Here is a 54,057-nt window from a genome sequence, read left to right as displayed (position 1 = left end):
GTCCGTGCGGACTTCGAGCACGGGGTCCTGCTCGACACGGGGGCGGTCGAGGTCGACGACGTCGCGATCGAACGGGCCGAGCTCGCCTTCCGCGCGCCCTGCGGCGACACGCTGCGGCTCGCGAGCACCGGGGACGAGCCCGCGCGCGTCATCCTCCTCGGCGGTGAGCCGTTCCGGGAGGAGATCGTCATGTGGTGGAACTTCATCGGCGCGGACCACGACGAGATCGTCGCCGCGCGCGACGCCTGGAACGGCGGCGGGGACCCGGCGGGTGAGTACACGGGAAGCGAGCTGTTCGGCCGGGTCGAGGGTTATGTCGGCGAGCGCGCGTGGCTGCCGGCGCCCGACCTCCCGGGCGTGCGTCTGCGGCCGAGGCGCAACCCCAACGCCACGACCGTCGTGGGACGGACGGAGCAGTGATGACCGGAGGAGCAGCGGTGGGCCGGGGCGTGTCCGAGCCGGTGGACATCACCCAGGCGCACCGGCCCGTGTACCGGGCCGCGAGCGGCATGGCGAAGGCGGCGACCGACGCGGCCGAGGCGGTCGGGATCGGCCGCGACGTCGTCGAGCTCGTCGACGTCCGGGTCTCCCAGATCAACGGCTGCGCGCGATGCCTGAGCGTCCACGTGCCGAGGGCGCGCCGCGCCGGGGTCACGCAGCACCGGCTCGACCTGCTGCCGACCTGGCGGGAGTCGTCGGTGTTCACGGACGTCGAGCGGGCCGCGCTCGAGATCGCCGAGCTGACCACGAACCTGCCGCACGGCGCCGCACTGGCCGCGAGCGGCGGTGCCGGGCGCCGCGGCGGACTGACCGACGAGCAGGTCGCCGCGATCGTCTGGGTGGCGATCGCGATCGGCGCCTTCAACCGGATCTCGATCATGTCCGGGCACGACGCGCTCCCGCCGCGCGAGGATTCGGCCGCCGCCCAGGGGCGCGACGAGCAGACCGAACGACCGACGACGACAGGAGCGAGCGATGAGTGACGACGTGCTGGTGGACGGCCAGGTGCCGACGGTCCGCAACGACGCCGAGGGCGGCCGCTACGTGGTGGAGATCGGCGACGAGCTGCTCGGCCGGATCGACTACCGGGTGCGCGGCACGGACGTCGCGCTCACCCACACCGAGGTCAACCCGGAGCGATCCGTCCCGGGTCTGGCCCGCCACCTCGTCGACGAGGCGCTCGCCGACCTGCGCTCCCGCGGCGCCGGCGTGCTGCCGTACTGCCCCTACGTGCGGCGGCTCATCGACAAGAACCGCGCCGAGTATCTCGACCTCGTCCCTGAGGACCGCCGCGCCGAGTTCGAACTCGGGTAGTCACAGGGCCGGGGTTGCACCGAGGTGGAGAGGCTCGCCCCCACGATGATGGGGGCGCGTGGGTCCTGTGACGATCAGGCCGCGGCGGACCGCCGCGCGCCGACGAAGACTCGCCGGAACGGCATGACCACACCCAGGTCCGTGGCCGGGTACGCCTCTCGCAGGCGCGCGCGGTACTCGTCCACGAACCGTTCACGCAGCGGCTCGGGGAGCGCCTGGAGCGTGGGTCGCGCCGCCGTCCCGCTCGCCCAGGTCAGCACGGGGTCCTCGCCGGTGAGCACGTGCAGGTAGGTCGTCGACCAGGCGTCGACGGCGCAGCCCAGCTCCGTCAGCGCCCGCAGGTACTCCTCCGGCTCGTGGTTGACGGGACCGGCGGCCGCCGCCGCGTGCTCCGCGTAGGGCGGCCGCGCGGCCAGCTCGCGCCGGATCGCGTGCATCGGTGTGGTGTTGTTGGCGGGCACCTGGAAGGCCAGGCAGCCACCCGGCCGGACGGCCGCGATCAGCTCCGGCAGCAGCTCGAGGTGCTCCGACACCCAGTGCAGGGTGGCGTTGGAGACGAGGACGTCCACCGGATCGGCGGACGTGAGCCAGTCACGCAGGTCGGCCTGCTCGAACCGCAGCCGGGGCCCCGAGTGGCGCGCGGCCGTGGCGAGCATGGCGGGGCTCGAGTCGACGCCCACCACCTGCGCGGAGGGGAAGCGGCGGGTGAGCCCGTGCGTCAGCTCGCCGGGTCCGCAGCCCAGGTCGACGACGGAGCGCACCTCCGCGTCCGGTCCGTCCGTGCGGACGCGGGCGAGCAGGTCGACGAACGGGCGGGCCCGCTCGTCGGCATGGACGTCGTAGAGCTCGGGATCCCAGGTGTGCGCCATCGGTGCCTCCGTCAGGTGGGGCTCCAGCACACCACCGCAACTATCTCGACGTCAAGATAGTTGTCGACGGAGCACGACGAACGGCCGCCGGCCCCACCGAGCGGTGGGACCGGCGGCCGTCGGTACTGCAGGGGGGCTGGGTCAGCCCGCGTCCTCGGTGATGAGCGGGTACACGCCGTTCTCGTCGTGCACCTCGCGGCCGGTGACCGGCGGGTTGAACACGCACACGGTCTTCATCTCGGTGCGCGGCCGGACCACGTGCTTGTCGTGGTCGTTGAGCAGGTAGAGCGAGCCGGGCGCGAGCTGGTGCACCTCGCCGGTGGCCAGGTCCTCGATCTCGCCCTCGCCCGAGGTGATGAAGACGGCCTCGATGTGGTTGGCGTACCAGAACTCGTTGACGGTCCCGGCGTACAGCGTGGTCTCGTGCACCGAGAAGCCGACGCCCTCCTTGGCGAGGATGATGCGCTTGCTGCGCCAGTTCGGCGTCTTGATGTCGGCGTCGGTGTCGGTGATCTCATCGATCGTGCGGACGAGCATGGGGACCTCCAGGTCTCAGGTGTCGGGTGATCGGTGGTGCGACGTGCGGCCGCGGACGCGACTGCCCGGCCGCCGGCGCGAGGGCCGGCGGCACGGTAGCGCGGTCGGTCAGGCGGCGAGGACGTCGTCGATGCAGGACTCGATGATGTCGAGACCGCGGGCAAGCTCGTCGTCGGTGATCGTCAGTGCCGGCAAGAACTTGATGACCTCGCTCATGGGTCCGGAGGTCTCGACGAGGAGCCCGCGCTCGAAGGCCAGCGCGCAGGCCTCGCCGGCCTTCTCGGCGTCCTCGAACTGGATCCCGCGGGCCAGGCCGCGGCCCTTGGACGTCAGGCCGTGGGCCTCGTGGCGGGCCGCGATGCTGTTGAGCCGGCCCTCGATGTAGAGGCCCTTCGCCGTCGTGGACTTCTCGAGCGTGTCGTCGCCCCAGAACTCCTTGATGGCTGCGGTGGCGGTCGCGAAGGCCGGGCCGATGCCGCGGAACGTGCCGTTGTGCTCGCCCGGCTCCCAGATGTCGAGCTCGGGGCGGATGAGGGTGAGCGCCATCGGCAGGCCGTAGCCGCTGATGGACTTCGAGAGCGTGATGATGTCCGGGACGATCCCGGCCTCCTCGAAGCTGAAGAACCCGCCGGTTCGGCCGCAGCCCATCTGGATGTCGTCGAGGATGAGCAGGATCTCGTGCTCCTTGCACAGTGCGGAGAGCTTGCGCAGCCAGTCCGCACGCGCGGCGTTCATGCCGCCCTCGCCCTGGACGCTCTCGACGATGACCGCGGCCGGCTCGTTGAGCCCGCTGCCGAGGTCCTGGAGCAGCCGCTCGAAGTAGAGGAAGTCCGGGTACTCGTCGTCGAAGTAGTCGTCGTAGGGCATCGGCGTGGCGTGCACGAGCGGGATGCCCGCGCCCCCGCGCTTCATCGAGTTGCCGGTCACGGACAGGGCGCCCAGCGTCATGCCGTGGAAGCCGTTGGTGAAGTTGACGACCGACTCGCGGCCGGTGACCTTGCGGGCGAGCTTGAGCGCCGCCTCGACGGCGTTCGCGCCGCCCGGGCCGGGGAACACGACGCGGTGGTCGAGCCCGCGCGGCTCGAGGATGTGGGAGCGGAAGGTCTGGAGGAAGTCGCGGCGCACGTCGGTGAACATGTCGAGACCGTGGACGACCTTGTCCGACGTGAGGTGCTCGACGAGGACCTTCTTGAGCAGCGGGTTGTTGTGGCCGTAGTTGAGCGCTCCGGCGCCGGCGAAGAAGTCGAGGTACTCGCGGCCGTCCTCGTCGGTCATCGTGCTGCCGGTCGCGGTGGTGAACGTGGTGGGCCAGCTGCGGGAGTAGCTGCGGACCTCTGACTCGAGCTCTGTCGTGGGGGGTGTCGTCGTCGTCATCTTCGCTCCTGTATCGGTGTCGTGCGATGCGGTGTCGGGGGTGCAGGCGGTGCGAGGTCGGGCGTGGTCGAGGGGGCGGGCGGACGGTGGGTGCGGGCGGCGGACGCCGGACGGCCGGTCGGTCGCGCCGCGCGTCGGCGGCGCGGAGGGGGTCAGGTCGCGGCGGGGTGCAGCGGGGCGATCACGTGCAGCACCTCGGCCTCGTGCCCGTCGGGGAAGTCCCCGACGTCGAAACCCCGCTCCGTGCGGTGCTCCGCCCCGCGGCGCTCGGCGAAGGACGCGAAGAGCCGGTTGGAGGCGGCGTTGTCGTCGGTGATCGTGGTCTCGAGGGCGGTGGCCTGCGGGTGCGCCGAGGCGAGCTCGTCGATCAGCCGCGCGGCGACGCCCTGCCCGCGCAGCCGCGAGTCGACGGCGACCTGCCAGACGAACAGGCGGTCGGGGGCGTCGGGCCGGAGGTAGCCGGAGACGAAGCCGACCACCTCGCCGTCCAGCAGGGCCACCCTGCAGGTGGCCGAGAAGTCGCGCGCCCACAACAGGTAGGCGTAGGAGGTGTTGAGCTCGAGGGCTCCCGAGTCGCGCGCCACGCGCCACATGCCAGCGCCGTGCGCGAGCTGCGGGGGGAGAATCTCGACGGGCCCCGTCGAGGGTGGGTTCGTGTCGATCGTCGATGTCGATGGCCTCATAAAGGACCTCCAGGATATCGAGTCGAACTGCGTTATCCCAGACAGTGATGAGAGGTGGCCCACGGTTCGTGTATTCGTGCGGGCAAATCTATTGCCTATCGATAGATTCGCGCCGATACTCGATCCATGCTTCGTGTCACGTGGGTTGTCGCCCTCCTTCGCGCAGGCCTCGTCGCCGCCACCATCTGGCTCACCGTCCTCCAGGTGTTCTCGTTGCCGGGCTCGTTCGCGCACGATGCGGAGGAGCTGCACATCCGGATCCCGACCCAGGCGGTCGCCGTCGTCGTGCTGCTGTGCGTCCAGGTCGTCGTCGTGTGCATCTGGCGCCTGCTCACGCTCGTGCGGCGCGACCGGATCTTCAGCTCGGAGTCCCGCCGGTGGGTCGACGCGATCGTCGTCGCACTGGCGGTCGCCTGGGTGCTCGTGGCGCTGCTCGCGGCCTACGTCTGCGTGCTCGTCTTTCTCGGGCCGGAGCGCGACCCGGGCGTCCCGATGCTGCTGACCGGCGTCGTCGTGCTCTCCGCCCTCCCGGTCCTGCTCATGGTCGTCATGCGTGGCCTGCTCCGGCAGGCGGCCGGCTACCGGGCCGAGCTCGAGGGGGTCATCTGATGGCGATCGTCGTGCGCCTCGATGTCGAGCTGGCCAGGCAGAAGCTCGGCGTGGGCGAGTTCGCGGACCTGGTCGGGCTCACGCCGGCGAACGTCGCCGTGCTGAAGAACGGTCGGGCAAGGGCGATCCGGTTCAGCACCCTCGAGGCGATATGCCGGGTCCTGCAGTGCCAGCCCGGGGACATCCTCGAGCACGTTCCCGGCGGCGATGGCGAGGACGTTCCCGGCGGTGCCGGAGAGGACATGCCCGGCGTCGGGAGCGAGACCGCCGGAGGGGGCGGGGCCCGGACCGGGGTGCCGCAGGACTGAGCGGTCGGCGGACCGGGGGTGCGTCGTCGTCGGGGGTGATGCGTCGGTCGGTGCGTACCGCCGACCCCCGCCGTGACACGTCGTCAGGACATCGTCGGCGGTCGACCGGACCGAGCTCATGACCGGGTGGTCGGACCGAGCTCGCGGGCGCGCCGGCGCACGTCGAGGACGAACGGCCGCAGCGTCTCGAGGACCGCGGGATCCCCGCTGAGCAGCAGGTCGACGACTCGGTGGCCGTCCACCGGCACCGCCGTGGCGTCCGGCCGGGCGGAGCCGACCTCTCCGTTCCGGCACCCCTCGGCCGCGCGGGTGAGGGCGGCGCGACCGGCCTCGGACAGGTGGTCGAGGCCCAGGGCGGGGGAGTCGATCCGGTCCGCGCCCGCCGTCCACGTGAACCTCGCGGAGCTCCCGTCCAGGACGAGCCACCATCGCCCCGTCTCGACGAGTGCGTGCCGTCGGTAGGCGTGGTCGAGCTGCCGCTGCGGGAACGTGCGCACTACGTGGTCACCCATGAGCGCGCGTCGCACCGCGAGCTGCGGAGGGACGACGACGAGCAGCAGGTACGCGGTGCCGGCCGCCCACAGCGCCACGGCGCCGCCGAGGACGACCGCGGTCCGGGCCGTTCCCCAGTCGTCCCAGCCCGTGACCAGGCCGACGAGCGCCGCCGCGAGGGCGGCCCCCAGCACCGCCCAGACGGGCGAGACCGCGAGGGCGCGCCGACGTGGCTCGGGCGGCAGGCCGGGGTGGTCCGTCATCGCGGTGGTGTGCCCTCGTCCGGTGCTGCTCGGGGGGCGTCCGTGTGCCGGTGCACCGCGCGCCATCAGCTGAGCCTGGCTGCGGGCGTCCGCTCGGCGGTGCGGGCGGGATCGCGCTCGACGACGTCCCCGAGCGCGTCGTCGATCCGGGCCATGAGCTCGGGCTCGAGCCGGACGCCGGCGGCCTTGACGTTCTCCGTGACCTGCTCGGGGCGGGAGGCGCCGACGAGCGCCGCGGCGACGTTCTCGTTCTGCAGCACCCACGCGATCGCGAGCTGCGACATCGTCAGCCCGGCCTCGTCGGCGAGCGGGCGCAGCTCCTGGACGCGGGTGAGGACCTCGGGCGTCATCCAGCGGGAGATCGCCTTCTTCGTCGACTCGTGGGCGGCGCGCGACCCGGCGGGCGCCTCGGCGCCCGGGAGGTACTTGCCGGACAGGACGCCCTGCGCCATCGGGCTCCACACGATCTGGGACAGGCCGAGCTCCTCGGAGGTGGGGACGACCTCGTCCTCGATGACGCGCCAGAGCATCGAGTACTCCGGCTGGCTCGAGATGAGCTGGAAGCCGAGCTGGTGGGCGAGCGAGACGCCGTCGCGGATCTGCTCGGCCGTCCACTCGCTCACGCCGATGTAGAGGGCCTTGCCCTGCCGCACGACGTCCGCGAACGCCTGCATCGTCTCCTCGAGCGGCGTCTCCACGTCGTAGCGGTGGGCCTGGTAGAGGTCGACGTGGTCGGTGCGCAGCCGGCGCAGCGAGCCGTCGATCGACTCCATGATGTGCTTCCGCGAGAGCCCGGAGTCGTTCGGACCCTTGGGCCCGGTCGGGTGGTACACCTTCGTGAAGATCTCGAGGGACTCGCGGCGCTCGCCGGCCAGCGCCTCGCCGAGGACGGACTCGGCGGCGGTGTTCGCGTAGACGTCGGCGGTGTCGAAGCTCGTGATGCCGGCGTCGAGGGCGGCGCGGACGCACGCGGAGGCGACGTCGTTCTCCACCTGGGATCCGTGCGTGAGCCAGTTGCCGTAGGTGATCTCCGAGATCTTCAGGCCCGAACGGCCGAGGTAGCGGTGCTTCATGCGGACGAGCGTATGCCCGTCCCGCCCGGCTAGCGTGCTCTCATGCCCCACGACGGCGACAACACCCGCCCGGCGAGCCCCCCCGACGACGACAGGCCGGGTTCGCCGGACGGCCGCGACGCGCACGGTCACGGCGAGGCGGCCGGCGGCCACGACGACACGCACTCCCACGGTGCCGATGACCATGCGGGGCACTCCCACGGAGCGCCGCTCGCGCCCGACGACCCCCGGCTCCTGCGCGCCCAGCAGCGGCTCGACGAGGCCCGCGCCGCCGTGCGGCCGTCCGGGCTGCCGGCCCCCCGCGCGACCGGGACGGTCACGCCGGGCACGACTCCCGGGCGGGTCCACCTCGTGGTCTCCCGACGCCTCCCGGTCCCGCAGTCGGTGGCCTGGTACAACCTCGCCACGAGCGACCGGCTGGCCCGCTGGTACGGGCCCTACGACGGCGATCCGGCGTCGGGCCGCATCGACGTGACGATGCTGGCCGAGGAGGGCCACCCGACGATGCCGATGGACGTCGTCGAGTGCCGGGCGCCCGAGCGGTTCGTCGTGCGCTCGGTCGGCGAGGGTGCCTGGGAGCTCGCGATCGACCTCCAGCCCGACGTCGAGGCCTGCTTCGTCACCCTCACCCACCTCGACCTCGACCCGGCGATGGTCGGCGACGTCGGGCCGGGGTGGGAGTTCTACATGGACCGTCTGCTCGCGGCCGAGAGCGGGGGCGATCCGACGGCCGTCGACTTCGCCGAGTACCACCCGGCGATGGCGGAGCACTTCACCGCCCAGCTCTGACGGCGCCTGGAACGACGACGGGCGCCCGGCCGGTGGCTCGGGCGCCCGTCGGGCGGGGGCGGTGGGGGAGTTGCTCGGGGTTACTTGACGCCGCGGAGGCGGTCGGTGAGCGAGGTGGGCTTCTCGGTGGGCTCGGCCACGATGCGGGCGTGCTTCCCGACGAGGGGGACGACGTCGGCGATCGAGTCGAGGACCCGGGTGGCCTGGTAGGGGAAGCGGTCGACCAAGTCGGGCCGCGTGGAGCCGGTGAGGACGAGGATCGTGCGCATGCCGGCCTCGAGGCCCGACTTCACGTCGGTGTCCATCCGGTCGCCCACCATGACGGTGAACTCCGAGTGGGCGTCGAGGCGGTTGAGCGCGGAGCGCATCATCAGCGGGTTGGGCTTCCCCACGAAGTAGGGCGTCTGGCCGGTGGCCGCCGTGATGAGGGCGGCGACGGAGCCGGTCGCGGGCAGCGTGCCGGCGGGCGAGGGGCCCGAGACGTCCGGGTTGGTGGCGATGAACCGCGCACCGTTCTCGATGAGTCGGATGCCGCGGGTGATGGCCTCGAACGAGTAGGTACGGGTCTCGCCGAGCACCACGTATGCGGGATCGCGCTCGGTGATCGTGTAGCCGGCCTCGTGCAGGGCGGTGGTCAGGCCGGCCTCGCCGATGACGTAGGCGGTGCCGCCGGGGCGCTGCGTGCGCAGGAACTCGGCGGTCGCGAGGGCGGAGGTCCAGATGGACTCCTCGGGGATGTCCAGGCCCGAGGCGAGCAGACGGGCGCGCAGGTCGCGCGGGGTGTAGATCGAGTTGTTGGTGAGCACGGAGAAGGGCAGGTCGGCACTCTTGAGCGCGTCGATGAAGTCGACAGCGCCGGGCAGGGCGCTCTCCTCGTGAACGAGAACGCCGTCCATGTCGGTGAGCCAGCTGTCGACGGGCTTGACCTCGTCGAAGGAGGGCAGGTGGGGCGTGTTCATGCCTCCAGTGTTCCGGGTCCGGCCGCCGGGGGTAAGGACCCAGCGCACCAACAGGCGGTGAACCGAGTCACCAGGAGCGCCGTCGGTAACGCGGACGAATCGTTCACGTTTCGGACGGGCGACCGTGGGGTGACGATCCGGGGCGCCGTCGGGCGACCGGGGTTCCCGTACCCCCGACCTCACACGGTGTGCGCTGACGCAGCCGACGGCGTCGGTGTGGTCGGCACCTGACCTGTGAGGTCGGCGCTGCGACCGCCGACGCCCGCGGGCAGCTCGCACGCCGCGGTGCCGCCCGGCAGCCGTCCGCGGTTCCGTGCGACGAGGCCGTAGACCCACGCCGCGGCCGGTCGAAGTGGTCGGGCGTCGATCACGGCCCCGGCCGCGCGCAGCCAGGCGGGACCCGTCGCGAGCGCGGCGGCGATGCCCCGGGCGCCGTACCGGATCTCGCCGGACGGAAGGACGAACGGGATCTCGCGCGTCGCACGGTCAGGATCGACCCCGAGCTCCGCCAGGCGCGCCGGCCGGATCGGCTCGATCCCGCAGCCCAGACCGCGGCGGCCGAGCCATGCGGCGAGCCGGGTGCAGATCCCGCAGTCGCCGTCGAAGAGGAGGTGTCCGTCGGGCATGCCACCACGGTACGCGGGGCTCCGAACCGCACTCTCGGCCACGACGATCGGCCCAGCCCGGCCCCGTCCGGCTCGCCCGCCCCGCCGTCGGACCTCGACGCGCCTCAGCGCTCGACGAGAGCGAGCGCGCGCGTCGGGGACCCGGACCCGCCGACGATCTTCAGCGGCGACGTGACGATCACGGCCCCGGTGGTCGGCAGCAGGTCGAGGTTGCGCAGCTGGGAGAGCCCGTACTTGCCGTTGCCGAGGAAGAAGTGGTGGCACGGGAACAGCGGGTCGAACCCGCCGGCCGCCCCGGCGTCGGTCCCGACGGTCTCCACGCCGAGCCCCTGCAGCGGCGTCTCCTCGGCGACCCACCGCGCCGCCTCGACCGACAGCCCCGGGGACGTCGGGCCGTCCTCGGTCCGGTTGATCATCTCCTCCTGGGTCTGCCTCGACGACCAGCCGGACCGCACGAGCAGCCAGCCACCGTTCGGCAGCCCGGTCTCCTTCGCGAACGCCTCGACCTGCTCGCGCCCGACCACGTACCCGGGGTCCGCAGCGACCTCCGCCGTGACGTCGAGGACGACCGCCGGTGCCACGAGCGCGCCGACGGGGACCGAGGCGATGTCCGCTCCGTCCTTGCCGCTCGCCCAGTGGTTCGGGGCGTCGAAGTGCGTGCCCGTGTGCTCGCCGGTGCGGAAGTTGTTCCAGTACCAGGCCGGCCCTCGGTCGTCGTAGCGGCTGATCTCCTCGAGCTCGAACCTGGCGGTCTGCCCGAACTGCTCGGGCAGCTCGAGGATCGGGGTCGAGCTCGTCAACGGGGCGGTGAGGTCGACGATCTCGACCGCACCGGAGGTCAGCGCCTCGGTGAGGGCGGCGAGGACGGACGGGCGGGCCTGCTCGGTCATGCGGATCTCCTTGGTGCCGGTGCGCGGACGGGACGGTGCGGGCGGACGGGCCCGGACAGGACGGTGCTGCGGTGCTGCGGTGCCGCGGTGCTCAGGGCACCACGGCGGTGACCTCGATCTCGACGAGCATGCCGGGCACGGCCAGCCCCGTCACGCCGACGATCGACTGCGCCGGGTGCTCGCTCGAGCCCTGGACCTCCTCGATGCCGTCGGTGATGACGGCGTGCTCGGTGGGCCGGGTCGTGAAGACGGTGCGGCGCACCACGTGCTCGAGGCCCGCCCCGACCGAGGCCAGCGCGATCTCGAGGTTGCGCATGGCGGCGACGGTCTGCTCGCGGAGGTCGTCGCCACCGATGATCGAGAAGTCGGGAGCGAGGGCGGCCTGGCCGGCCACGTAGATCGTGCGACCGGGGGGCGCGACGGTCACGTGGCTGAAGCCCGGGGTCGGATGGAGCTCGGTCGGACTGACGAGCTCCCGCTGCTCGGACATGGATCTCCTCCGGGGGGTGAGGTGTGTCCGTCCCGCGAACGCGGGCACGGCACTGTGCGACACGCGTCACCATAGGGCGGGGCGGTCCCCGTGGCTCCCCCGTCTCACAAGTTCACAGGCCACGAGGCGCGACCGCCCACGGGCGGCCCGTCCACCCCACGCCCCCGACGACGACAGGCGGTCCCCGATGGATCCGATCAGCGCACCCGACCTCCCCGCGGGCTCGACCGTGGCCGACCTCGTGGGGTGGGCCCTCGCGCGGCTGGGCGCCGGGCACTGCTTCGGCGTCGTCGGCTCGGGGAACTTCCACGTGACGAACGCGCTGCGGACCTACGGCGTGCCGTTCACGGCGAGCCGGCACGAGGGTGGCGCCGCCGTCATGGCCGACGCGTACGCACGCATGTCCGGCCAGGTCGCCCTCGTCTCGGTCCACCAGGGCTGCGGGCTGACGAACGCGGTGACCGGGATCGTCGAGGCGGCGAAGTCCCGGACGCCGATGATCGTGCTCGCCGCCGAGACCGCGCCCGCAGCGGTGCGCTCGAACTTCGCCATGGACCAGCCGGGCCTCGCCCGCTCCGGCGGAGCCGTCCCGGACCGCGTCCACTCCGCCGCGAGCGCCTTGACCGATGTCGTCCGCGCGTTCCGCACCGCCCGCAACCAGCGCCGCACGGTGGTCCTCAACCTGCCCCTCGACGTCCAGGCCCAGCCCGCCCCGCCGGTCGACCCCACCCTCCTCGACGTCGCACCCCCGCAGGCCGTCCGGCCGTCCGGTGACGCCGTCGTCCGCCTGGCGGACCTCCTCGAGCGGGCGGAGCGGCCGGTCCTCGTCGCGGGCCGCGGCGCCCGCGGGGCCGGGCCGGAGCTCCGTCTCCTCGCGGCGCGCGCCGGCGCCCTCCTCGCCACCTCGGCCGTCGCGAAGGGCCTGTTCGAGGGAGACCCGTTCGACCTGGGGATCTCGGGCGGCTTCTCCTCGCCGACGACGGCGGACCACATCGCCGGCGCGGACCTCGTCGTCGGCGTGGGCTGCACCCTCAACATGTGGACGATGCGCCACGGGCGGCTGATCTCGCGGGGCACGACGGTGGTCCAGGTCGACGTCGAGGACGAGGCCCTCGGCGCGAACCGGCCGATCGACCTCGGCGTGCTCGGCGACGCCGCCGAGACCGCCACGGCCGTGACCGAGGAGCTCGAGCGGCGCGGGACCACCCGGACCGGCTACCGCACGGACGAGGTCCGGGCCCGCATCGCGTTCGGCTCGCGCTGGCGGGACGTCCCGTTCGAGGACGCCTCGACGGGGGAGCGGATCGACGCCCGGACCCTGACCCGCACGCTCGACGACCTGCTGCCCGCCGAGCGGATCGTCTCGATCGACTCCGGCAACTTCATGGGCTACCCGAGCCAGTACCTGTCCGTCCCGGACGAGAACGGCTTCTGCTTCACCCAGGCCTTCCAGTCGATCGGGCTCGGCCTCGGCACGGCGATCGGCGCCGCCCTCGCCCGCCCCGACCGGCTGCCCGTCCTCGGCACCGGCGACGGCGGGTTCCTCATGGCCGTCGCCGAGCTCGAGACCGCGGTCAGGCTGCGCCTGCCCCTCGTCGTCGTGGTCTACGACGACGCCGCCTACGGCGCCGAGGTCCACCACTTCGGGGTCGACGACGACGGACCGACCGGCGCCGACATGTCGACCGTGACCTTCCCCGACGTCGACGTGGCCGCGATCGCCCGCGGGTTCGGTGCCGAGGGTGTCGTCGTGCGCGGGGTCGGCGATCTCGAGGCGGTGCGCGAGTGGGTGACCGGTGATCGGGACCGGCCCCTCGTCGTCGACGCGAAGATCGCGAACGACGGCGGCGCGTGGTGGCTGCAGGAGGCCTTCCGCGGGCACTGACGGGGCGGGATCCCGGCTCGGACTACGGTGTGCGTCGGGATCGACCCGGAGGACCGATGGAACTGACCGAGCTGGCGCTGCTCGCCGTGGTGGCGGTGGCGGCGGGCGCCGTCAACGGCGCCGTGGGCTCGGGGTCTCTCATCACGCTGCCCGCCCTGCTCTCGCTCGGGTTCGCGCCGGCGTCGGCGCTCGTGACGAACACGATCGGCATCCTGTTCTCCGCCGTCGGCGGGTCGTTGCGCTACCGCAAGGACCTGGCGAAGGAGGGGCCGTCCCTCAGGCCTCTCATGCTGATGTCCGCGCTCGGCGCGGCGGTCGGCGCCACGATGCTGCTCGTCTCGCCGCCCGGGGCGCTGCAGGTCGTCGTCCCGTTCCTCATCGTCGCCGCGATCCTGCTCGTCGTGCTCCAGCCCGTGATCGTGCGCGCGGTCGGTCGCCGGCGTGAGCGTCGCGCGGCCGCGGGCGACACCCTCGCGCGGCAGGACCGCGGACCGTACGGCTCGCGCGGCCTCCAGGCCTCGATGTTCGGCGCCTCGATCTACGGCGGCTACTTCACGGCCGCCCAGGGGATCCTCTACATGGGCATCCTCGGGTCGTTCACCGGGAAGCCGCTCGCGGAGGTCAACGGCGTGAAGAACTTCCTCAGCGTCATCGTCAACCTCGTGGCGGCGCTGTTCTACACGGTCGCGTTCTTCACCGGCGACGCCGACGTCGTGTGGGTCGCCTCGGCCGCGATCGGCGTCGGCTCGCTCGTGGGTGGCTACCTCGGGGCCGACGTCGCGAAGCGTCTGCCGTCCGTCGTGCTGCGCGGCATCATCGTCCTCGTCGCGCTGTTCGCGCTCGTGCGCGAGCTGCTCTGAACCGGACGGGCCGGGCCGGACCCCGAGGAGGTCCGACCCGGCCCGGAACGCGCGACCGTCAGCCGTCAGACTTCCCGCGCCGACCCTTGCCGCGCTCCCTGCCGTCGTCCTCGCGACGCTCCTTGCCGCCGCTCGAGCTCCGGGCAGGGCCGCCCTCGCGCCGGTCGAAGATCCCCCGGCTGCGGGAGATCCGGTAGTCGATCCGGTTGTCGACGAACCGCTCGAGCTGGGGCAGCTTGTCGATCTTCCCGGCGATCTCCATGCGGGTGAGCTCGCTGGCGGTGCCGATGCGCTGCATGAGCTCCTCCCGCTCGAGGATCTGGGAGTCGATGCGCAGTGCTCGGATGGTCGCCCACGCCATGAGGAGCAGGACGATGCTGAACGGCAGGGCGGTGGCGAGCGCCGCCGACTGCAGCGCTCCGAGCCCGCCGGCGAGGAGCAGCGCGGCGGCGAGAAGGCCCTCGAGCGCCGCCCACAGCACGCGCGACCAGACCGGGGGGTTCGGGTGCCCGCCGGACGCGAGCATGTCGACCACGAGGGACCCGGAGTCCGAGGACGTGATGAAGAAGATCGCGACCAGCAGGATGCCGACGATCGAGAACACCTGGCCCATCGGCAGGTCGCCGAGCACCTGGAACAGAACTGCCTCGACGCCGACCTCGCCGTTCTCGACGAGGTCGCCCTCGCCGAAGAACTGCCGGAACAGACCCGTCCCGCCGAGGACGGAGAACCAGAGGAAGCCGACGATCGTCGGGACGAGCAGGACGCCGGCGATGAACTGACGGACCGTCCGGCCGCGCGAGATGCGGGCGATGAACACGCCGACGAAGGGCGACCAGGAGATCCACCAGCCCCAGTAGAAGATCGTCCAGTCCTGGTACCAGGTGGAGGCGCCCTCGCCGCGGTAGTAGGCGCCCACGTCGAACGTCATGCCGATGACCCCGGCGAGGTAGGCGCCGAGCGACTCGACGAAGTTCTGCAGGAGGAAGACGGTCGGGCCCAGGAGCAGCAGGCTGATGAGCAGCAGACCGGCGATCGAGAGGTTGACGTTGGACAGGATCTTGATGCCGGCGCCGAGGCCGCTGACGACGGAGAGCGTGGCGAGGAAGGTGATGCCGATGATGAGGATGACGAGCAGCGTGTTGTCGACCTCGTCGACGATGCCGATCCCGGCCATGCCCGCGGAGATCTGACCGACGCCGAGACCGAGCGAGGTCGCGACGCCGAAGACGGTGCCGAAGATGGCGAGGATGTCGATGATGTCGCCCGTCCAGCCCTTGACCCGGTCGCCGAACAGGGGCTCGAGGGCCCAGCGGATCGAGACCGGGCGGCCACGGCGGTGGATCGCGTAGGCGAGGGCGAGGCCGATGACGGCGTAGATCGCCCAGGGGTGCAGGCCCCAGTGCAGGAACGTCTGGGCCATCGCGTGCGCCGACATCTCGGCCTCGTCACCGCTCCAGCCGGGCTTCGGCTCCGTCGTGGCGAAGGTCAGCGGCTCGCCGACGCCGTAGAAGACGAGGCCGATACCCATGCCGGCGGCGAAGAGCATCGCGAACCAGGACAGGAGACCGAACTCGGGCTTCTCGCCGTCGTGGCCCAGCGTGATGCGGCCGTACTTCGACAGCCCGATGCCGATCGCGATGACGACGAAGGCGCCGACCGCGAGCATGTAGTACCAGCTGAGGTTCGTCGTGATCCACGTCTGGACGCTCGTGAAGACGTCGCTGGTGGTGTCCGGGAGGGTCACGGCCATGATCGCGACCGCGAGGATGACCACGAGCGCGGGCCAGAACACCCGGGGCGCCACGAGTCCCCACCCGATGCGGACGCCGTGGGCGCGGAGCTTGTCGGCGATCTCGTCGTCGGAGTCGTCGTCCGCGATCAGCACCTCGCTGGGCAGATGGACCGTCTCGGGGAGGTCGTCGGGTACGCCCGGGAGCGCGATCGTGTGGTCGGTGGTGGCTGTGTCGTCGGCCGTGGGTGCGCCGGTGGGCGGCGTGCCTGGCTCGTTCGTCGTCACGTCATTCCGTTCGTCGCGGTCGTAGGGGGATCGGTCCAGGTTGTCCAGTTCGAGACCGGTGCGCAAGTACTGAGCGTTGTGGAAGTCTCGGACGTGAAGCGGCAATCCCGAGGTCGGTCAGCCTGCCAGGGCCTCGAGCATGTCCTCGAACGTGCGCTCGTCGACGATCGGGATGCCGTACTTCTCGGCCTTTCGCGCCTTTCCGGAGAGAGTGTCCGGGTCGGCAGCGACGAGCAGTCGTACCGCCTTCGTGATCCCGTGGGCGGGGATCAGGCCCCGCTTGGCGGCGGTGGCCTCCCACTCGTCACGTCCACGTCGCATCTGGCCGGTGAAGACCACGCGGTCGCCGGCAGCCAGGGTCACCGACGGTGAGGCTCCGGCATCCGGCGTCGCACCTTGCGGAGTCGCCGCCGGGCTCGACGACACCTGTCGGGCCGGCGAGGTCGTGGCACCACCTTCCCCGCCCCACGGAACGGTCGACTGCTCCGGGGGGTTGAGAAGCGAGAGGGCAGCCTTCGCCTCGGGCACCTCGAGCATTCGTGCCACCCGGCGGAGGTCGACACGTTCCTTCTCGGTCACGTAGCCGTCCTCCCAGGCCGTGACCGCCATCGCCTCGACGTGATCCACGTGCATCCGGGCGACGGTCGCCGGTGCAAGGTCGCACATGCGGGCGACCTCACCGAGCTCGAGGCGCTCGGCATGCGTGAGCACTCCGTCCGCCAGTGCGCGGTCCAGTGTCGCGAGATACGTGCGTTCGGCCTCGGTCCGACCGAGCTCGGGCAGCTCGTCGACGATGCGCGCGAGAAAGTGCTCGGACTCCTGCGGCGACGATCCGTCGTTCGGCACTGCCGCCGACTCGAGGTCGCCGGTCCCGGTGGGCACGCCCGCGGAGCGGGAGCCCGCGCCTCGCACGACGGGGGTGACACGTACTCCGTCGAGACGTGGCCAGGCCGTCCGACCAGCGACGCCCTGTGCGGAGCGCCAGTACGGGAGCTCGCGTGCGCCTTCGTCCGCGTAGCGCCAGAGGAGATCGGCGGTCGCGCGCGCGTCGGCGAGCGCTCGGTGGTGACCGTCGATCGCGATCCCGTACTCGTCGCAGTACGACTCCAGCGACGGCCGGACGCCCGCGAGGAACGTTCCCGCGAGCACCTTCGTGCACAGCGCTCCGGAGGTCGACAGAGCGACGGGCACATCGATGCGGGCCAGCTGTGCCGCGAGGAACGGCACGTCGAAGCCGGCGTTGTGGGCGACGAGCGTCCTGCCGGCGAGAAGATCGACGATGGTCGGCACGACGGCGTGCAGCTCGGGCGCGAGGCGTGCGTCGGAGGCGCGGATCCCGTGGATGTGCTGGGGCCCGAGGTCCCGCATCGGATTGATCAGGGTCTCGAACTCGGCTTCCCGCCTGCCGTCGTCGTCGAGATGGACGACGGCGATCTCGATGATCCGGTCGTTGCGGTGGGAGAACCCCGTCGTCTCGAGGTCGATGACTGCGTATCCGGGCACCGACGGATCGTCTCAGGGATCTGCGACAGCGGGCGGGTCTGCAGCGGTTGGAATCACGGGTGCGTTCGTCAGGTGGACGTCGTCGGTGTCGTGAGCGCCTGCACGAGCGTTGCGGCGACGGCATCGGCGTCGAGGCTCGAGGCCGGTCGACGACGGAGGACGAGCTGACCCCAGACCGCACCCATGCCGAGCGTGAAGGCGTGCGGGACGTGGTCCGGAACCCCCGGCAGGCGGTCGGCATGGTGCGCGAGCAGGGCGCCGAAACCCGCCTCGCGGGCGTCGAACCACTGCCCGACGACGACGTTCACCTCGTCGGACTCGGCGCGGGCTCCGAGCAGCGCGTCGATGACCACCCGATAGCGCGTGACGCCATCCGCGGTGCGGCGCAGGAGCGCGGCGAGGTCGCGCCGGGGGTCGTCGGTCGCCTCGGCGTCGATCTGTCGGCTCGCGGCGTCGGTGATCGCCTCGAGCAGGAGGTCGGCCCGGCTGGGCCACCGGCGGTAGACGGTAGCGCGGTGGACGCCGGCGTGGGCGGCGACGGCGGCATGCGTGACGCCCGGCCAGCCGCCCGTCTGCAGCAGGGCCATGACGGCGGCGCGCACGAGCTCCGGCGTCGCGGTCCGGCGCGTGGGGGAGGGACGCGGGTCTGTTGACATGCTCGCACCCTACTGCGACAGTTGTCGCATGAGCGAGATGCGACAGTTGTCGCAAGTGGGCGATGACGGTCACCGGACCAGCGCGAGGGCAGGGCGGGGCGGATCCACGCGACCCGTGCGACGGCTCCTTGCGGTGGCCATCCCCGTCGCGGTCGTGGCCGGCGCCGTCCTCACCGGGACCGGCCTGGTCGGTGCTCGCGAGGTGCGCGCCGAGCGCTGGGTCGACGCCTCGCCGCAGGAGGTGTGGGAGGTCCTCACCCGACCCGACCGGACCGGGGACCCGTTCCTCGTGCGGCTCGACGGCGAGCTCGTCGAGGGCGCGACCCTCGGCATCACGGTGCAGCCCGTCGACGGCGACGCGATGGACTTCTCGCCCGTCGTCCTCGAGGTGAGCCCCGGCGAGGAGCTGCGCTGGCGCGGGACGTTCGGGGTCCGCGGCATCGTCGACGGAGTGCACGTCTGGGAGCTCGAGGAGGTCGACGGTGGGACGCAGATCGTGCAGAGCGAGCGCTTCACCGGCGTCGCGGTCCCGTTCCTCGGCGGGATGCTCGACGGCACGCAGGCCGGGTTCGAGGCGCAGCTCGAGTGGGTCGCGGAGCAGGTTGGCAGCGACTGAGCCGACCTGCCCCGCGCCCCGCTCAGCGCTCGAGCAGCAGCGCGTCGCCCTGCCCGCCGCCGCCGCACAGGGCCACGGCCGCGCGGCCGGTCCCGGCGCGCACGAGCTCGTGCACGGCGTGCGCGGCCAGTCGCGCACCGGATGCGCCGATGGGGTGGCCGAGCGAGATGGCCCCGCCGTGGGGGTTGATCCGTTCGTCGTCGGGGGCCAGGCCGAGCACGCCGGCGCTGGCGACGGCGACCGCGGCGAAGGCCTCGTTGATCTCGACGTGGGCGAGGTCGTCGACCCCCCAGCCCTGCCGCTCCAGTGCGGCCGCGATCGCGTTGCCGGGCTGGTCGTGCAGCGAGGAGTCCGGGCCGGCGACCTGGCCGGAGGCGCGCACGGTCGCGAGGGCCGCCCACCCGTTGGCCTCGGCGGTGGACCTGCGGGCGAGGACCAGGGCGGCCGCGCCGTCGCTGATCTGGGAGGCGTTGCCCGCGGTGATCGACCCCTCGGGCGTGAAGGCCGGCCGCAGCCGCGCGAGGGACTCGGGGGTGGTGCCGGCGCGCAGCCCGTCGTCGGCGTCGACGACCGTGTCGCCCTTGCGGCCCGTGACGGTGACCGGCGCGATCTCGGCGTCGAACCGGCCCGACTCCTGGGCGGCGGCCGCCCGCTCGTGCGAGGCCGCGGCCACGGCGTCCTGCTGCTCGCGGGTGAGGCCCGGGTGGTCGGCCGCGCTGTAGCGGTCAGTGTCCAGCCCCATGGCGTTGCCCGAGGCCGCGTCGGTCAGGCCGTCGTGGGCGAGGTGGTCGACCGCGGTGCGGTCCCCGTACGCCCACCCCTTGCGGCTCCCGCCGAGCAGGTGGGGGGCCTGGGACATCGACTCCTGGCCGCCGGCGACGACGACCTCGGCCTCGCCGAGGCGGATGAGCCGGGCGCCGTCGATGATCGCGGCCAGCGAGGACAGGCAGACCTTGTTGATCGTCGTCGCGTGCGCGCCCGGGTGGACCCCGGCCGCGAGCCCGGCCTGCCGCGCCGGGTTCTGCCCCGCACCGGCCTGGAGCACCTGGCCCATGAGCACGACGTCGACGGCCTCCCCGCACACGCCCGCCTGGCCCATCGCCGCGCGGATCGCCGTGGCACCCAGCTCGACGGCGGACAGGGTCGCCAGCTGACCGTTGAACCGCACGAACGGCGTGCGTGCCGCGCCCACGACCACGACGTCGTCCGGCGAGGCGCCCGCCCCCTGGGCGGCGCCGGTCGTCGTCGTGCGCGTGTCCGTGCTCTCCGGCCCTGACGCGCCTACGGTGCTCGCCGCGCTCATGCCGTGGCCCGCAGGTGCTCGGCCACGGTGACGTCGGCGCCGGTGGCGGCCACGACCTCGTCCACGGTCACGCCGTCGGCGAGCTCGATCAGGACGAGGCCGTCGTCGGTGACGTCGAGGACGCCGAGGTCGGTGATGACGCGGTCGACCACGCCGGTGCCGGTCAGCGGCAGGTCGCAGGTAGGCAGGATCTTCGGCTCGCCGGCCTTGTTCTGGTGCTGCATGAGCACCACGACCCGGCGCGCGCCCTGGACCAGGTCCATGCCGCCGCCCGGGCCCTTGACCATCTTCCCCGGGATCATCCAGTTCGCCAGGTCCCCGCCGGCCGAGACCTGCATGCCGCCGAGGATCGCCACGTCGATCTTCCCGCCGCGAATCATCGAGAACGACATCGCCGAGTCGAAGAACGCCGCGCCCGGCAGCACCGTCACGGTCTGCTTGCCCGCGTTGATGAGGTCCGGGTCGACCTCGTGCTCGTAGGGGAACGGCCCGACGCCGAGGATCCCGTTCTCCGACTGGAAGCTCAGCTCCACGCCCGCGGGGAGGTAGTTCGGCACGAGGGTCGGCAGCCCGATCCCCAGGTTGACGTAGTCGCCGTCGCTCAGCTCGCTCGCCGCCCGCGCGGCCATCTGCTCCTTGCTCCACGCCATCTCGTCAGGCCTCCTCGTTCTCGGTGCGCACGGTCCGCTTCTCGATCGGCTTCGACCCCTCGGTGGCCGGCGCGTGGACCAGGCGGTGCACGAACACCCCCGGCAGGTGGATGTCGTCCGGGTCAAGCTCCCCGGGCTCGACGATCTCCTCGGCCTCGACGATCGTCACCTTCCCGGACATCGCGGCCAGCGGGTTGAAGTTCCGCGAGGACTTGTTGAACACGAGGTTCCCGTGCCGGTCCGCCACGAGCGCGTGCACGAGCGCGAAGTCCGCCCGGATCGCCTCCTCGAGCACGTACGAGCGAGGCTCCCCGTCGACGACGAACGTCCGCGTCTCCTTGGGCGCCGACGCCTTGGCCACCGACCCGTCCGCGTTGTACACCTGCGGCAGGCCGCCCAGCGCGAACTGCGTCCCCACGCCCGTGGGCGTGTAGAAGGCCGCGACGCCGGAACCCCCCGCGCGCAGGCGCTCCGCGAGGGTGCCCTGCGGGTTGAGCTCGACCTCGAGGGTCCCGCCCAGGTACTGCGACTCGAAGTCCTTGTTCTCCCCGACGTAGCTGGCGACCATCTTCCGCAGCCGCCCCGCGCCGAGGAGCACGCCGAGCCCCACGCCCTCGATCCCGCAGTTGTTCGACACCACCGTGAGGTCGTCCGCGCCCTGCGCCAGCAGCGCGTCGATCAACGACGACGGGTTGCCCGACAGACCGAACCCGCCCACCGCCAGCAACGACCCCGACCCGATGTCCGCGACGGCCTCGGCCGCCGAGCCCACCACCTTGTCCAGACCCCGCCCGGTCGCGGGTCGCTCACTCACCGTCATGCGTCGACTCCCTCGTCGTGTCGTCCTTCTCGGTTCCGACGGAGGGGCTCGTGGGCCCGTCCGCCAAAGGTGAACCGATCGTCAGGTTGGGGAGATCATGCCATTCCGAGGGGTGATCTGGCGAGAGGTGAGCGGTTGGGCGGGCGAGGAGCGGTCGGCGGGGCCGAGGCCCAGCGGCATAGGCTGGATGTGACAGCGACCGCTCGCGTCCCGTCCCGGGGCGCCGTTGGGAGGACCGTCTTGGCCACGTCACGAACGACCGGTAAGCCGACCGGGCAGAGCGAGGCCCCGGCCCCCGCGCGCCCGCGCAGCTACGGCACGGGCGACCCCGCCTGGATCGAGCTCTGCGTCCCCGACACCGAGCGCGCGGCCGAGTTCTACCGTCGGCTGTTCGGGTGGGAGCACAACCGGCCGGCGGGGGAGAAGCTCTCGTTCGGCCTGCTCGAGGGCGAGCGCGTGGCGGGCTTCCGGCCCATCGACGAGGGCGGGTCCGGCCGGTGGTCGGTCTACCTCGCCACCGACCACCTCGAGGGCAGCGTGACGGCGGCGGAGTCGGCCGGGGCTACCGTGCTCGTGCCGCCGCAGGCGTCGGCGTCGTGGGGGCGGTTCGCCGTCCTCACCGATCCCACGAACGGTGAGGTGGGCCTGTGGGAGGCCGAGATCCTCAGGGGCGTCCAGGCTCAGCCGGGCAACGGGACGCCGGTGTGGTTCGAGCTGGCGTCGATCGACCACGACGCCGCCGTGACCTTCTACGGCGACGCGCTGGGTTGGGACTGCCGGGAGCTCGAGCGCTCCGAGGAGCTGACGTACACGGTCCTCGGCGACGCGCCCGACGGCGGCGCGGGGATCACCGGCCTGCAGGACTGGCCGGACGTGCGCTCGCGCTGGGCGATCTACTTCGGCACCCCCGACACCGACGCCTCGGTCCGCCGGGTCGTCGAGATCGGGGGGACCGTCGTCGTCGAGCCCCGGGACACCCCGTACGGGCGGCTCGCCGCCGTCGCCGACGACCAGGGCGCCGTCTTCCACCTCATGGGGCCCGCCGACGACTGAACCAGGGCTGCGCGGGTGCGGTCCGGCGGGGCGTTCGCGTCTCGACGGGTGGCCCGCGCGTGCGACGAGCGCGCCCCGCGGGTGACCGCCGGCAGCGAGACCTCGGTCTCGCTGCCGTCCCCCGGGGTGCCCGTGTGACGTAGTCTGGACCCGCAGTCCGTGCACTCCTCGTCCCGGGCTGCCGGCGCCGCGGGACCACCCGCCGCCAGCGCCCCCGTCGCGACCTGCGCGGGACGAGCGCCCGGACGGGGACGACGACGGACGGACATCACCCCCTCCATGACGACTGCCTTCGCACGCCTCGGCGTGCCCCAGAACCTGCTGACCGTGCTCGAGCGCGCCGGCATCACGACCCCCACGCCCATCCAGGCCGCCACGCTCGCGGACTCCTTCGCGGGACGCGACGTGCTCGGCCGCGGCCGCACCGGCTCGGGCAAGACCTACGCGTTCTGCCTCCCGCTCGTCGGGCGCCTCGCGGCCGTCGACCGGCCCCGCCGTACGTCCGGCGGTCGCCCGCGCGCGCTCATCCTCGCGCCGACCCGCGAGCTCGTCCTGCAGATCACCGAGACCCTCGACCCGCTGGCGAAGGCCGCGGGCCTGACCACCCGCACCGTGTTCGGCGGGGTCGGCCAGAACCCGCAGGTCACGGCGCTGCGTTCCGGTGTCGACATCCTCGTCGCCTGCCCGGGCCGCCTGCTCGACCTCATGGGTCAGGGCGAGGCGCGGCTCGACGGGATCGAGATCGTCGTCCTCGACGAGGCCGACCACATGGCCGACATGGGCTTCCTCCCGATGGTCCGCCGCATCCTCGACACCGTCCCGCGCGCCGCCCAGCACCAGCTGTTCTCGGCCACGCTGGACGCCGGCGTCGACGTGGTGGTGAAGAAGTACCTCACCGACCCGGTCGTCCACGAGGCCGACTCCGCCACCGCGCCGCCCCCCACCTCCGCGCACCACGTGCTGCAGGTCCGCGACGACGAGCGGATCGACGTCGTCGCCGAGCTCGCCGGCAAGGCTGAGCGGGCGATCGTCTTCACCCGCACCAAGCACGGGGCCAAGCGCCTGACCAAGCAGCTCGGCTCGCGCGGGCACCAGGCCGTCGAGCTGCACGGCAACCTCGGCCAGGGCGCGCGGCAGCGCAACCTCGAGGCGTTCCACTCGGGATCGGCCCCCACGCTGGTCGCCACCGACATCGCGGCGCGGGGGATCCACGTCGACGACGTCGCGCTCGTCGTCCACGCCGACCCGCCCACCGAGCACAAGGCCTACCTGCACCGCTCCGGGCGCACCGCTCGCGCCGGCGCGTCGGGCACCGTGGTCACGCTGTCGACCGACGCCCAGACCTCTGACGTGCGCACCCTCATGCGTGCCGCCGGCATCCGGCCCACGCTGCACCGGGTCCGACCGGGCGACGGCGTCCTCGCCGAGATCGCCGACGGCAGCGCGAAGGAGAACCCGGTGGCCGAGGTGCCGGCGGCCGGGGGGCGTGGTGGCGCCGGCGGGGGTGCTGGTGCGGGCGGCGGCCCCGGTGCCGGTGGTGGCGCGCGGGGTGGCCAGGGCGGTGGCCGCGCCGGCCAGGGCTCCGGCGGTGGTTCGGGCTCCGGCTCGGGTGGTGGTCGGCGGCGCGGAGGTCGTGGCCGAGGTCGTGGTCGCTCCGGTGGGCAGGCCCCGCTCGTCGAGCACGGCAACTGGCAGGGTGCGCGTCAGGGCGCGGGCCGAGGCGGCCGGGACGCCGCGCAGCAGGGCGGCGGTCGCTCGGGCGGCGCCGGCCAGGGCGGCGGTCGTCATGGCGGGGCCGGGCAGACCGGTGGTCGCCAGGGCGGCGGGCACGCGAGCAGCGGTGCGCCGGTGCAGCGCCCGGCCGGTTCGGGAGCGTCGCGCCGCGGCCCGCGCCGTGCGACGCGCCCCTCGACCGACCAGGGCTGATGCCCACTCGGCCGACCCAGGTCGAGGCGCACTCGGCCGACCGAGGCTGATAAGCTTGTAGTTGACCCAGGCTGACGAGCTCGCGGCCGTCCAGGCCTGTCTGCCCCTCCTGCGCATCTTCGCCGCGGCGAGATCAGGGGAAGACGGACGAGATCAGGGGAAACAACCCCTGCTCTCGTGACCGATCCCCCCATCTCGTGGGGCAGTCGTTCCCGACCAGCGGCGGTGGTCCGGTCCCCGCACTCGTGGCACGGTCCCCGCACTCGTGGCACGGTCCCCGCACTCGTGGCACGGTCCCCGCACTCGTGCGGCATCCCGCTGATCTCGTCGCTGCCACGCGGACTGCCGCTCCGACGCCGGGCGGTGCAGCTCGGTTCCCGACACAATGGACGCATGGCACGAAGCAACGGGATCCCTGACGCCGTCGGCAAGGCCCTGGTCGCGCTGACGGCCGTGGGGGCCGGCGTCGTCACGGCGGTCTCCGCCCGACGGCTGCGCCGGTCGACCGACATGGCGAACCGGAAGGCGCGGCGCCGCGGCCCGCTCGAGCTCGAGGCCGGCCCGGCGCGCCCCCAGCTCGACGCCCGCGCGCGCGACGAGGCGCCCACCGCACCGACGCCCCCGAGCACGACCACCTCGTCGGCCCCGGGGTCCGCGGCCCCTGGTGGCCTCGCGGGCACACCTGCGGGCACGACGACGCCGCACGGGACCACCACCGAACCGGCACGCTCCTTCGCCCCACGACCCACCGATCCAGCGATCCACCGCGACGACGAGGAGGGCGCTGCCATGACGGCGACGCCGACGCCCACGCCCGGACCGACGAGCGACGACACGACCACCAGCGACGACACGACCTCCAGCGACGACACGTCGGCCTCCGCCACCGGCGAGACGCCCACCCCGGTCGACGAGGCGTCATGGTCCACCGCGACCTACCCGCTCGGGGCCCACGCCGCACTCTCGACCGACACCGACACCGGCACCGGCACCACCACCCCCACCTCGCGCACGACCTTCGCGGTCCACGCGCCCCTCGCCACCCGCGTCCTGCTCGAGATCTACCCGAGCGCGACCGGTGCCGACGCGTCCGCGGAGTTCGACACGCAGCGCGGCGAGGACGGCGTCTGGCGCGCGGCCGTCGCGGGGGCGGGCCACGGCACCCTGTACGGCTACCGCGTCTGGGGTCCCGGTTTCGAGCCGGACGACGCCTGGTCGCGCGGCGGCTCGGCGGCCGGCTTCAGCGCGGACCTCGACGAGGTGGGCAACCGGTTCAACCCCAACAAGGTCCTCCTCGACCCCTACGCCCGCGAGATCACGCACAACCTGTCCTCCCCGCTCATCGGCGAGTCCGGTGGCACGCCGGAGGACTTCGCCGGCGGTCCGGAGCCCCACGCGCAGCAGGGTCGTCCCCGCCGGGAGGTCGACACGGGGCGGATCGCACCGAAGGGGATCGTCGTCGTCGACGAGACGTCCGTCGGCACCCGCCCCCACCTCCCGCCCGAGGGGACGAGCATCTACGAGGCGCACACGCACGCGCTGACGGCGCACCCGTCCGTCGCCACCCTCGGGGACGACCTCGCGGGTCGCCGCGGGTTCGCGGACGTGCGCAACATCGACGACGACGCGCGCGGCACCTACAAGGGCGTCGCCCAGCTCGCGCCCTACCTCAAGGGCCTGGGCCTCACCACGCTCGAGCTCCTCCCGGTGCAGGCCACGGACACCACCGCCCGGCCCGGTGACGACGGGACGTCGAACTACTGGGGCTACATGACGCTCGCGTTCTTCGCCCCCAACCGGGACCTGGCCGCCGACCAGAGCCCCGGTGGGCCGACCCGCGAGTTCAAGGAGATGGTCCGCGCGCTCCACGACCAGGGCATCGAGCTGTACATCGACGTCGTCTTCAACCACACGGGCGAGGGCGGCAGCTGGGGCGGTGACCCGGCCACGTCCGCGTTCGTCTCGATGGGCGGCTTCGCGACCGAGGAGTACTACGTCCAGACGGACGACCACGTCCTCGTCGACGGCGCGACGGGCACCGGCAACCAGGTCAACTTCTCGTCGGAGGTCTCGCAGCGCCTCGTGCTCGACTCCCTCGCGTACTGGACCGACGTCATGGGCGTCGACGGCTTCCGGTTCGATCTGGCGCCGGTGCTCGGTCGCAAGCCCGACGACGCCGCCCGCGAGGACTGGGAGGCGCAGAAGGAGTTCCACACCCTCCACCCGCTGCTCACGTCGATCCGCGACCTGGCGGCGGACCGGAAGGTCGAGGTGATCGCCGAGGCATGGGACCTGTGGGGCTACGAGGTCGGCAACTTCCCCGCCGGCTGGGGGGAGTGGAACGGCCGGTTCCGCGACGCCGTGCGCGACTTCATGCGCGGCGAGGGCTCGACCATGGCGTTCGTCGAGCAGGTCAACGGCGACTGGGCGCACTTCCACGACCAGGGCGGCCCCCCGCGCTCGATCAACTTCGTCACCGCGCACGACGGCTTCACGCTCCTCGACCTCGTCTCCTACAACGACAAGGTCAACGACGGCCCGCCCCCCTTCGGCCCGTCCGACGGCGGTGCGGACGACAACCGCTCGTGGGACTCCGGCGGCGACCAGGCGCTGCGCCGGGCACGCCTGCGCTCGTTCCTCACGGTCCTCTTCCTCGCGCGGGGCGTGCCGATGATCGTCGCCGGCGACGAGCTCGGCCGCACCCAGAACGGCAACAACAACCCGTGGTCCCTCAACTCGGTCGGGATGTGGACCAACTACGGGTTCGCGACGACGAACAGCCCCACGCAGCTGCCCGTCGACCCGAGCGGCGAGGTCGAGGCGGCCTACCACGACAACGTCGGCGAGGCGGCGACCCCCGAGGGCACCAGCCCCTTCCTGCCCTTCACGCAGGCGCTCGCCCACCTGCGGCGCGTCGAGCCGGCGCTGCGGCAGCGCGAGTGGGGCGGCGTGCACCTCGACGACGGCGACGTCACCTACCTCTTCACGGCCCCCGACGCCGAACGGGGCACCGAGGAGGGCGACCGCGCGGTCCGCGTGCACGTCGACGGATCCCCGGTCGGCGGCCACGACTACCTCCTGTGCGTCAACATGACGACCGAGGTGGCGCGGTTCGCGCTCGGCGGCGAGCACGACGATCTGCGGTGGCGCCGGGTCGTCGACACCGCGGCGTGGGCCGAGGAGGACGGCAACGTCTGGCCGACCCCGGTGGCCGAGATCGTCGAGGGGCACTACGCGGTCCAGCCGTGGACGGTGGCGCTGCTCCAGCTCGCCTGACGCGCTCCCGCTTCCCCGATATGCACAGGGGGCGGACACTGGTCCCATGACCACGCCGACCCACGACGACGACCTGCCCATCCTCACCCGCCGCCGGATCGAGGCCGCGATCCTCGCGCCGGTGTACCGCATCCTCGTGCGCGACCTCGGCGAGGAGCGGGCCAAGGAGATCCTCTCCGAGGCGATCCGCGAGGACGCCCGGGCCCAGGGGGCCCGCCTGGCCCAGCGCGAGCCGGGCGGCTCCAACCTGCGGACGTTCATCGACCTGCAGCACCTGTGGCTTGCCGACGACGCCCAGGAGATCGAGACCATCGAGGCCACCGACGAGGTCTACTCCTACGACGTCCACCGCTGCCGCTACGCCGAGACGTACCAGGAGATGGGGCTCGGCGACATCGGTGAGCTGCTCTCGTGCACGCGGGACTTCGAGTTCCCCCACGGCTACGACCCGAGCATCACGCTCGAGCGCACGCAGACGATCATGTCCGGGGCCTCGCACTGCGACTTCCGCTACCGCCGCCCGGCCGGCGCACCGAACGCCCACGCGGTCTCGGGCGCGCACGACTCCGCGGAGGTCGCGCACGTCGCCGCCGAGGAACGGGACCGGTGAACGCCCCCGCTGCCACCCCGACCATCGACGGCGACCGGCTCTGGGCCGACCTCGAGCACGTGAGCACGTTCGGCGCGACCGCGGCGGGCGGGCTCCACCGCCTCGCGGCGGGGCCCGACGACGCCGACGCCCGCGCCTGGTTGCGCGACCGCGCGGGCGAGGCCGGGGCGGTCGCGCGTGTCGACCGGGTGGGGAACGTGTTCCTCCGTCGTCCCGCCGCTGGGGCCGACGACGCCGAGGAGGACCGCCGGGCGATCCTCATCGGCTCCCACCTGGACTCGCAGCCGACCGCGGGGCGGTACGACGGGGTGTACGGCGTCGTCGCGGGCCTGGCCGTCCTCGACGCGCTCGACCGCGCGCGTCACGCGACACGGCACCACGTCGAGCTCGTCGACTGGACGAACGAGGAGGGCGCCCGGTTCGCGCCGATGATGGGCGGCAGCTCCGTGTACGCGGGACGGCTCGCCGCCGAGACCGCCCTCGCCTCCCGCTCGCGCGAGGGGCTCGACGTCCCGGGCGCGCCCGAGGGGCAGACCCTCGCCGAGGCGCTCGCCGACGTCGGCTGGGCCGGTACCGACACGGTCACCCCGGACGAGCACGCCGCCTACCTCGAGGCGCACATCGAGCAGGGCCCGCTGCTGGAGGCCGAGGGCCTGACGGTCGCCACGGTGACCGGCGTGCAGGCGATGTGCTGGCTCGAGGTCGAGCAGACCGGCGCGCCCGCGCACGCCGGCACGTTCCCCATGGAGTCGCGCAGGGACGCCCTCGTCGCCGCCGCGCGGGTGGTGACCGACGTGCACGCGATCGGCCTGGCCCGCCCCGAGGTGGGACGCGCGACGGTGGGCCGCCTGGTGGTCGGGCCCGGCTCCCCGAACGTCGTGCCGGGCAGCGCGAGGTTCACGGTGGAGCTGCGGCATCCCGACGCCGCCGAGCTCGACGCGATGGCCGGCGAGGTGCGTGCCGCCGTCGAGCGCGCCACGGACGGGGGAGTGACCGCCCGGGTGACGGAGACGTCGAGGGCCGAGCCCGTGACGTTCGACCCGCTCGTGCGCGACGCCGTGACGCGGGCGATGAGCGAGCTGGGGCATCCGCCGCGGGAGCTGGTCTCGGGCGCGGGGCACGACGCCGTGCAGGTCGCCTCGCGGGTGCCGACCGGGATGCTGTTCATCCCGTGCGTCGGCGGCGTCTCGCACGCCGAGGAGGAGGCGATCACCCCGGAGTGGGCGCTCGACGGCGCCGAGGTGCTGCTGCGCGCGGTCCTCGACCTCGACGCCCGCCTCCCGTAACGGCGGGCATACCCGGACCGGCCCCGTCTGGCGAGTGAGCGGCAAGCCGCCTGACGAGTGAGCGTGGCAACGCCTCGTCGGCGAGCAATCGCGTCTCAACCTGACGAGTGAGGGGGTTCTTCCGCGAGCACGCGGAAGAACCCCCTCACTCGTGGCGGGTAGTCCCCTCACTCGTCGGTAGGGGACTCCGCCGGTCCTCGGTCAGGCCTCGGTCGGGCCGTAGGACGAGAAGCCGCCGTCGACGAGCTCGTGGGCCTCGTCGCCGTTGATCGGCGGGTTGAAGATCGAGACGAGGATGAGGTCCTCGTCCTCGCCGCCCTGGAGGTAGTGGGCGTCGTGCTCGTCGAGCACGTAGATGACGCCGGGCGTGATCTCGTAGCGCGTCTGACGGTCCTCGCTGACGACGTAGCCCTTGCCCCCGATGCAGTAGCAGGCCTCGAGGTGGTTGCGGTACTGGAGCGCCGCCTCGGTGCCCTTGCGGACGACCGTGTGCGCGACGGCGAACCCCATGCCGTCCTTCTTGGTCAGCACGCGCTGGCTCGTGCCCTGGCCCCACTCGACCTTGGGGACCTCGTCGATCGACCGGATGAACATGCAACCTCCTCGTGATGGGTGGGCGCCCCGGTGCTGCCGCGCCGCGCGCGGCCCGATGCGGGCGCCCCATCGATACTAGGTCCGTCCGGTTCGCCCGTCGGATCCGGTCGTCCGAGCGGCGGGACACGCCGCGGTTGCGTATGACAGCGTGCCGATCGGCAGGCATAGTGGCCGCGCAACCGACCGTCGTCGCCGCCGGCAGCGCGCCGCGCACGTGACCCGGTCCCGTGAGGAGCCCCCCATGTCCACCGACGACGGAACGCACGCAGGCGGCGCACCCGCCTCCGGTGCCCACGGTTCGGGCGGCGCGCACGCCGCGCGACCGGACGGCTCGGCGGCCGCGCGTCCCCACGGCTCGAGCTCCGAGCCCCTGACCGCCGGCGAGGCAGCGACCCAGGCGCCGGGCGCGAAGGTCTCCGGCCGTCGCACCGGCTCGCGGTTCGGTCCGGGCCTCATCATCGCCGCGTCCTTCATCGGCCCCGGCACGATCACCACGTCGATAGTCACGGGCGCCGAGGTCGGGTACGCGCTGGCGTGGACGATCGTCTTCTCGATCGTCGCGACGATCATCCTCCAGGAGATGTCCGCCCGACTCGGCCTCGGCACCCGCCGCGGGCTCGGCGAGGCCATGCGCGAGGTCTTCCACTCACCGGTGGCCCGCCTGCTCATGGCGGTCCTCGTGGTGGCGGCCATCGGCATCGGCGGCGCCTCCTACGCGGGCGGCGACACGTCGGGCACGGCGCTCGCCGTCACCAACGTGGTCGACGTCGACACGCGGATCGTCGTCGTCGTCCTGCTCGGCCTCATCTTCGCCCTGCTGTGGACGGGGAGCTACAAGGTCATCGAGAAGGTGCTGATGGCGATGGTCGCGATCCTCGTCGTCATCTTCGTGGTGACGGCGATCATCGTGAAGCCGAACGTGGGCGACCTGTTCCAGGGCATGTTCGTGCCGTCGGTCCCCTCGGGGGCGATCCTCACCGCGATCGCGCTCATCGGCACCACCGTGGTGCCCTACAACCTCTTCCTCCAGGCGCAGCTGGTCAAGGAGAACTGGGGTGACGTCCCGGTCGACCGGGCGATGAAGGAGGCGCGGACCGACACGGCCGTCTCGATCGGCATCGGCGGGCTCATCACGCTCGCCGTCATGGTCACGGCCGTCGGCTCGATGTTCGTGCGTGGCATCGCCGCCGAGGAGGGGACCGACCTCGCGCAGGCGCTCACCCCGCTGCTCGGCGACGCCGCCCCGTGGGTGTTCGCGCTCGGCCTGTTCGCCGCCGGGTTCACCTCCGCCATCGCGGGCCCGCTCGGCGCCGCCTACGCGATCACCGGGGTGCTCGGGCTCTCGAGCGACCTGCGCTCGCTCCCGGCGCGCATCGTGTGGGTCTCGATCCTCGTGGTCGGCGGGATCATCGCGCTGACCGGGTTCAACCCGATCCAGATCATCGTCGTCGCCCAGGCGGCGAACGGCCTGCTGCTGCCGGTCGTGGCGATCTTCCTCATGATCGTCATGAACAACAAGAAGCTGATGGGTAAGTACCGCAACGGCCCGGTCGCCAACGTGCTCGGCTGGCTCGTCGTCGCCGTCGTCGTGTTCCTCGCCGGCTACCAGTTCGCCGACATCTTCGGATTCCTGCCCGAGTGACCCCCGTCGGTCCCTCGTGGGTGTTGACTGAGCCCATGAGGGACCGACGCGACCCCGTCCGGCAGATCTTCCGGACCTCGTGGCTGGCCACGGCAGGCCGCGGCATCGCCGCGATCGCCGTCGGCGTGGCCGTCATCCTGTGGCCCGGCGCGATGATCGACGCCGTCATCCAGCTTTTCGCGATCTTCCTGATCGTGGACGGGCTGCTCAACATCCTCGGCGCCGCCGGCATCCGGCTCGACGCCCGGGACCAGGAGCCGGACCGGCCCACGCAGAAGATCCTCACGATCGCCCTCGGCGTGGTCGAGCTCGGCGCGGGCATCTTCGGGCTCGTCCGACCCGGCAACGTCGCCACCCTGATGATCACCGTCATCGGGGTGTGGGCCGTCGTCATGGGGCTGTGGGAGCTCGTCACCGCCCTGCGGGCGCGGAAGTACGTCAGCGGGGTCCAGCCGCTCGTCGTCGCGGGGGTGTTCTTCGTGGTGGTGGGCGCGTTCGTCATCTGGCGGCCGTGGGTCTCGCTCGAGGTGATCGCGTGGACGATCGCGATCGCCGCCATCCTGTGGGGCGTCATGCAGATCGTCATCGCCCTGGCGGTGCGACGCTGGATCACCACGATCGACGACCGGCTCGAGGTCGACCGCGAGCCGCCGCGGATGATCGGCTGACGCGCGGTCCCCGTCGCAGTCCCCGTCCCGGTCCTCGCCCGTCCCGGGACCCGCCGCCTCCGCCCCGTCCCGGTCCGCACCCGGGTCGCCGCGCCCGTCCGGGCGGACGAGCGGCCCGTCACACCCGGAATGACCGCGCCGACGACGACGTTGGACGCCGAGGATCGCCCACGGTCCCGCGCCGCCAACCACCTCGGAGGCCCTGTCGATGCTGAGCACCGCCCGCCGCAACTTCGCCCTGTTCACGCTCGCGCTCGGCGGGTTCGGGATCGGCACCACCGAGTTCGTCACGATGGGTCTGCTGCCGCAGATCGCGGGCGAGCTCGTCCCGGGGTTCGGGGCCGACCCGACGGCGGGGATCGCCCACGCGGGCTGGCTCGTCACGGCCTACGCGCTCGGCGTCGTCGTGGGCGCGCCGGTCACGGCGGTGGCGACGGCACGGATGTCCCAGCGCACGCTCGTCCTCGTCCTCGTGGCCGCGCTCGCGGCGGCGAACCTCGCCAGCGCCCTCATGCCGGGCTTCGGGCTCACCGCGGTCGCCCGCTTCGTGGCCGGGCTCCCGCACGGCGCCTACTTCGGGGTGGCCTCGTTGCTCGCCGCCCGGCTGATGGGCCCCGGGCGTCAGGGCGCGGGCGTCGCGATCGCGCTCTCCGGCCTCACGGTGGCCAACGTCGTGGGGGTCCCGCTCGGGACGTGGCTCGGCCAGGAGGCCGGCTGGCGCTGGGCCTACGTGACGGTGGCGGCCATCTTCGCGCTCACGCTCGTGCTCGCCCTGCGGGCGATCCCGGCGGTCCCGGGCAACCCCGACCGGCACCCGTCGCGCGAGCTGCTGGCGTTCCGCAACCCGCGGCTGTGGCTCATGCTCGCCGTCGGCGCGATCGGTTTCGGCGGCTTCTTCGCCGTGTACTCCTACATCTCCGAGGTGGCGACGCGGACCGCAGGCCTGTCCGAGTCGCTCGTTCCGTGGGTGCTCGCCACCCTCGGCACGGGCATGGTGGTCGGCAACATCATCGGCGGCTGGGCGAGCGACCGGGACCTGTCCCGCACGGTCGTCGTCGGATTCTCCGGCCTGACCGCGGCGATGGCCCTGTACGCCCTGCTCGCCTGGCACCCGGTCCTGCTGTTCGTCCTCGTGCTCGCCATCGGGATCACCTCCTCCTCGCTCATCCCGTCGGTCCAGGCGCGGATCATCGACATCGCGGGGGAGGCCGAGCTGCTCGGCGCCGCGCTCAACCATGCGGCCTTCAACGTGGGCAACTCCCTCGGCGCCTGGCTGGGTGGCCTCGTCATCGCCGGCGGGTTCGGCTACCTCGCCCCGGGCTGGGTGGGCGTGGCCCTCGCCGTGTCCGGCGGCGTCCTCGCGCTCGTCAGCATCCACTGGGACCGGGTGAGCCCGCGTCCGGGGGCGGTCCAGGCCGACGAGCCGCAGCCCGCGACGACCTGAGTCGCCGCGTCCCGCGACTCGCCGCGTCATGAGTGGCGCCGGTACGCGACACCCGCCGCGCGGGCGCCGTGCCATCGGCCCGCCACGCCCCGCGGAGACCCTGCCGCCTCAGTGCTCGAGCAGGTCCCGCACGTCCTCGGGCGTGAGCGGGGCGGACAGTGCGCCGCCGTCGCCGACCACGCGTGAGACGAGGTCGCGCTTGCGGTCCTGGAGCGCGAGGACCTTCTCCTCGATCGTCCCGGCGGAGACGAGCCGGTAGACGTTGACCCGCCGGTCCTGGCCGATGCGGTGGGTCCGGTCGACGGCCTGGTTCTCGGCGGCCGGGTTCCACCAGGGGTCGAGGAGGTAGACGTAGTCGGCCTCGGTCAGCGTGAGCCCGAAGCCGCCGGCCTTGAGCGAGATGAGGAAGACGGGGGCCTCGCCGTCGCGGAACGCCTGCACCACGCCCTCGCGGTCGCGCGTGGAGCCGTCGAGGTAGAGGTGGGAGATCCCGGCCTCCTCGAGGCGCGTGCGCACGGCCGCGAGGAACGACGTGAACTGGCTGAACACGAGCACGCGGTGGCCCTCGGCGAGCACGGCACCGAGGTGGTCGAGCAGGGTGTCGATCTTGGTCGAGCGCTCGCCGGCGGTGCCCTCGCGGTCGGCCAGCGCAGGGTCGAGCGCCGCGAGCCGGAGCGTGGTGAGTGACGAGAGGACGCTGACGCGGTTGCGCCCGATGTCGTCGAGCAGCCCGAGGATGCGCTGCCGCTCGCGCTGGAGGTGCCGGTCGTAGCTGCGCCGGTGCGCGGCGGAGAGCTCGACGTAGACGACCTGCTCCTGCTTGGGCGGCAGGTCGCGCTCGACCAGCTCCTTGGTCCGCCGCAGAACGAACGGTCGGATCCTGCGCCGGAGCTCCTCGAGCGGCTCGGGGTCCGTGCCGGCCTCGATGGGGCGCCGGAACGTGGCGGTGAAGACATCGGCCTTCGGGAGGAGGCCCGGCGTGACGAGGGCGAGGATCGACCACAGGTCGGCCACCGAGTTCTCGACCGGCGTGCCCGTCATGGCGAGCCTGCGCGGCGCGCGGAGACGGGAGACGGCGCGGTGGGTCGCGGTGCGGGGATTCTTGACGAACTGGGCCTCGTCGAGCACGAGCGCCGACCACGGGACCGGTGCGAGCTCGTCGATGTCGAGGCGCACGATCGCGTACGAGGTGACGACGACGTCGGCCCGGGTGACGACCTCGGCCAGCTCCTCCTCGCGGCGTGCCCCGGTCGCCCGCAGCGCGACCACTTCGAGGCCGGGCGCGAAGCGCTCGGCCTCGTGCACCCAGGTACCGATGACCGAGGTGGGGCAGACGACGAGAACCGGCCCGACGCCGTCGGGCACCTCGTTCGTGCCCGCGCCGTGGTCGCCGGCCGCACCGGGAACGTGGGTCGCGCCGTGGTCGCCGGCCGCACCCCGTCCCGCGGCCACCGCGAGTCCGCCGACCTCCCCGCGCTCCTTGCCACGCTGGATCGCGGCGAGGGTCTGGAGGGTCTTGCCGAGCCCCATGTCGTCGGCGAGGATGCCGCCGGCGCGGGCATCCCACAGCATCGACAGCCAGGAGTAGCCCTCGCGCTGGTAGGGGCGCAGCGTGGCGTCGAGGCCGGCGGGCGGCTCGGGGGTGGGGCGGCCGGCGATGTCCGCGAGGGCCTGCAACGAGTCGGTCCAGGCGGCGATCTCCTCGTCGAGCAGGTCGAGGTGGGCGAGCTCCTCGAGCTGCTCGGACCGGTACCGGGAGACCTGGACCGTGCCCGGCGGGGCGTCGGTCAGGGCCCGCGACTCCGAGACGAGGCGGCGCAGCGCGTTGAGCTCGGGGGTGTCGAGGGGGAGGTAGGTACCCGAGGGCAGCACCACGAGGTCGGCCCCGGTGGCGAGCGCCTGCAGGAGGTCGTCGACCGGCACCTCCTCCGTGCCCACGTGGACGCTCACGCGAAGGTCGAGCCAGTCGGTCGAGGTGTCGAGGCCCTCGGCGGAGGCGACGCTGACGGTGGCCACCTCGGTCGCGCGTCGGAAGTCCGCGGCGTCCCCGACCACCTCGACGACGATGCCCGCCTCCCGCATCCGCGGCACCACGCGGTCGACGAGGACCGCGGTCTCGGCGGGGGTGAGGTCGACCGTGGCTTGCTCCGGCGGGTGGAGGCGCGGGACCAGGCTGATCTCGCGCGCGACGGCGGTGAGGAGCCCGGACTCGGTCGCCGCGTCGCGCGGAAGGTCGAGCTCCCCGCCGCGCAGGGGGACGTCGACGTGCCGGTCGCCGCCGACGTACCGGAACCCCAGCTCGACCCGGCTGCGGTGCGCCGGGCCCATGGTGACGGTGAGCAGCACGTGCGGCTCGAGCGCGTCGGGGATCTCGACCGACGAGTCCGAGGAGCGCACGGCGATGCGCTGTCGCAGGCGCGGCAGGTACCCGTGGGTGAAGCGCGTGCGGTCGGACTCCGGCACCACGACCGAGGCGAGCGTGAGGTCGCGGAGGTTGGCGTCGATCGCGTGGTCGAGCGGCGCGAGGACGTACGCGCCGTCGGGGTAGCGCACGGACACGCCGCAGGCGGGATCGCCCTCGAGCGTCACCCGGCTCCCGGGGCGCTCGGCGGGCGCGAACGGGCCGACGAGGCTCGAGTGCCCGCCGTTGAGGTCGACCTCGACGTAGGGGGTGACGCGGATGCCGTCGCCGGCCCCCGTGAGGTCGACCCCGAGCGTGGCGCCCGGGGCGAGCTGCAGCTGCTCGACACCCTGGCCCCCGACGAGGTCGACGCCCGCCACGTACGCCTCGACGAGCGCGTGCCAGCCGTTCGCGTCGAGCTCGTCGAGGTAGACCTCCTCGGCACGCTGCCACTCGGGCCGGGTGCCGTGCGCCGAGGCCTTGAGGTGCGAGAGCGCCCGGACGTGGTCCGGCACGTAGTCCTGGGCCGTGTAGCCGGTGGTCACCGACGACCACGAGCGGCCGCCCGTGAGCCAGCGGCCGGAGCGCCCGCGCACGACCGGGCGGAGCCGGAGCCGGGGGACGGCGCCCCGGTCGGACCCGATCGCGAGCCGCTGGGTGCGCAGCCCTGACGATCGCTGCACCTCGCTGACCTGGAGGCCGAGCGGGGCCAGCTCGGAGCCGGCGGCGGCGCCGTCGGCCACGATGGGGGCGAGGATGTCCTCCCATCCCCGGCCGTCCGGGCTGCGACGGGCGCGGTCCCGCAGCTCGAGGAGGACGGCGCCGACGTGCTTGCAGGAGCTCGCGACCGGGCACGTGCACGAGCCGTGCCACACGGTGGCGGACGGACCGATGTCGGCCCGGACGACGACCGTGTACCGGTCCCCCTGGCTGCCGACGACCTGCGCGACGACGACGCTGCCCTCGCCGTTGGTGGTCACGTCCGCGACGTGGCCGGCTCCGGCCAGACCCTGGGCGCGCTCGAGCGCCGCCGAGCCGAGGGCCGCCTCGATCTCGCCGTCGGTCAGCTCAGAGACCCACTCGAGCACGACGTCCTGAGGCACCCCGACACTCTAGGTTGCCGAGCAGACACCCGGGGCCGCGCGGCCGATGCTGAGGCGCGCACGCGCGCGCTCGACCAGGCGCCCGCCCGACCAGGCGCGCACGCCCGCCCAAGCGCCCGCGCCCGACCCGCCGCGCGCCACCACTTGCGCGCCCGGTCGACATGCGGGATGCTCCGCGCGTGGCCCAGGTCACATCATGGCGCGGTTCGGCCGCCTCGACGCGCGTCCGGCCCGTGCCCGTACCCGACACCGATGCCGAGACGACCGCACACCTTCCCGTACCGAGAACTGGAGCGAGCTCATGACGACGGAACCGAGCAGCACGGCGGCCGACCGGCCGCAGGACACGACACGGATGATCTCGATGGTCGCGGTCGTCCTCACGATGGCGTGGGGGATCGGCTGGATCTGGGTCGGGGACACCGGCGCCCAGCCCTACTACCTGTGGATCGGTGCCCCGCTCATCGCGCTGATGTGGATGGCCATCGCCTGGTCGTCGAGGCGCGGCGACCGCCGCTGACCGCGAGGCGCATCGACGGGGGTCCGGGCCGGGGTGGCCCGGGCCCCCGTCCTGGTCCCCTTCACCCCGGCACCCGTCGCGCTCCCGTTGTCCAACGACCTGCACCTGCTAATGTATGAGCATGTCCCAGCTGGAGCGGCGGCTGCAGGTCCTGCTCGATGCCGAGCGGCACGAGCGGCTCGAGCGCGAGGCGCGTGAGTCTGGGCGCAGCGTGGCCTCGATCGTGCGTGACGCGATCGACCTCCGGCTGCGGGGTGCGTACGACGCTCGTGCGGACGCCGGACGGCGACTGATGGCGGAGTACTCCGACGAGGCCGCGACCGAGCCTGACTGGGCCGGGTCGAAGGCCGCCCTCGAGCACGACCTCGACTCGAAGCTGCCATGACGGTGCAGCGCTGCTACGTCGACACATCGATCTTCGCGTACGCCCTCGGCGGGGAGCACGCCGAGCGTGCCCCGTCCCGGCGCGTCGTCGAGCTCGCGACCGCCGGTGAGCTCGAGCTGCATGCCAGCGTCGAGATGCTCCAGGAACTCCTCCACCACCGGATGCGTCGCGTCGATCGCGACGCCGCCCTTCGGCAGGTGCGTGCGGTCAGGGACCTGTGCGTCCTGCACCCGTTCGACACCACCGTCCTCGAGCGGGCGCTCGAGCTCGTCGCGACGACCTCCGTGCGGGGCCGCGACGCCGTCCATGCAGCGACCGCTCTGCTCCACGGACTGCCGACGCTGCTGAGCAGCGACACTGACTTCGACGCGGTCCCCGCGCTGACGCGCGTGAGGCCCGCCGACCTAGAGCGGAACGGGTAGCGCCTGACCGCGCCGCCGTGGCTACCGGCGGGTAGTCACCTGCCACCTGCCGCCAGCCACCGCCCACCGGTCAGCGCGTGTAGGCGCCCTGCCACACCGTGTCGAACGGGGTGGCCGCCGAGACGCGGGCCCGGATGCCCGTGGTGACCATGTCCTTGGCGACCCGCACGGCGTCGTGGATCTCGGTGCCCTTGGCGAGCTCGGCCGTGATCGCCGCGGCGACGGTGCAGCCGGCGCCGGAGACGCGGTGCTCCCCGATCTTGGGCTCGGCGAAGACGTGGATGTCGGTGCCGTCCCACAGGACGTCGACGGCCTCGTCGCCGGGCAGCTCGGCCCCGCCCTTGGCGTAGACGTACTGCGGGCCGTGCGCGCCGATGACCTTGGCCGCCTCGACGAGCTCGTCCACGGTGCCGATCGAGTCCGCGCCGGACAGGATCGTCGACTCGAAGACGTTCGGGGTGATGACCGTGGCGAACGGCAGGATCTGCTCGCGCAGCGCGTTGTCGGTGTCGAGCGCGGCGCCGGGCTCCTGCCCCTTGCAGATGAGCACCGGGTCGACGACGACGTTCTCCCACTCCTGCGAGCCGAGCCCAGCGGCGACGGTGTCGATCGTGGCCGGGGTGCCGAGCATGCCGATCTTCACGGTGCGCAGCGGGTGGGTCGCGGTGGCGGCCTCGATCTGGTCGGCGATGACCTGGGGGTCGACAGGGACGAACCGGTGGCCCCAGCCGTTCGTCGGGTCGAAGCTGACGATGCAGGTCAGCGTGCCGACGCCGTAGACGCCGAGCTGCTGGAACGTCTTGAGGTCGGCCTGGATGCCGGCGCCGCCGGTCGCCTCGGAGCCGGCGATGACGTAGGCGAGGGGGACGGTCACTGAGGACTTCCTTCGGGAGCTGGTCGGGCGGGCGCCGGGCGGCGTCGCGTGTGGCAGGGAACGATACGCCGGGCCGGGCGGGCCGTCATCGCCGGCGCCGCGAGGGCCACCATCCGGGACGACGACCATCCGCGCGACGACAACCACCCCGCACGACGACGAACGACGCCGTGGGCCGACCCCCGGTACGACGACGGGGGCGCCGCCCGCAGGCAGCGCCCCCGATCGGTCGTGGGACGGGACCGGTTGTGTCAGGCCCGGATCTGCGAGCGGTCGAAGACGGCGGGGTCGCCGCCGACGCGGTCCTCGGAGTCCATGGCGTCGAGGACGGCCATCTCGTCCGCCGTCAGCTCGAACCGGAAGAGGTCGAGGTTGGCCTCGATGCGCGCCGGGTTGACCGACTTGGGGATGACGATGTGGCCGTGCTGGACGTGCCAGCGCAGCACGATCTGGCCCGGCGTCACGCCGTGGGCGTCCGCGAGCTCGGCGACCTCCTCGGACTGCAGGTCGGCACCCTGACCGAGCGGCGAGTAGGCCTCGACGGCGATGCCGGCGGTGCGGGTGGCCTCGAGCGTGGCGCGCTGCTGGAAGGTCGGGTGGACCTCGATCTGGTTGACGTCGGGCAGGACGCCCGTCTCGTCCGCGAGGCGCTGGAGGTGCTCGGGGAGGAAGTTCGACACGCCGATCGCGCGGACGGCGCCGCTCTCCTTGATCTCGGCGAGCGCGCGCCAGGTCTCGACGTAGAGGTCCTTGCTCGGGACCGGCCAGTGGACGAGGTAGAGGTCGACGACGTCGACGCCGAGGCGCTGACGGCTGTCGTCGAAGGCGCGCAGGGCGGCGTCGTGCCCCTGCTCGCCGTTGCGGAGCTTGGTGGTGACGAAGATGTCGTCGCGGGCGAGGCCGGACCCGCGCAGGGCGGCGCCGACGCCGGCCTCGTTGTTGTAGGCGGCGGCGGTGTCGATGTGCCGGTAGCCGTAGCCGAGCGCGTGCTCGACGGCGGCCTGGGTCTCCTCCGGCGGGATCTGGAACGTGCCGAACCCGACCTGCGGGATGGTCACGCCCGAGGCCAGAGTGACGTGGTGGTCGTCAGCAGGTGTCATGCCTCTGTTCTAACGGCCGAGCGCCGTCGGGGCGACCCGGGACCACCGATCGGACGCCTCCGACGGCGGGGCGGCTACTGCTGCGCGTCGTCGTCGGGAGCGTCCGGGGCGTCGTTCCCCGGCTCGGTGCCGCCGGGTCCGCGAGCGTCGCGACGTTGCGCGTCGGTCCACCTCGGCCCGCGGGCGTCGCTCCTGCCGGTGCCGGCCGGCTCCTCCGCGCCCGGACCGGCTCCGGCGGCAGCCCGGTCGTCGACGGTCGCGCCGCCCGCCGCGTCGCCCTCCCGTCGGGGCTGGACGCGGACCGGTCGGGTGTCGCCCGCCGTCCCGGCGCCGCCTGAACGGCCCCCGCGCCCCGCGTCACCCGCATGGCCGGCCCGTCCGGCGTCGTCGGAGGGGTGCGTCCCCGGGTGCGTGCCGCGCGACGCGGCCGACCCGGTGGCTCCCGCGGTCCCGGCGCCGTCCACGGAGGTGCGCTGCGTCGTCGGGGCGATGGGGTGGGACCCACCGGACCCGGCGCGTGCCCGTCGGAGCTCGCCGACCGTGATCTCGCCCGACTTGTGACGGCTGCCGGCGAGATCCTCGGCGCCGTCCTCGCCGCTCGGTTCCCGCCGCGCGTTGCGGCCCCGGCGTTCGGCGCGCATGCGGTCGGCGGCGTCGAGCTCGGCCTGGGTGCCGGTGACCTTCTTGTCGCCCGACTGTAGGAACACGGCGAAGACCTTCGTGCGCGGGTCGGAGTCGATGAGGACGGCCTTGGCGAACAGGGTGAGCGGGACGGCGAGGATCGAGCCGAGCGGCCCGACGATCGAGGTCCAGAAGACCAGCGACACGAACGTGACGGTGGAGTTGAGGCCCACGGCGTCGCCGGTGACCTTGGGCTGGATGAACGTCTGGAAGCCGTTGTTGATGACCGTGTAGACGACGATGATCCAGATCATCGTGCTGACGCCGCCGTCGAGCAGCCCGACCAGCGCCGGCGGGATGAGGCCGATGAAGAAGCCGATGTTGGGGATGTAGTTCGTGACGAACGCGAACAGCGCGAACGTCCACGCCAGCGGGACGTCCATGACGGTGAGGGCGATGCCGTCGCCGATCGCGACGATGGCGCCGAAGACCGTGGAGACGATCCAGTACTTGCGGACCTGCGTGGTGAAGCCGGTCAGAGCGTCGGTGAGGTAGGGCGCGGCCTCGCGGAGGGACTCGGTGCGGCCGCGCACGTTGATGGTGTCGAAGCCCATGAACGCGGTGATGACGACGAACAGCACGGCCTGCGACGTGCCCGAGGTGAGCATGTTCGCCGCGCCGCTGACCACGCTGAGGATCTGGTTGAAGTCGATGCCCGAGAGGTACTGCTCGAAGTTCGAGACGTCGACCCCGAGGCTCGACAGCCAGGCGAGCGAGTCCGTGTACATCTGCTGGTACGTCTCGCGGTACTCCTCGCGGGCGAGCAGCGTGCCCGTCTCCGCCACGCCGTACGCGATCCCGCCGATGATGCCGAGCAGGATGAGGTAGACCGCGAGCAGCATGAGCAGGGTCGCGAGCCAGCCGGGCAGGTGGAGGTACTTCCGCAGCCAGACGATGAGCGGCCGAGCGGTGACGACCATGGTCAGGCCGAAGAACGCGGGCGCGATGATCGAGCTGATCGTCTGGACGCCGGCCATCGCGATGACGGTGACCGCGGCGACGCCGAGGACCACCAGCCCGATCGGGAATGACCTCCGGTGGTCGGCCATGTCGCTCGTGCTCATCGATCCTCCACGGGTGCCCGGTGCACCGCCGCGGTGCTCGGCGGGCGAGGCACATCCTGCCAGGCCGAGGGAGCGGCGGTAGCGTGCGGGGATGACTGACGCAGGTCACCACCACGGCCCCGGCGCCGGACGTCACGACGGACAGGACCACGGCTCCGACGACGGACGCGCCGCCGGCCTCGACGAGGCGCTCCGCCGGATGGCCGACGCCGACACCTCCGAGACGGCCCGCCGGGTCTTCGCCGCCCAGTACGACCAGCTGGCCCGCGGCGCGTCCGGCACGCTGCCCGAGTCCACGCTCCACCCGCTCGACGACGTCACGCGGCTCGCCGACGTCGAGGTGGACGAGGCGGCCGCCGACGCCGCGCTGCGCGCCACCGCGCTCCTGCGGCTCAACGGCGGCCTGGGGACGTCGATGGGCATGTCGGGCCCGAAGTCGCTCCTCACCGTGCGCGACGGGCGGACGTTCCTCGACATCGTCATCGACCAGGTCCGCAGCGCGAGGGAGTCCTCCGGGGCGACGCTCCCGCTCGTCCTCATGCAGTCGTTCCGCACCCAGGGCCCCACGCGGGAGGCGCTCGCCGCCCACCCGGACCTCGCGGTCGACGGGGCGCCGACCGACGTCGTGCAGAACCGGGTCCCGCGCCTGCGCGCCGACGACCTCACGCCCGTGGACTGGCCGGACGACCCCGAGCTCGAGTGGGCGCCGCCGGGGCACGGCGACCTCTACACGGTCCTGTACGACACCGGCCTGCCGCGCACGCTGCTCGACGCCGGGTACCGCTACCTCTCGGTGTCCAACATCGACAACCTCGGGGCGACGCCGGACGGCCGGCTCGCCGGATGGTTCGCCGCGAGCGGGGCGCCCTTCGCCATGGAGGTGTGCCGCCGTACCCGGGCCGACCGCAAGGGCGGGCACCTCGCGGTCCGTACGGAGGACGAGCAGCTCGTGCTGCGCGAGGTCGCGCAGACGGCCGAGGAGGACCTGGGCGCGTTCCAGGACGTCGAGCGGCACCGGTACTTCAACACGAACTCGCTGTGGTTCGACCTCGAGGCCCTCGACGCGGCGCTCGCCGAGCACGACGGCGCACTGGGGCTGCCGCTCATCCGCAACGTCAAGACGGTCGACCCGTCCGACAAGGGGTCCACGTCGGTCGTCCAGGTCGAGACGGCGATGGGAGCGGCGATCGAGCTGTTCGAGGGGGCCGTGGCGCTCGAGGTGGGGCGCGACCGGTTCTCGCCGGTCAAGACCACGGACGACCTCCTGCTCGTGCGGTCGGACGCCTACGAGCTCGACGACGACTTCCGGCTCGTCGCGCAGGTCGACCCGGTCCCGTCGGTGGACCTCGACCGCGACGTCTACAAGCTGGTCGACGCCCTCGAGTCGCGGTTCCCGGCCGGCCCGCCGTCGCTGCGCGGGGCCCGGTCGTTCGCCGTCGAGGGGGACGTGACCTTCGGTGGGGACGTGGTCGTCACCGGCGAGGTCGTCGTGCGCGCCGACGAGGTCGGGGACCACGTGCCCGACGGCGCCCGGCTGGGTGGGGAGTAGCCCGGCGGCCGGAGTGGAACGTGCGTCAGGGACGTAGTGACGCGTACCCGACGGCGCCCGGCCGGGCGCCGACGGCGGCGTGCTGTCCGGCCCGGCCGACCGTCCCCCGCACCGTCCTGGCGTCCTGGCGTCCTGGCGTCCTGGTGACGGTCGCGTACCCGCGGTCAGCTCGCGGGCTTGAGACGGACCGACGACCAGGTGTCGGAGAGCGAGATGTTGCCGTTGAGCGTCCAGCCTGACTCCTCGGCGCGCTTCCAGATGCTGTCGCGGTTGATGTCGGCCTTGTTGCCCTTGGGGTAGCCGATCCAGACGGCCTTCGGCGTCGACAGCAGCGGGAAGACGTCGTCGAGCAGCGTGTCCAGCTCGTCGCGGCTGTGGGCGAACATCACCGCGGCACCGGTGGTGTCGCGGTCGATCCCGTCGACGACGGTGACGTCGTCAGGAAGGGGGTCGAGCAGTGCTCGCTGGTCGGGCGTGGCGGGGCCGAGCAGCAGCTCGGTGCCGGGCTTGATCTGAAGCTTCTCCGCGATCGTGCGCGCCATGACGTGACCTTTCGTCGAGTTGCCGCCGGCGGGTGCCGGCCACAGGTGGTGGATTCGGTCCTGCCCCTCCCGGAGGGCAGGCAGGACAGATGGGTCGAGCGGATCAGTGGAGGTGCTGGAGCAGTTCGCTCAGTCGGCGCAGGACGTGGCTGCGCCAGCCGCCGTTCATGAACTTCCGCGCGAGCTGCTGGGTGGGGTCGTCGAGGTCGAAGCCGGCGTGCTCGAGGAACAGGCGGGTGCCCTTCCCCTCGGGCTGCAGCATCCAGGTGACGGTGGTCGCCATCCATTCGGGCTGTTCGGCGTCGGCCCAGCTGATCCGCAGCATCTTCTGTGGTCGCAGGTCGAGCACCCGGCATGCGATTCGTCCGGAGAATCCGGTCTGTGCGATCGGGCGTGCCCAGAAGGTGAACCGGTGACCCGCGACGGGTGCGAAGTCGTTGGGCATCAGCCACTGCGCCATCAGCTCCGGCGTCGTCAGGGCACGCCAGACCTTCGACGGCGGGTGTGGGAAGTACTGGTCGACCTCGATCCGGGTCAGGTCGTCATGTGTCATCGTCGTCCATCTCGTCGAGGACACCGCCGAGCGCGGTCATCCGGTCGCGCCAGAAGCGCTCGTAGGGAGTGAGCCAGTCGATCAGCTCGGCCATCGGCTCGCCCGTGACGCGATAGAAGCGGTGACGGCCCTCCTGCCGCTCCTCCACGAGTCCGGACTCGCGCAACGCGCGGAGGTGCTCGGAGACGCTGGGACGGGCCATGTCGAACTTCCCGGCGAGCTCCCCGGCGGTGCGCTCACCGCCGAGGAGCGCGTCGAGGATGTCGCGACGCGTGGGGTTGGCGAGCGCGCCGAACACCTCGTCCAGCGGACCGCTCTTGAGACGTCGAGGCAATCCGGCGACCTCAGCCCTGCAGGATGTAGCCGTTGCCGTCAGGGTCCGAGAAGGTGGCCTGTCGGCCCCACGGCATCTCGTTCGGGCCGTCGACGACCACACCGGTCTCCTGCAGGCGTGCGACGTCGGCGTCCAGGTCCGAGCTGGCGAACAGGACGCCCTGCCCGCCGCCGGCGCTCATGCCGGGGAACGGCGTGTGCAGCACGAGCGTGGTGCCGCTCGGTGCGCCGACCTCGAGCCAGCGGTTCTCGCCGAAGGTCTGGTCTGTCGTGACCTCGAGCCCGAGCGCGTCGACGTAGAAGTCGCGGGCGCGGTCCTGGTCAGCGACGAACACGGTCACGGTCCTCACGGTGGTGATAGCCATGCCGAGAGAATAGGTAGGAATAAACCTACACGTCAAGGGCCTTGAAGCCGGCGATGCGAAGGGCCGACGCCCGGTAGACGCACGAAGGGCCGGCGGCGGTCTGACGACCGCCACCGGCCCCGGTGACCTCACCACTCCCCCCGGGGTGGTGGATCTCCTTCTGTGCGAGAACCACGGGTCCGTGTACCAGGCGTCCCCATGGCCCTCATCCCCCGTCCCCTGCGAGGCGGCCCACCCGCCTACGCAGCGACGATGCGACGCTCCTTCCGGATCGCCCGACGCTCCGACGGCGTGGTGCCGCCGAAGATGCCGAAGGGCTGATTCGTCCGGAGCGAGAACTCGAGGCACATCTCCGCGACCGGGCAGCTCGCGCAGACCGCCTTGGCCCGGGCCACCTGTGCGTCCACGGCCTTGCCCTGCCCCTCGGGGAAGAAGTCGTCCGTGGGGAGGTCGGTGCACGCACCCTGGACTCGCCAGTTCGGGTCGGTGTCCTCCGGGAAGCTGTTCATGGGTATGACTTCACCGGTCGAACCTGGATGGACCCTGGGAATGGCCGCACAATCATCTGCGAATCCTGGATCGCGCTAGGTTCTCCCTGGCCGGGGAGTCCCCGACCGTCACAGCAGAGTCGATCCTGCAGCGCCGACACGAGGAGATCCCATGGCCAACCCGAAGCTCGCCGCGAAGGTGACGGAGGTGCTCGGGTGCGCCCCCGAGGACGCCGTGCTCATGCTCCCCAGGGACGGCCAGAACTGGGTGGCGCAGAGCATGGACAAGGGGCCGAAGAAGTTCTCGATCGGCGGTCTGGTCGCGGACGCCATCGTCAAGACCGAGGTCCGCCCCGGCGGTCACGTGCTGGGGATGCCGTTCCCGCCCGAGGGCCCGGTCGTGTGGGCGATGACGCCGACCGCGGCCATCTGCATCGACACCCGTGCCGGGTTCGGCAAGTGGATCCCCGAGCGGGTGTTCGCCAGCTTCGACTACTCGGCGCTCGACCGCTTCTGGCACGAGAAGGTCGGCATGGCGTACTACGCCGTCCACGTGACGATGCGCGACGGCAACCACTGGGAGTTCTCCATCGGCAAGCGGGACCTGCCGACCTGGCAGGCGATGGAGCAGGAGATCAACGGCCGGGCGCAGCGCGCCGGGGGCGGTCAGGCGCCGCAGGGGCACGGGCAGCCGCAGGGCAACGGTCAGCCGCAGGGCGCGCCGCAAGGCCAGCCGGCCGGCCAGCCTGGTCAGTGGCAGCCCGGGCCGCCGCAGGGGCAGCCCCAGGGGCAGCCGGCCGGTCAGCCCGGCCAGTGGCAGCCCGGCCCGCCGCAGGGACAGCCGCACGGTCAGCAGGGCCAGCCCGGTCAGTGGCAGCCGGGACCGCCGCAAGGCGCTCCCCAGGGGCGACCGGGCGAGCAGCCCGGGTGGGCCGGCGAGCCCGGCCAGGGACTCCCTCCGGGCTGGGGCTCGCAGCGGTAGTTCCGCGGCCCGTCGGCCTCCCCGGCGGGCGGCCGTCAGAGCGGCGTGACCGCCGCGTAGGCGTCCTCGAGCTGGGCGAGCCGACGCGCGTAGTGCGCGGTGCGGGCCGGGACCGGCTCGCACCGCTCCCCGAGCGGCCCCACGGCCGGCGTGACGTCCGGCGCGAGCACCCGCAGCGCGAGAAGGGCGGAGCCCCGCATCGTCGTGCGCTTGTAGGTCACGGGCGTCACCGGGGCGCCGAGGACGTCCGCGAGGAGCTGGGCGAAGCCCGGGATCGCGCCGATCAGTCCGCCGCTCACCCGGATCTCCGAAGGCATGCCGGCGACCCCGCGCAGCTGCTTGGCGAGGCGCGCGAAGCTGAGCGCCACGCCCTCGAGGAGTCCGCGGGCCAGGTCCGTGGGCGTGTGGGCCGCCGAGATGCCGAGGACGGTGCCGAGCGCCCCGGCCGACCACCCCGTCGAGCGCTCGCCGGACAGGAACGGCAGGACGAGCGGCGTGGAGGACAGCGGCTCGGGTTCGAGGACGGCGTCGAGGTCGCCGTCGATCCGGATGTTCTCCCGGAGCCAGGTCACGGCGCTGCCGACGTCGGTGAGGGCGCCGCCGAGGAGCGAGTGCCCGTCGTCGACCCGGTAGCCCCACAGGCCGGGCGGCAGGGTGGCGGGGATCGTCTCGACGAGCAGGCGCATCGCGCCGGTCGTCGATGCCGCGAGGACGGCGGTCGAGCTGCCCGTGCCGCCGGCGCCGAGGCTCGACCCGAGACCGTCGGGGATCCCGGGGAACCACTGCGCGTCGGCGAGGGCGGGCCACCTCTTCGCGATCGCGCGAGCGGCCTTGGGCTCGAGGACGATCGGCACGCCGGGGTCCTGGACCGGCGAGAGCTGGGCGCGCCGGATCCCGGACAGCCGCAGCAGCTGCGTGTCCCACTCGCCCGTGCGGCGGTTGAGCAGGCCGGTCCAGGAGGCGGTGGGCGTGCTTGCGACGGCGACGCCGAGGAGCCGCAGGTGGACGTACTCCTGCAGCGACATCCACCGGTCGACGCTCGCGAAGAGGTCCGGCTTGGTCTCGCGCAGCCACCGCAGCCGGGGCGCGAGGTAGCTCGTGTGCAGGCGGGTGCCCGTGCGCTGCTGGAGCTCGGACTCGCCCAGCTTGGTGCGCAGCGCGGCGACCTGTGGCCCGCTGCGTGAGTCGGCGTAGGTGTAGCAGGGCGTGACCGCGGCCCCCGACGCGTCGACGCCGACGAGCGAGGCGGCGAAGGCGTCGAGCGAGACGCCCGCGACCTCTCCGTCGACGCCGTCGAGCACCTTCTCGATCACCTCGGAGACCTCGGCGGTGGCCTGGTCGGCGTCGAAGACCGACGTGCCGTCGACGTCGGTGGTGAACGCGTGGGAGACCTTGTGCCGGGAGTCGCGCAGGGGTCGGCCCGCCGCGTCGTACAGCCCTCCGCGGGTAGCCGTGGAGCCGACGTCGACGGCGAGGACGAGCGGCCGTTCGGCGTCGGACAAGGTCGTGCGGAAGGCGTCGGACATGTGTCTCCCTGACGGGTGGGCTTCTCCCCACGCGGGTGAACGATGCGGCCACGGTAGCGGCCCGCCGGGAGTGCCGTTCCCGCGACCGTCCACCGATCGCCGCGGATAGCCTGTGAGGCGTGACGGACGAGACGCGTGACGCGGTGCCGGGTGCCCTGTTCGACCGGCTGTGGCCGGAGCCGGGTGAGGTGACGGCCGACGAGCTCGCGGCGACCTACCTCGAGCCCGGGGTGCGGTCGAACATGGTCACCTCGATCGACGGGTCGCTGACGATGGACGGCCGCGCGGGCGGCCTCTCGGACCCGGTCGACCAGGCGCACCTCCACCTGGCCAGGAGCGCGGCCGACGTCCTGCTCGTCGGCGCCGGGACGCTGCGCGCCGAGGGCTACGGGCCGGTGCGCACCGACGAGACCGGGGTCGCCCGCCGCCGCGCCGCCGGCCAGAGCGACCACCCGCGGCTCGCCGCCGTCTCGGCGAGCCTCGACCTCGACGAGTCCTCCCCGATGTTTCGCGACGCCCCCGAGCGTCCGCTCGTGCTCACCGTGACCGGAGCCCCGCGGGAGCGCGTGGCGGCGCTCGAGGAGGTCGCCGAGGTCGTGCTGCTGCCGCCCGGGGAGGGCGGCGGGGTGAGCGGGCGGGCCGCCGTCGACGCCCTGCGCGAGCGCGGGCACGCGCGGATCCTCACCGAGGGCGGTCCGACGCTCCTGGGCGCCCTCGTGGCCGAGGACGCGCTCGACGAGATGCTCGTCAGCTACTCGCCGGTCGTCGCGGGCGGCACCGGGCGCCGGATGGTGCTCGGCGCGGCCGAGGCGGTGCGCGAGGCGGAGCTGGTCTCGCTGCTGCGGTCGGACTCGCTGCTGGTGGCGCGCTATCGCCTGACGTAGGTCGACGTCGGGTCGTGGACCCGGCCGAGTCGCGCGCGGGTGGGCGGCCACCTGCGCGCGCCCGCCCGCCCTGGCCGCGTGCCCTCGACTGCGCGGGGTGCTCGGCCTACGCGGGTGCGGCGCCGTCGTCGGGGGAATCGACCGTGTCGAGCGACCAGTCGACGCCGAGCATCTGCGCGGACATCTCCCAGTGCTGCCGGACGGTCGCGGGGTCCTTCGCCGCGCGGTTGAGCAGACCGGGCCGGCGCCGGTCGTTGTAGTAGCGGCCCGACTCCCACGTGGTGCCGGGCGTGCCGTCGACGAAGTGCGCGAGGGTCGCCCCTCCACGCGCGGGCCGGGTGAGGAGCGGACGGAGTGCGCCGTGGTACATCCGGCGCAGGAGGCCGCTCGTCTCGCCGCCGAAGCTCGTCGCGACCACGCCCGGGTGGAACGCGACCGACGAGACCCCGTGACGGTGGAGGGCGGCGTGCAGCCCGCGCGTGAACAGGATGTTGGCGAGCTTCGCGTTCCCGTATGCGCGATCCGGGCGGAAGTCCGAGAGGCTCTCGATGTCGTCGAGGTCGAGCCGGGCGTAGACGATGTTCGCGACGCTGGCGGTCGCCACCACGCTCGCACCGCTCGCGACGAGCTTCTCCCGCAGCAGGTTCGTCAGCAGGTACGGGGCGAGGTGGTTGACCTGGAACGTCTTCTCGAAGCCGTCCTCGGTGCGGACGGGGCCGGCGAAGAACCCGCCCGCGTTGTTGGCGAGGACGTCGATCCGGTCGAGCGTGCCGTCGAGCTCGGCGGCCAGGTCGCGCACCTCGTCGAGGCGGGTGAAGTCGGCGACGTGGTGCTCGGCGCCCACGCGCCCGGCCACGGAGCGGGTCTTCTCGGGGGAGCGGCCGACGACGACGAGCCGCACCGAGTCTCCGGCGAGCCGTTCCGCGGCGGCCGCGCCGATGCCGTCGCTGGCGCCGGTGAGGACGATCGTGCGCATGGGGTGCCTCCGGGGTCGAGGTGGTCGGGAGAACCGTACCACAAAGCGAAACGAAATAGTTTCGTATCGCTCGGATAGAGTGGCCGCATGGACCTCCCCCGCGCCGGAGACCGCACGCGTCAGGGCCGCCCCGTGGACCCGAGCCTCGGCCCGCGCATCCTCGAGGCCGTCATCGACGTCATCGCCGAGTCCGGGTACGCGGCCATGACGACGGCGGTCGTCGCGCGGCGGGCCGGCGTCTCGACGGCGACGCTCTACCGGCGCTGGCCGACCAGGCGGGACCTCGTGCTGGCCGCCGCGTCGGCGGTGGGCAACGAGGAGAAGGACGTCGACACCGGGTCGACCGCCGGGGACCTGCGCGCGATGCTCGAGCACAAGAACGAGGTCCTCTCGGGCCGGGTCGTCACGGCGCTCCTGTCGCTGATCGCCGAGTCCGCCCACGACGCCGAGCTGGCGGGCGTCGTCCGGGGGATCGTCTACCGCCCGACCCGCGACGCACTGGCGGCGATCCTGGCGCGGGCGCACGACCGCGGGGACGAGCCGGCCGTGGACGCGGACCGGGCGGCGCTCGTCGTCGTCGGGTCGATCATGGCGGCGGCCGCCTTCCGCGGCGACGGAGCAGAGGTCGAGGAGCTGTTCGGCCCGGCGGACATCGACCTGCTCGTGCGCGCGCTCACCAGGACGTAGCGGGCACGGTGGCGGGCGACGACGGGGATGTCGGTGTTCGTCGTCGGGCTGGAAGGGGTTCGTGATCTCCGTGCCGTGATCTCCGTGCCGGGACCTCCGGCCCGGGACTCCGACCGGCGCGGCTCCTAGCGTGGTTCGTGAACCATTCAACGGCTCACGAAGGAGACCCGGATGTCCGCCCAGTCGCTCATGTCTCTCATCGCCCCGTCCCGCTACACGCAGGGCCGCGGCGCCATGGCCTCGATCGGGGAGGAGCTCGCGCGGCTCGGCGAGGTGCCGATGATCGTGGCGGACGACGTCGTGTGGGGAATCGTCCGCGAGACCGTCACCGCCTCGCTCGAGGCGAAGGGCCTGCCGGTGCACCGCGTGCCGTTCGAGGGCTACGCGACGGCGCGCTCGATCGACTCGCTCGCGGCGAGCGCGAAGGAGCTCGGCGCGGACGTCATGGCGGGCGTGGGCGGCGGGTCGACGATCGACGCCGTCAAGGCGGCCGGTCACCTCGCCGGGATCCGCTGGGCCTCGGTCCCGACGATCGCGTCGACGGACGCCCCGTGCTCGGCCCTGTCCGTGGTCTACACGGAGGAGGGGGCGATGGAGGAGTACCGGTTCTTCCCGCGCAACCCCGACCTCGTGCTCGTCGACACGCAGCTCGTGGCGAACGCCCCGGCGCGGCTGCTCGTGGCCGGGATCGGCGACGCGCTCGCCACCTGGCCGGAGGCACGGGCCGTCGCCCGCGCGAAGAAGTCCACGATGGCCGGCGGTCAGGCGACGATGTCCGCGAAGGCGCTCGCCCGGCTGAGCTGGGACATCCTCCACGAGGACGCGCTGCCGGCGATCGCCGCCGTGGGGCGGAACGTCGTCACGCCGGCGGTCGACCGGGTCGTCGAGGCCAACACGCTCCTGTCCGGGCTCGGCTTCGAGTCGAGCGGGCTGGCGGCCGCGCACGCGATCCACGACGGGCTGACGGCCGTGCCGCAGACGCACCACCTCACGCACGGCGAGAAGGTCAACGTCGGGACCACCACGCAGCTCGTCCTCGAGTCGGCGCCCACCGAGGAGCTCGACGAGCACATCCGGTTCACCACGCGCGTCGGCCTGCCGAACACGCTGGTCGAGGCCGGGATCGACGTCGACGACCTCGACTCGCTGCGGACCGTCGCCGAGGCTGCCACCGCCGAGGGGGAGACGATCCACAACATGGACGTCGAGATCACGACGACGACGCTCGTCGACGCCCTCCGCTTCCTCGACGACTACGCGGCGCGGGTGCGCGAGGAGGCCGGGCTGCCTGCGCCTGCGCCGATGCACCAGCACTGAGAAGGCGGGCCGGCGAGCGTCGGTGGGGCGCCCGGTGGCCGTGCGGCGAGCGTCGGTGGGGCGCCCGGTGGCCGTGCGGCGGGCGCGGCGCCCGAGAAGGCGCCGCGCCCGTGCCGTCGTCCGTGCCGGTTGGCCCGCGCCGACGGGCGGGCGCAGGACCGCAGGGTGCGTCAGCCTGCCGGAGCCGTCGCGGGGTCCGCGTAGGTCGCCGTCTCCTCGTCGGCCAGCGACGGCGGGGTGCCGAGCTCGGGGTGGACGCCCACCTTGTCGGCGTAGAAGGCCCGGAATCGGTCCATGTCCGCGCGGACGTCGCCGGTGAGGCGGATCGTGGGGCCGAGACCCGTGGTGCGCGTGACCGAGTCGAGGAAGCCGAGCACCACGGGCAGGTCGGCGGCCAGCGCGATCCTGTAGAAGCCGGACTTCCAGTGCTCGCGGCGCCCGCGCGTGCCCTCCGGGGTGATGACGAGGTGGAACCGCTCGCCGCGCTCCGCCCGGGCGACGAGGTCGGCCACGAGTCCATCCGGGTTCCCGCGGTCGACCGCGATACCGCCGAGCGCCCGGAAGAACGGGCCCGCGATGCCGTCGAAGTACTCCCTCTTCATCAGCACCTTGGGCGTGAGGTCGCGGGACCAGGCGATGCCGAGCATGAGCACGAAGTCGAGGCGGGCGGTGTGCGGGGCGCCGATGAAGATCGCGCGTGGCTCCCGGACGTCGGGTGCGACGAGTCGGTAGCGGACGGCGGCGAGGAGAGCCTTGCCGAGGGCGCGGCGCAGCATGCGGGGGGCGGACACACGGCCACGGTAATCGCCGGTCCGCGCCCGCGCGCGCCCGAGCCGTTCTCTCGGAGGGCGCGCACCAGAACCGCACTCCCGGCAAGTGATGGGGTGGGCGCCTGAGCCGCACACTCGACCGGTCACGGGTTCCCAACCGCAATCTCGATGGGAGGGGGCTCAACCGCAATCTCGATGGGAGGGGTTCCCAACCGCAATCTCGATGGGAGGGGTTCCCAACCGCAATCTCAACGGAGTGGCGCACCAGAACCGCACTCTCGACCGGTCGCGGGGCGGGGTCCCGTGCGTCGGCGGGGGCGGGCAGTAGGTTCGGGTCATGAGCGACACCGGCTACGGGGACTTCGAGTTCGAGCGCAAGTTCGTCTGCGCGGGCCTGCCGGAGATCGTCGCCGCCGAGGCGGACCCCGTCCTCATCGTGCAGGCCTA

55 protein-coding genes (2 of these 55 running past the window's edge) are annotated in these 54,057 nt (G+C 72.9%); 26 read left to right on the top strand and 29 right to left on the bottom strand.

All coding sequences use genetic code 11. The annotated features are described in order from the left end of the window. The 3 genes in view from ACPYO6_RS05735 to ACPYO6_RS05725 are tightly spaced (each overlapping or abutting the next) and all read left to right on the top strand, a layout consistent with a single transcriptional unit that may run on beyond the window. On the top strand, nt 1-420 hold the 3' portion of the coding sequence (locus ACPYO6_RS05735; protein WP_425713939.1) for a pirin family protein. It extends 618 nt beyond the left edge of the window; 420 of the gene's 1,038 nt are visible here — the last part of the coding sequence; its start codon lies off the left edge, out of view; the stop codon is at nt 418-420. Beyond that, complete coding sequence (locus tag ACPYO6_RS05730; protein WP_425713938.1) at nt 420-983, top strand: carboxymuconolactone decarboxylase family protein; 564 nt, start codon at nt 420-422, stop codon at nt 981-983. Before ACPYO6_RS05735 ends, ACPYO6_RS05730 begins: the two co-directional genes overlap by 1 nt. Next, a complete protein-coding gene (locus tag ACPYO6_RS05725; RefSeq protein ID WP_425713937.1) occupies nt 976-1,314 on the top strand; it encodes a GNAT family N-acetyltransferase in 339 nt (112 codons plus the stop codon). Before ACPYO6_RS05730 ends, ACPYO6_RS05725 begins: the two co-directional genes overlap by 8 nt. A 74-nt stretch (nt 1,315-1,388) precedes the next feature. On the opposite strand, the gene ACPYO6_RS05720 is transcribed toward ACPYO6_RS05725, so the two are convergent. The 4 genes from ACPYO6_RS05720 to ectA all read right to left on the bottom strand — a co-directional run bounded on the left by ACPYO6_RS05720 (nt 1,389) and on the right by ectA (nt 4,777). Next, complete coding sequence (locus tag ACPYO6_RS05720; protein WP_425713936.1) at nt 1,389-2,183, bottom strand: methyltransferase domain-containing protein; 795 nt, start codon at nt 2,181-2,183, stop codon at nt 1,389-1,391. A gap of 141 nt (nt 2,184-2,324) precedes the next feature. Continuing rightward, a complete protein-coding gene (locus ACPYO6_RS05715) occupies nt 2,325-2,720 on the bottom strand; it encodes an ectoine synthase (protein WP_425713935.1) in 396 nt (131 codons plus the stop codon). A 108-nt stretch (nt 2,721-2,828) separates the two neighbouring features. Then, nucleotides 2,829-4,094: a diaminobutyrate--2-oxoglutarate transaminase gene (ectB, locus tag ACPYO6_RS05710; RefSeq protein ID WP_425713934.1), complete on the bottom strand. Its 1,266-nt coding sequence runs from the start codon at nt 4,092-4,094 to the stop codon at nt 2,829-2,831. A 152-nt stretch (nt 4,095-4,246) separates the two neighbouring features. Continuing rightward, the gene (gene ectA, locus ACPYO6_RS05705; protein WP_425713933.1) at nt 4,247-4,777 is read right to left on the bottom strand and encodes a diaminobutyrate acetyltransferase; all 531 of its coding nucleotides are present in this window, start codon (nt 4,775-4,777) and stop codon (nt 4,247-4,249) included. A 126-nt stretch (nt 4,778-4,903) separates the two neighbouring features. Between ectA and ACPYO6_RS05700 the strand changes: the two genes are divergently transcribed. Together ACPYO6_RS05700 and ACPYO6_RS05695 are read left to right on the top strand one after the other, a co-directional pair. Further along, complete coding sequence (locus ACPYO6_RS05700) at nt 4,904-5,386, top strand: DUF2975 domain-containing protein (protein WP_425713932.1); 483 nt, start codon at nt 4,904-4,906, stop codon at nt 5,384-5,386. Then, a complete protein-coding gene (locus ACPYO6_RS05695; RefSeq protein WP_425713931.1) occupies nt 5,386-5,694 on the top strand; it encodes a helix-turn-helix domain-containing protein in 309 nt (102 codons plus the stop codon). The genes ACPYO6_RS05700 and ACPYO6_RS05695 overlap by 1 nt, the downstream gene beginning before the upstream one ends. 116 nt (nt 5,695-5,810) lie before the next feature. On the opposite strand, the gene ACPYO6_RS05690 is transcribed toward ACPYO6_RS05695, so the two are convergent. Next, complete coding sequence (locus ACPYO6_RS05690; protein WP_425713930.1) at nt 5,811-6,449, bottom strand: hypothetical protein; 639 nt, start codon at nt 6,447-6,449, stop codon at nt 5,811-5,813. A gap of 65 nt (nt 6,450-6,514) precedes the next feature. Beyond that, nucleotides 6,515-7,522, bottom strand: coding sequence for an aldo/keto reductase family protein (locus tag ACPYO6_RS05685; protein ID WP_425713929.1), 1,008 nt, complete (start codon nt 7,520-7,522; stop codon nt 6,515-6,517). A gap of 42 nt (nt 7,523-7,564) precedes the next feature. On the opposite strand from ACPYO6_RS05685, the gene ACPYO6_RS05680 reads away from it, so the two are divergent. Further along, on the top strand, nt 7,565-8,311 hold the full coding sequence (locus tag ACPYO6_RS05680; RefSeq protein WP_425713928.1) for a hypothetical protein: 747 nt from the start codon (nt 7,565-7,567) through the stop codon (nt 8,309-8,311). Nucleotides 8,312-8,391: 80 nt separating this feature from the next. Here the strand turns inward: ACPYO6_RS05680 and ACPYO6_RS05675 are convergent, their stop codons facing one another. The 4 genes from ACPYO6_RS05675 to ACPYO6_RS05660 form a co-directional block, all read right to left on the bottom strand. After that, nucleotides 8,392-9,270, bottom strand: a complete 879-nt coding sequence (locus ACPYO6_RS05675; RefSeq protein WP_425713927.1) for an HAD-IIA family hydrolase — start codon at nt 9,268-9,270, stop codon at nt 8,392-8,394. Between the two features lie 179 nt (nt 9,271-9,449). Further along, the gene (locus tag ACPYO6_RS05670; RefSeq protein WP_425713926.1) at nt 9,450-9,896 is read right to left on the bottom strand and encodes a thiol-disulfide oxidoreductase DCC family protein; all 447 of its coding nucleotides are present in this window, start codon (nt 9,894-9,896) and stop codon (nt 9,450-9,452) included. A gap of 104 nt (nt 9,897-10,000) precedes the next feature. Then, complete coding sequence (locus ACPYO6_RS05665) at nt 10,001-10,786, bottom strand: cyclase family protein (protein ID WP_425713925.1); 786 nt, start codon at nt 10,784-10,786, stop codon at nt 10,001-10,003. A gap of 91 nt (nt 10,787-10,877) precedes the next feature. After that, nucleotides 10,878-11,276, bottom strand: a complete 399-nt coding sequence (locus tag ACPYO6_RS05660; protein ID WP_425713924.1) for a RidA family protein — start codon at nt 11,274-11,276, stop codon at nt 10,878-10,880. Between the two features lie 187 nt (nt 11,277-11,463). Between ACPYO6_RS05660 and ACPYO6_RS05655 the strand changes: the two genes are divergently transcribed. Both ACPYO6_RS05655 and ACPYO6_RS05650 read left to right on the top strand, forming a co-directional pair. Beyond that, nucleotides 11,464-13,161 carry a thiamine pyrophosphate-binding protein gene (locus ACPYO6_RS05655; RefSeq protein WP_425713923.1) on the top strand — a complete coding sequence of 566 codons (1,698 nt, stop codon included), beginning with the start codon at nt 11,464-11,466 and terminating at the stop codon, nt 13,159-13,161. Nucleotides 13,162-13,217: 56 nt separating this feature from the next. Then, complete coding sequence (locus tag ACPYO6_RS05650; RefSeq protein ID WP_425713922.1) at nt 13,218-14,021, top strand: sulfite exporter TauE/SafE family protein; 804 nt, start codon at nt 13,218-13,220, stop codon at nt 14,019-14,021. A gap of 58 nt (nt 14,022-14,079) precedes the next feature. On the opposite strand, the gene ACPYO6_RS05645 is transcribed toward ACPYO6_RS05650, so the two are convergent. From ACPYO6_RS05645 to ACPYO6_RS05635, 3 genes are all read right to left on the bottom strand, one after another. Then, nucleotides 14,080-16,041 (bottom strand): BCCT family transporter, encoded by a 1,962-nt coding sequence (locus ACPYO6_RS05645; protein ID WP_425713921.1) that lies wholly within the window; start codon nt 16,039-16,041, stop codon nt 14,080-14,082. A gap of 117 nt (nt 16,042-16,158) precedes the next feature. Next, nucleotides 16,159-17,544 (bottom strand): exonuclease domain-containing protein, encoded by a 1,386-nt coding sequence (locus ACPYO6_RS05640; RefSeq protein WP_425713920.1) that lies wholly within the window; start codon nt 17,542-17,544, stop codon nt 16,159-16,161. 68 nt (nt 17,545-17,612) lie between these two features. Continuing rightward, nucleotides 17,613-18,200: a TetR/AcrR family transcriptional regulator gene (locus ACPYO6_RS05635; protein WP_425713919.1), complete on the bottom strand. Its 588-nt coding sequence runs from the start codon at nt 18,198-18,200 to the stop codon at nt 17,613-17,615. Nucleotides 18,201-18,333: 133 nt separating this feature from the next. On the opposite strand from ACPYO6_RS05635, the gene ACPYO6_RS05630 reads away from it, so the two are divergent. After that, entirely contained in the window at nt 18,334-18,816 is a 483-nt protein-coding gene (locus ACPYO6_RS05630; protein WP_425713918.1) for an SRPBCC family protein, read from the top strand. A 22-nt stretch (nt 18,817-18,838) separates the two neighbouring features. Here the strand turns inward: ACPYO6_RS05630 and ACPYO6_RS05625 are convergent, their stop codons facing one another. Genes ACPYO6_RS05625 through ACPYO6_RS05615 form a run of 3 tightly spaced genes read right to left on the bottom strand, consistent with a single transcriptional unit; the run spans nt 18,839 to nt 21,589 of the window. Continuing rightward, the gene (locus ACPYO6_RS05625) at nt 18,839-20,119 is read right to left on the bottom strand and encodes an acetyl-CoA C-acyltransferase (RefSeq protein ID WP_425713917.1); all 1,281 of its coding nucleotides are present in this window, start codon (nt 20,117-20,119) and stop codon (nt 18,839-18,841) included. After that, nucleotides 20,116-20,769: a CoA transferase subunit B gene (locus ACPYO6_RS05620; protein WP_425713916.1), complete on the bottom strand. Its 654-nt coding sequence runs from the start codon at nt 20,767-20,769 to the stop codon at nt 20,116-20,118. Before ACPYO6_RS05620 ends, ACPYO6_RS05625 begins: the two co-directional genes overlap by 4 nt. 4 nt (nt 20,770-20,773) lie before the next feature. Then, nucleotides 20,774-21,589 carry a CoA transferase subunit A gene (locus tag ACPYO6_RS05615; RefSeq protein WP_425713915.1) on the bottom strand — a complete coding sequence of 272 codons (816 nt, stop codon included), beginning with the start codon at nt 21,587-21,589 and terminating at the stop codon, nt 20,774-20,776. 240 nt (nt 21,590-21,829) lie between these two features. On the opposite strand from ACPYO6_RS05615, the gene ACPYO6_RS05610 reads away from it, so the two are divergent. The 5 genes from ACPYO6_RS05610 (at nt 21,830) to ACPYO6_RS05590 (ending at nt 29,740) form a co-directional block, all read left to right on the top strand. Then, nucleotides 21,830-22,642 carry a VOC family protein gene (locus ACPYO6_RS05610; RefSeq protein ID WP_425713914.1) on the top strand — a complete coding sequence of 271 codons (813 nt, stop codon included), beginning with the start codon at nt 21,830-21,832 and terminating at the stop codon, nt 22,640-22,642. Between the two features lie 279 nt (nt 22,643-22,921). Next, nucleotides 22,922-24,568, top strand: coding sequence for a DEAD/DEAH box helicase (locus ACPYO6_RS05605; protein WP_425713913.1), 1,647 nt, complete (start codon nt 22,922-22,924; stop codon nt 24,566-24,568). Between the two features lie 393 nt (nt 24,569-24,961). Continuing rightward, nucleotides 24,962-27,844, top strand: coding sequence for an alpha-amylase family glycosyl hydrolase (locus ACPYO6_RS05600; RefSeq protein ID WP_425713912.1), 2,883 nt, complete (start codon nt 24,962-24,964; stop codon nt 27,842-27,844). A 46-nt stretch (nt 27,845-27,890) separates the two neighbouring features. Beyond that, on the top strand, nt 27,891-28,454 hold the full coding sequence (locus ACPYO6_RS05595) for an L-2-amino-thiazoline-4-carboxylic acid hydrolase (RefSeq protein WP_425713911.1): 564 nt from the start codon (nt 27,891-27,893) through the stop codon (nt 28,452-28,454). After that, nucleotides 28,451-29,740 (top strand): hydantoinase/carbamoylase family amidase, encoded by a 1,290-nt coding sequence (locus tag ACPYO6_RS05590; RefSeq protein ID WP_425713910.1) that lies wholly within the window; start codon nt 28,451-28,453, stop codon nt 29,738-29,740. The genes ACPYO6_RS05595 and ACPYO6_RS05590 overlap by 4 nt, the downstream gene beginning before the upstream one ends. A 201-nt stretch (nt 29,741-29,941) precedes the next feature. Here the strand turns inward: ACPYO6_RS05590 and ACPYO6_RS05585 are convergent, their stop codons facing one another. Continuing rightward, complete coding sequence (locus ACPYO6_RS05585) at nt 29,942-30,334, bottom strand: ectoine synthase (protein ID WP_425713909.1); 393 nt, start codon at nt 30,332-30,334, stop codon at nt 29,942-29,944. Between the two features lie 241 nt (nt 30,335-30,575). Between ACPYO6_RS05585 and ACPYO6_RS05580 the strand changes: the two genes are divergently transcribed. The 3 genes from ACPYO6_RS05580 (at nt 30,576) to ACPYO6_RS05570 (ending at nt 34,088) form a co-directional block, all read left to right on the top strand. Continuing rightward, nucleotides 30,576-31,976, top strand: a complete 1,401-nt coding sequence (locus tag ACPYO6_RS05580; protein WP_425713908.1) for an Nramp family divalent metal transporter — start codon at nt 30,576-30,578, stop codon at nt 31,974-31,976. Between the two features lie 35 nt (nt 31,977-32,011). Beyond that, complete coding sequence (locus ACPYO6_RS05575; RefSeq protein ID WP_425713907.1) at nt 32,012-32,644, top strand: HdeD family acid-resistance protein; 633 nt, start codon at nt 32,012-32,014, stop codon at nt 32,642-32,644. Between the two features lie 208 nt (nt 32,645-32,852). Next, nucleotides 32,853-34,088: an MFS transporter gene (locus ACPYO6_RS05570; protein WP_425713906.1), complete on the top strand. Its 1,236-nt coding sequence runs from the start codon at nt 32,853-32,855 to the stop codon at nt 34,086-34,088. Nucleotides 34,089-34,196: 108 nt separating this feature from the next. Here the strand turns inward: ACPYO6_RS05570 and ACPYO6_RS05565 are convergent, their stop codons facing one another. After that, a complete protein-coding gene (locus ACPYO6_RS05565; RefSeq protein ID WP_425713905.1) occupies nt 34,197-37,592 on the bottom strand; it encodes an SNF2-related protein in 3,396 nt (1,131 codons plus the stop codon). A 301-nt stretch (nt 37,593-37,893) separates the two neighbouring features. On the opposite strand from ACPYO6_RS05565, the gene ACPYO6_RS05560 reads away from it, so the two are divergent. The 3 genes from ACPYO6_RS05560 to ACPYO6_RS05550 all read left to right on the top strand — a co-directional run bounded on the left by ACPYO6_RS05560 (nt 37,894) and on the right by ACPYO6_RS05550 (nt 38,919). Further along, on the top strand, nt 37,894-38,112 hold the full coding sequence (locus tag ACPYO6_RS05560; protein WP_425713904.1) for a hypothetical protein: 219 nt from the start codon (nt 37,894-37,896) through the stop codon (nt 38,110-38,112). Nucleotides 38,113-38,233: 121 nt separating this feature from the next. After that, entirely contained in the window at nt 38,234-38,497 is a 264-nt protein-coding gene (locus ACPYO6_RS05555) for a hypothetical protein (RefSeq protein WP_425713903.1), read from the top strand. Then, the gene (locus ACPYO6_RS05550; RefSeq protein WP_425713902.1) at nt 38,494-38,919 is read left to right on the top strand and encodes a type II toxin-antitoxin system VapC family toxin; all 426 of its coding nucleotides are present in this window, start codon (nt 38,494-38,496) and stop codon (nt 38,917-38,919) included. The genes ACPYO6_RS05555 and ACPYO6_RS05550 overlap by 4 nt, the downstream gene beginning before the upstream one ends. Nucleotides 38,920-38,989: 70 nt before the next feature. On the opposite strand, the gene thiD is transcribed toward ACPYO6_RS05550, so the two are convergent. The 3 genes from thiD to ACPYO6_RS05535 all read right to left on the bottom strand — a co-directional run bounded on the left by thiD (nt 38,990) and on the right by ACPYO6_RS05535 (nt 42,638). Then, the gene (gene thiD, locus ACPYO6_RS05545) at nt 38,990-39,793 is read right to left on the bottom strand and encodes a bifunctional hydroxymethylpyrimidine kinase/phosphomethylpyrimidine kinase (protein WP_425713901.1); all 804 of its coding nucleotides are present in this window, start codon (nt 39,791-39,793) and stop codon (nt 38,990-38,992) included. Between the two features lie 251 nt (nt 39,794-40,044). Beyond that, the gene (locus ACPYO6_RS05540; RefSeq protein WP_425713900.1) at nt 40,045-40,893 is read right to left on the bottom strand and encodes an aldo/keto reductase; all 849 of its coding nucleotides are present in this window, start codon (nt 40,891-40,893) and stop codon (nt 40,045-40,047) included. Between the two features lie 74 nt (nt 40,894-40,967). Further along, nucleotides 40,968-42,638 (bottom strand): AI-2E family transporter, encoded by a 1,671-nt coding sequence (locus ACPYO6_RS05535; protein ID WP_425713899.1) that lies wholly within the window; start codon nt 42,636-42,638, stop codon nt 40,968-40,970. Between the two features lie 91 nt (nt 42,639-42,729). Here ACPYO6_RS05535 and ACPYO6_RS05530 point away from each other — a divergent pair, with 91 nt between their 5' ends. Next, entirely contained in the window at nt 42,730-44,187 is a 1,458-nt protein-coding gene (locus tag ACPYO6_RS05530) for a UTP--glucose-1-phosphate uridylyltransferase (RefSeq protein WP_425713898.1), read from the top strand. Nucleotides 44,188-44,351: 164 nt separating this feature from the next. Here ACPYO6_RS05530 and ACPYO6_RS05525 read toward each other — a convergent pair whose 3' ends face one another. From ACPYO6_RS05525 to ACPYO6_RS05505, 5 genes are all read right to left on the bottom strand, one after another. Then, nucleotides 44,352-44,729, bottom strand: a complete 378-nt coding sequence (locus tag ACPYO6_RS05525; RefSeq protein ID WP_425713897.1) for a DUF3052 family protein — start codon at nt 44,727-44,729, stop codon at nt 44,352-44,354. A gap of 103 nt (nt 44,730-44,832) precedes the next feature. Beyond that, nucleotides 44,833-45,282, bottom strand: coding sequence for an SRPBCC family protein (locus tag ACPYO6_RS05520; RefSeq protein WP_425713896.1), 450 nt, complete (start codon nt 45,280-45,282; stop codon nt 44,833-44,835). Next, a complete protein-coding gene (locus ACPYO6_RS05515; protein WP_425713895.1) occupies nt 45,272-45,616 on the bottom strand; it encodes an ArsR/SmtB family transcription factor in 345 nt (114 codons plus the stop codon). Before ACPYO6_RS05515 ends, ACPYO6_RS05520 begins: the two co-directional genes overlap by 11 nt. Nucleotides 45,617-45,626: 10 nt before the next feature. After that, nucleotides 45,627-45,980, bottom strand: coding sequence for a VOC family protein (locus ACPYO6_RS05510; RefSeq protein ID WP_425713894.1), 354 nt, complete (start codon nt 45,978-45,980; stop codon nt 45,627-45,629). Between the two features lie 239 nt (nt 45,981-46,219). Beyond that, the gene (locus ACPYO6_RS05505; protein ID WP_425713893.1) at nt 46,220-46,489 is read right to left on the bottom strand and encodes a WhiB family transcriptional regulator; all 270 of its coding nucleotides are present in this window, start codon (nt 46,487-46,489) and stop codon (nt 46,220-46,222) included. 151 nt (nt 46,490-46,640) lie between these two features. On the opposite strand from ACPYO6_RS05505, the gene ACPYO6_RS05500 reads away from it, so the two are divergent. Beyond that, nucleotides 46,641-47,450: a hypothetical protein gene (locus ACPYO6_RS05500; RefSeq protein ID WP_425713892.1), complete on the top strand. Its 810-nt coding sequence runs from the start codon at nt 46,641-46,643 to the stop codon at nt 47,448-47,450. 35 nt (nt 47,451-47,485) lie between these two features. Here ACPYO6_RS05500 and ACPYO6_RS05495 read toward each other — a convergent pair whose 3' ends face one another. Continuing rightward, nucleotides 47,486-48,976 (bottom strand): gluconokinase, encoded by a 1,491-nt coding sequence (locus ACPYO6_RS05495; RefSeq protein WP_425713891.1) that lies wholly within the window; start codon nt 48,974-48,976, stop codon nt 47,486-47,488. Between the two features lie 119 nt (nt 48,977-49,095). On the opposite strand from ACPYO6_RS05495, the gene ACPYO6_RS05490 reads away from it, so the two are divergent. Beyond that, nucleotides 49,096-49,860, top strand: coding sequence for a dihydrofolate reductase family protein (locus tag ACPYO6_RS05490; RefSeq protein WP_425713890.1), 765 nt, complete (start codon nt 49,096-49,098; stop codon nt 49,858-49,860). A 106-nt stretch (nt 49,861-49,966) separates the two neighbouring features. Here ACPYO6_RS05490 and ACPYO6_RS05485 read toward each other — a convergent pair whose 3' ends face one another. Further along, entirely contained in the window at nt 49,967-50,836 is an 870-nt protein-coding gene (locus ACPYO6_RS05485; RefSeq protein WP_425713889.1) for an SDR family NAD(P)-dependent oxidoreductase, read from the bottom strand. Nucleotides 50,837-50,923: 87 nt separating this feature from the next. On the opposite strand from ACPYO6_RS05485, the gene ACPYO6_RS05480 reads away from it, so the two are divergent. Both ACPYO6_RS05480 and ACPYO6_RS05475 read left to right on the top strand, forming a co-directional pair. Next, on the top strand, nt 50,924-51,523 hold the full coding sequence (locus ACPYO6_RS05480; RefSeq protein WP_425713888.1) for a TetR/AcrR family transcriptional regulator: 600 nt from the start codon (nt 50,924-50,926) through the stop codon (nt 51,521-51,523). Nucleotides 51,524-51,694: 171 nt separating this feature from the next. Beyond that, nucleotides 51,695-52,840, top strand: coding sequence for a glycerol dehydrogenase (locus ACPYO6_RS05475; protein WP_425713887.1), 1,146 nt, complete (start codon nt 51,695-51,697; stop codon nt 52,838-52,840). A 170-nt stretch (nt 52,841-53,010) separates the two neighbouring features. Here ACPYO6_RS05475 and ACPYO6_RS05470 read toward each other — a convergent pair whose 3' ends face one another. Next, nucleotides 53,011-53,631: a 1-acyl-sn-glycerol-3-phosphate acyltransferase gene (locus ACPYO6_RS05470; protein WP_425713886.1), complete on the bottom strand. Its 621-nt coding sequence runs from the start codon at nt 53,629-53,631 to the stop codon at nt 53,011-53,013. A gap of 316 nt (nt 53,632-53,947) precedes the next feature. Between ACPYO6_RS05470 and ACPYO6_RS05465 the strand changes: the two genes are divergently transcribed. Continuing rightward, nucleotides 53,948-54,057: the beginning of a hypothetical protein gene (locus ACPYO6_RS05465; protein ID WP_425713885.1), read on the top strand. It continues 529 nt past the right edge of the window; only the first 110 of its 639 coding nucleotides appear in the window; the start codon lies at nt 53,948-53,950; its stop codon lies off the right edge, out of view.

It is taken from the genome of Georgenia sp. Z1344, assembly GCF_049856295.1.
GTDB lineage: Bacteria > Actinomycetota > Actinomycetes > Actinomycetales > Actinomycetaceae > JB111.
This window is presented reverse-complemented; position numbering and strand designations above follow the sequence as displayed.

Excerpts from the sequence above, each read along its gene's own strand:
- ACPYO6_RS05605 (WP_425713913.1), top strand. The coding sequence starts at position 22,922 with ATGACGACTGCCTTCGCACGCCTCGGCGTGCCCCAGAACCTGCTGACC.
- ACPYO6_RS05635 (WP_425713919.1), bottom strand. The coding sequence starts at position 18,200 with ATGTCAACAGACCCGCGTCCCTCCCCCACGCGCCGGACCGCGACGCCG.
- ACPYO6_RS05650 (WP_425713922.1), top strand. The coding sequence starts at position 13,218 with ATGGAACTGACCGAGCTGGCGCTGCTCGCCGTGGTGGCGGTGGCGGCG.
- ACPYO6_RS05520 (WP_425713896.1), bottom strand. The coding sequence starts at position 45,282 with ATGACACATGACGACCTGACCCGGATCGAGGTCGACCAGTACTTCCCA.
- ACPYO6_RS05690 (WP_425713930.1), bottom strand. The coding sequence starts at position 6,449 with ATGACGGACCACCCCGGCCTGCCGCCCGAGCCACGTCGGCGCGCCCTC.
- ACPYO6_RS05700 (WP_425713932.1), top strand. The coding sequence starts at position 4,904 with ATGCTTCGTGTCACGTGGGTTGTCGCCCTCCTTCGCGCAGGCCTCGTC.
- ACPYO6_RS05680 (WP_425713928.1), top strand. The coding sequence starts at position 7,565 with ATGCCCCACGACGGCGACAACACCCGCCCGGCGAGCCCCCCCGACGAC.
- ACPYO6_RS05530 (WP_425713898.1), top strand. The coding sequence starts at position 42,730 with ATGACTGACGCAGGTCACCACCACGGCCCCGGCGCCGGACGTCACGAC.
- ACPYO6_RS05505 (WP_425713893.1), bottom strand. The coding sequence starts at position 46,489 with ATGAACAGCTTCCCGGAGGACACCGACCCGAACTGGCGAGTCCAGGGT.
- ACPYO6_RS05625 (WP_425713917.1), bottom strand. The coding sequence starts at position 20,119 with ATGAGCGCGGCGAGCACCGTAGGCGCGTCAGGGCCGGAGAGCACGGAC.
- ACPYO6_RS05570 (WP_425713906.1), top strand. The coding sequence starts at position 32,853 with ATGCTGAGCACCGCCCGCCGCAACTTCGCCCTGTTCACGCTCGCGCTC.
- ACPYO6_RS05535 (WP_425713899.1), bottom strand. The coding sequence starts at position 42,638 with ATGAGCACGAGCGACATGGCCGACCACCGGAGGTCATTCCCGATCGGG.
- ACPYO6_RS05495 (WP_425713891.1), bottom strand. The coding sequence starts at position 48,976 with ATGTCCGACGCCTTCCGCACGACCTTGTCCGACGCCGAACGGCCGCTC.
- ACPYO6_RS05575 (WP_425713907.1), top strand. The coding sequence starts at position 32,012 with ATGAGGGACCGACGCGACCCCGTCCGGCAGATCTTCCGGACCTCGTGG.
- ACPYO6_RS05540 (WP_425713900.1), bottom strand. The coding sequence starts at position 40,893 with ATGACACCTGCTGACGACCACCACGTCACTCTGGCCTCGGGCGTGACC.
- ACPYO6_RS05600 (WP_425713912.1), top strand. The coding sequence starts at position 24,962 with ATGGCACGAAGCAACGGGATCCCTGACGCCGTCGGCAAGGCCCTGGTC.
- ACPYO6_RS05730 (WP_425713938.1), top strand. The coding sequence starts at position 420 with ATGACCGGAGGAGCAGCGGTGGGCCGGGGCGTGTCCGAGCCGGTGGAC.
- ACPYO6_RS05580 (WP_425713908.1), top strand. The coding sequence starts at position 30,576 with ATGTCCACCGACGACGGAACGCACGCAGGCGGCGCACCCGCCTCCGGT.
- ACPYO6_RS05670 (WP_425713926.1), bottom strand. The coding sequence starts at position 9,896 with ATGCCCGACGGACACCTCCTCTTCGACGGCGACTGCGGGATCTGCACC.
- ACPYO6_RS05660 (WP_425713924.1), bottom strand. The coding sequence starts at position 11,276 with ATGTCCGAGCAGCGGGAGCTCGTCAGTCCGACCGAGCTCCATCCGACC.
- ACPYO6_RS05695 (WP_425713931.1), top strand. The coding sequence starts at position 5,386 with ATGGCGATCGTCGTGCGCCTCGATGTCGAGCTGGCCAGGCAGAAGCTC.
- ACPYO6_RS05715 (WP_425713935.1), bottom strand. The coding sequence starts at position 2,720 with ATGCTCGTCCGCACGATCGATGAGATCACCGACACCGACGCCGACATC.
- ectB (WP_425713934.1), bottom strand. The coding sequence starts at position 4,094 with ATGACGACGACGACACCCCCCACGACAGAGCTCGAGTCAGAGGTCCGC.
- ACPYO6_RS05485 (WP_425713889.1), bottom strand. The coding sequence starts at position 50,836 with ATGCGCACGATCGTCCTCACCGGCGCCAGCGACGGCATCGGCGCGGCC.
- ACPYO6_RS05685 (WP_425713929.1), bottom strand. The coding sequence starts at position 7,522 with ATGAAGCACCGCTACCTCGGCCGTTCGGGCCTGAAGATCTCGGAGATC.
- ACPYO6_RS05655 (WP_425713923.1), top strand. The coding sequence starts at position 11,464 with ATGGATCCGATCAGCGCACCCGACCTCCCCGCGGGCTCGACCGTGGCC.
- ACPYO6_RS05555 (WP_425713903.1), top strand. The coding sequence starts at position 38,234 with ATGTCCCAGCTGGAGCGGCGGCTGCAGGTCCTGCTCGATGCCGAGCGG.
- ACPYO6_RS05595 (WP_425713911.1), top strand. The coding sequence starts at position 27,891 with ATGACCACGCCGACCCACGACGACGACCTGCCCATCCTCACCCGCCGC.
- ACPYO6_RS05475 (WP_425713887.1), top strand. The coding sequence starts at position 51,695 with ATGTCCGCCCAGTCGCTCATGTCTCTCATCGCCCCGTCCCGCTACACG.
- ACPYO6_RS05510 (WP_425713894.1), bottom strand. The coding sequence starts at position 45,980 with ATGGCTATCACCACCGTGAGGACCGTGACCGTGTTCGTCGCTGACCAG.
- ectA (WP_425713933.1), bottom strand. The coding sequence starts at position 4,777 with ATGAGGCCATCGACATCGACGATCGACACGAACCCACCCTCGACGGGG.
- ACPYO6_RS05725 (WP_425713937.1), top strand. The coding sequence starts at position 976 with ATGAGTGACGACGTGCTGGTGGACGGCCAGGTGCCGACGGTCCGCAAC.
- ACPYO6_RS05585 (WP_425713909.1), bottom strand. The coding sequence starts at position 30,334 with ATGTTCATCCGGTCGATCGACGAGGTCCCCAAGGTCGAGTGGGGCCAG.
- ACPYO6_RS05525 (WP_425713897.1), bottom strand. The coding sequence starts at position 44,729 with ATGGCGCGCACGATCGCGGAGAAGCTTCAGATCAAGCCCGGCACCGAG.
- ACPYO6_RS05560 (WP_425713904.1), top strand. The coding sequence starts at position 37,894 with ATGACGACGGAACCGAGCAGCACGGCGGCCGACCGGCCGCAGGACACG.
- ACPYO6_RS05720 (WP_425713936.1), bottom strand. The coding sequence starts at position 2,183 with ATGGCGCACACCTGGGATCCCGAGCTCTACGACGTCCATGCCGACGAG.
- ACPYO6_RS05550 (WP_425713902.1), top strand. The coding sequence starts at position 38,494 with ATGACGGTGCAGCGCTGCTACGTCGACACATCGATCTTCGCGTACGCC.
- ACPYO6_RS05665 (WP_425713925.1), bottom strand. The coding sequence starts at position 10,786 with ATGACCGAGCAGGCCCGCCCGTCCGTCCTCGCCGCCCTCACCGAGGCG.
- ACPYO6_RS05675 (WP_425713927.1), bottom strand. The coding sequence starts at position 9,270 with ATGAACACGCCCCACCTGCCCTCCTTCGACGAGGTCAAGCCCGTCGAC.
- ACPYO6_RS05620 (WP_425713916.1), bottom strand. The coding sequence starts at position 20,769 with ATGGCGTGGAGCAAGGAGCAGATGGCCGCGCGGGCGGCGAGCGAGCTG.
- ACPYO6_RS05480 (WP_425713888.1), top strand. The coding sequence starts at position 50,924 with ATGGACCTCCCCCGCGCCGGAGACCGCACGCGTCAGGGCCGCCCCGTG.
- ACPYO6_RS05500 (WP_425713892.1), top strand. The coding sequence starts at position 46,641 with ATGGCCAACCCGAAGCTCGCCGCGAAGGTGACGGAGGTGCTCGGGTGC.
- ACPYO6_RS05615 (WP_425713915.1), bottom strand. The coding sequence starts at position 21,589 with ATGACGGTGAGTGAGCGACCCGCGACCGGGCGGGGTCTGGACAAGGTG.